Genomic DNA, 56,159 nt, shown 5'->3' with positions numbered 1-56,159 from the left:
ACGAGCTGGGCAGCGCCGAGACGCCGCGCAGCCACGAGGCGCGCACCAGCGGCGCGGTGTCGTGGCAGACGATGCGCCGGCTGGCATAGCGGTAGGGCGGGACCGCGGTGCGGTCGCCCATTTCCAGCACGCGCGGCTCGCCCGGCACGGCGCCGGTCAGCAGCAGCGCCAGCAACGGCGCGTCGTTGGACGGATAGCGCACCTCGAAATCATAGGCCAGCAGTTGGCCCTCGTCGTCCAGCGCGGCGGCCACGTCCATGAGTTGGCCCGTGCCCTTGGGTTCCCACTGGTGTTCCTGGTCGCGCATCAGTTGCACCCGCACCGGCGCGCCGACGGCGGCCGACAGCAGCGCGGCGTCGGCGCAGACGTCGTCGGCGCAGTTGCGGCCATAGCAGCCGGCGGCCTCCATGCGGATGATCTCGATGCGGTCCTCGCCCAGCTTGAGCAGGCGGTTCAGGTCAGCGCGCAGCATGTGCGGATTCTGCGTGCCGGCCCACACGGTGAGGCGGCCGTCGCGATGGTCGGCCACCGCGCATGAGGGCCCGATGGACGCGTGCATCTGGTAGGGCCAGACGTAGGTGCGGCGCAGGTGCACGGGGGCGGCGGCACAGGCGGCCTCGACGTCGCCTTCCTCCAGCAGCAGCCGGCGGCGCGCGGGGTTGGCGCGGATGGCGCTGGCCAGGTCATCCAGCACGGGCGCGGGCGGCACCGGCTTCCAGCGCACCTTGAGCGCGCGCATGGCGGCTTCGGCCTGTTCCTCGCGGTCGGCCACCACGCCGATGAAATCGCCTTGCACCACCACCTGGATGCGGCCCGGCAGGTGCGCGACGGAATCGCTGTCGACGCTGATCAGGCAGCGGCCGATGAAGTCGCCGGCGTCGCGGCCGGGGTGCGGCGGGCGCACCACGCGGCCGTGGCGCATGCCGGGCACGCGCACGTCGTGCACGAAGCTCAGTTCGCCGGTGGCCTTGGCCGGAATGTCGACGCGCGCGACCGCGCTGCCGACCACGGTGTAGTCGCGGGCCGGCTTGAGCCGCACCTGGGAATCATCGGTGGCCAGCTCGAGCCGGGTGTGCTGGCCCTGCACCAGTTGACCGTAGTGCAGGGCGCGTTCGTCGCCCGCATCGGCGGGACGCACGACGCCGTCGCGCAGGCGCAGCGTGTCCGCCGCCACGCCCCATTGCCGCGCGGCCCGCGCCAGCAGGCGCTCGCGCGCCTGGGCGGCGGCGCGGCGCAACGGCGCGGCCGAGATCTGGATGCTGGCGCTGGCGATGGTGGGCCCCTGGTTGGGGGTGGCGTTGGTGTGGCCCAGCACCATTTCCAGCCGCGCCATCGGCACGTGCAGTTCCTCGGCCACGATCTGCGCCAGCGCGGTGCGGATGCCGGTGCCCAGGTCGACGTGACCGTTGAAGGCCAGCGCGCGCCAGCCGTCCGGCGCGGCATCATCGGCCAGCACCGCCACGAAGACCTCGGGCGTGTCCTGCACGTAATCCGAAACGACACCCGGCTGCCCGGGCGCCGGACGAGGCGGCGCGGTCGGCGCGCGCACGACCAGCAGCGCGCTGGGGTGGGTCAGCAGCGCGTCGTGCAGCGCGCGGGGATGGGGCAGGTTCATGGGCGAAGGCGATGCGGGCCGATCGAGGATTATGCCGCCAGCGCGCCGATGTCGGCCAGCGCCTGATCCAGCGGCATGACGGCGGCGTACTTCTGCGCCATGTCGAACAGGTTGGCCTCGTGCGGCGCGAGCGCGCGGTCGCCGCAGCAGTCGGACACCACCAGCGGCCGGAAACCGGCCTGCATGGCGTCGACCACGCTGGCGCGCACGCAGCCGCTGGTGACGCAGCCGGCCACCACCAGCGTCTGCACGCCGCGCTGCGCCAGCCACGGCGCCAGCATGGTGCCGTAGAACGCCGACGGCGTGCTTTTGCGCACCACGTACTCGCCGGGCGCGGGCGCCAGTTGCGGCACGATGGCGCTGTTGTGGCTGTCTTCCTTCAGGGTCAGCATGCCCGGCACCTTCAGGCAGAAGATGTTGCTGTCGGCGTCGTCGTCCGAGAACACGATGCGGCTGTGGGCCACGGGCCACCCTTGTTCGCGCGCATGCGCCAGCAACGTCCGGGTGCGCTCGATGGCCTGCGGGATGTTGCCGCCGCCGAACACGCCGGGGTCGGCAAAGCCGTTGACGAAATCGATGATGAGCAGGCCGAACGGCGCCTTCAGCGGCAGCGGCGTGCCGAAGCCCTGGCGGGCATAGGCCGAGATATCCCCGGCGGGAACGGTGGTGGTCATGCCAGCTCCTTGCGGCGGGCGGCGCGCGCCAGCCCGGGTTCGTCCTGCACCACGCCGTCGATGACGACGGCGCGATCATCCAGCGTCACGGTGCAATGGCGCATCGGGATGTCGATGTGGCAGGCGGTGGTGCGTTGGCCGCCGGCCTCGTTGTTGGGCCCCATGGACCAGAGGAAGTTGCCCTCGAAGGCGCGGGCGTCCATGCCGATGTGGGTCTCCTTGCCGTAGTGGCCCAGCATCGACCAGTGCGCGCGCGGCTGCAGGCCCCAGCCGATGTGCGAGACGGCGTACGCTTCCGGGTCTTCATACGAAGCCATGTAGTCGCGCAGCACCTCGGCTTGCAGGCCGCCCTGGATGCGGGTGACGTAGCCGCGTTCCATGGTGAGGGTGATCGGGTCGGTGACGTAGTCCTTCATCGGCAGCAGGATGTCGCCGCGGTCCAGCACCACCTGGCCGTTGCTGTGGCCCTCGTCGGGCCAGGTCAGCACGAAGCCGCTGGGCCAGTGGTCCCAGCGCCCCGGTTCGTCGACGAAGCCGTATTCGGATATCGCCGGAAAGCTGCCCAGGCGGCATTGCAGGTCGGTGCCGGCCCGGGAGGTGATGCGCATCTGGCTTGCCTCGGCGATTTGCGCGGCGGCCGCGCGCACGCGGGCGCGGTCGGCCTCGGTCGGCACCAGGCGGCACAGGATCTCGGGCGGCTCGACCGCCAGCAGGATCTTGGTGCCGCCCTGCAGGATCTCGTGCTGCTCGGGCGAGAACAGCAGCGTCATCAGGTCCAGCACCAGGTCGCTGGCCTTGAGCGCGGCGATGGCGGCGGGGTTGCCGGTCAGCGGCGTGGTGCCCAGGTAGGCCAGCGAGTCGCGGCTGAGGGATTTCTCGCCGTTGACCGGCGGCAGATCCAGGCGGTTGACGCGCGCGCCCATGTCGCCGGCGGCGGCGATGGCGCAGCGCAGCGTCTGCGGATGGGTGTCGGCGCCGGTGAGCACGGTCACGGTCTGGCCGGCTTCGAGGCGGGAAAGCGTGAGCACCTGTTTCCAGGCGCGGATCAGGTCGATGTCGCTGACGGGCATGGCGGACTCCTGTCCGGTAAGGGGGAAAAGGGGATTCAGCCGCGCGGCTCGAGAAAGTCGCCCAGCGCCTCGTGGAAGCCGGCCTCGTTATCCCACGGGATCATGTGGCCGGCGGCGGGCACGCGCCGGTGCAGGGTGTCGGGCGCCAGGCCCTGCCATTCGGCCACGTCCTCGTCGCCGACCACGCCGCCGTTCTCGGCGGTCATCAGCAACTGCGGCACGCGCACCCGCGGCAAGTCGGCATGGATGTCGTCGCGGCCGAAGTCCTCGAAGCTGCGCACGATGGCGGGCTCGTGGCAGGTGTGCAGCCATTGCGCGCGCAGGCGCCGCTGTTCCTCGGTCCAGGTGGGGCAGAAGGCGCGCATGGCCTCGGCATCCATGCCGTGCGTGGCCTGGCGGATCGAGTCGACGTACCAGGCCAGCTTGGCGGGGTAGGGGCGGCGGCCCGGGCCGGAGACGGGCGGGTCGACGATGACCAGCCGCGTCAGGCCGGCCGGCTGGCTGCGTGCCGCGCGCACCGCGATGCGTCCGCCCATGGAATGGCCCATCAGGGCGTAGCGCTGCAGGCCGAGCGCCTGCGCCAGGGCAAGCACGTCGGCGGCCTGCGCGTCCAGGCTGTAGTCCAGGCCGGGGTCGGCGCTGGACAGGCCGCGGCCGCGCACGTCCAGCACATAGGTGTCGTAGCGCTGGCCCAGGCGCTCGGCCACGAAGCCCCAGGTGACCGCCGGGCTGGTGATGCCAGGGATCAGGATGAGCGCGTCGCGTTCGGCGCGCGCGCCGTCCGCGCCGCCGTAGCGCAGGTAGTGCTGGCGGATGCCGTTGGCGTGGACGTTGGCGCCGTACAGGAAGGTGCTGGATGGTTGGCTCATGCCGTGCTCCGGGTGGGTCGATGCCAGGACGGGATCCGGCGGTCATTGCTTGCGCCGCGCAGGGCGCGGATCGAGCGTGATGACGTGAAGCGCGGATCCATCTTAGGGTTTTCGATAAATTAAAAAAACAGTGTAGACGCTCTATTCTTGCAAACAGCGAGGTGAATCGCAAAGCCGATGTTCATAGTGGTTTTTACCTATATGTGCATAAAAATGCACTGTTTTGGACGCAGGCGAACAGTTTCGGATCCACGATGGTGCGGTTTTCCATCTGGAAAAAATAGAGTGTATGCATAGAAAAGTAGGAGAGCCTCTTGTCTAAATCCCCCCGCATCGCCGTGATCGGCGCCGGCCTCGGTGGCGCCGCCACCGCCTCGCTCCTGCTGCAGGAAGGCTTCGACGTGCGCGTGTACGAACAGGCGCCGAGTTTTTCGCGGCTGGGCGCCGGTATCCACGTCGGTCCCAACGTCATGAAGATCCTGCGCCGCATCGGCATCGAGGACGCGCTCAACGCCCAAGGGTCGCACCCCGACTACTGGTACAGCCGCCACGGCCTGACCGGCGACGTGCTGGCGCAGATTCCGCTGGGCGACTACGCCGTCAAGACCTACGGCGCGTCGTACCTGACGGTGCACCGCGGCGACTTCCACGCCCTGCTGATCGAGGCGCTGCCCGAGCGCGTGATGGCGTATTCCAAGCACCTGGTCGGCGTTACCGACCGGGGCAACGACGTCGAGATGCGCTTTGCCGACGGCAGCGTCGAGCATGCCGACATCGTGATCGGCGCCGACGGCGTCAATTCCCACATCCGCGAGGCCCTGCTGGGGCCCGAGCCTCCCAAGTACGCCGGCTACCTGGCCCACCGCGCGGTGTTCCCCACGCCCGAGGTCAAGGCCGGCATGCTGCCGTTCGACGCCTGCGTGAAGTGGTGGACCGATGACCGCCACATGATGACGTACTTCGTCACCAGCAAGGCCGACGAGCTCTACTACGTGACCGGCGTGCCGGTCGAGCAATGGGACCTGAACGACCGCTGGCTGCCCAGCAGCAAGGACGAAATGCGCGAAGCCTTCCAGGGCTGGCATCCCACGGTGCAGGCGCTGATCGACGCCACCGTCGAGGTCACCAAGTGGTCGCTGCTGGAGCGCGACCCGCTGCCGCTGTGGAGCCGCGGCCGCCTGGTGCTGCTGGGCGACGCCTGCCACCCCATGAAACCGCACATGGCGCAGGGCGCGGCCATGGCCATCGAGGACGGCGCGATGCTGGTGCGTTGCTTCAAGGAAGTCGGGGCGCATAATCACGAACTGGCTTTCGCGCTGTACGAAGCCAACCGCGCCGAGCGCGCCAGCAAGGTGCAGCGCATTTCGCACGACAACACCTGGCTGCGGACCAATGAGGACCCGAGCTGGTGTTTCGGCTACGACGTGTTCAGCGAGCCGCTGGTCGAACCGAAGGCCAAGGCGGCGGCCTGACGCGCCCGCCGTCCTTCATCCACCAGACCTTCGCCACGCACACCATGGGACATCCCGCCAACACCCCGCCCGCCGCCGAGCCGATCGGCCTGAAGGTCAACGGCAGCGTCGTGCGCGTGGCGGCGCCGCCGGCGACCTCGCTGCTGCTGGTGTTGCGCAACGATCTGGCCCTGAACGGGCCCAAGTACGGCTGCGGCCTGGGCGAGTGCGGCGCCTGCACGGTGCTGATCGACGGCGTGGCGGCGCGGTCCTGTGTGATTCCGGTGAGGGCGGCGCAAGGGCGCGAGATCACCACGCTTGAAGGCCTGGGTTCGCGCGAGCGGCCCGGGCCGACGCAGCGCGCCTTCATCGAATGCCAGGCGGCGCAGTGCGGCTATTGCCTGAACGGCATGATCATGACGGTCGAGGCGCTGCTGCGCCGCGACCCGGCGCCGTCCGAGCAGGCGCTGCGCAGCGAGCTGCATCACAACCTGTGCCGCTGCGGGACGCATGTCGAGATCATGCAGGCGGCGTTGCGCGCGGTGCAATTGCGGGCCGAGGCGGCGCCGCGCGGGTGCGAAGGGGCTGGCGCATGAGCGCGTTGCTGCCCGAGGCCTCGGCGGGCGCCATCGCGCCGCCGTCCGATCTGCTGCATGGACTGGCTCTGTGCCCGCCCGCGGCCCGCTGGGACGGCACGCGCTATCGCGGCAGCGCGCTCGAGAGCGTGAGCCTGGAGCAAGCGCGGGCCCAGGCGGGCGTGGTGGCCGTAGTGCGGCGGGAGCACTTTGTCGGCGTGGTGGCGGTGACGCCGGCGCATGCGCGGCAGGCGCTGGCCTGCATGGCGCCCGTGTGGCGCGGCGATGGCCCGCCTGCGCGCGAGGCAACCGTGATCCGTTCGGAAGTGGATCCGGACGACCAGCGTGAGTATCTATGGCGATCTACTGAAACGGCGTCCGGCGCGCGTGTCGCGGCCTGGTACCTGGACGGCCGACTGACGCTGTGGCTGCCGCCGCCGGCGCCCGCCTCGCAGGCCTGGCTGCGGCGCGAGCTGGCGGCGCTGATGGATTGTCCCGGGCACGCGGTGCGCCTGGCCGACTGGCCGCAGGGCGCGGCCGAGGCCGGCCTGCCGCCGCACGCGCTCGATCTGCTGGACGCCGCCGCGGACGCCGCGCTGCTGTCCGAGGCGGTGGGGCGGCCTGTATGCGTGGCCTGCCGGCCGGCGGCCGCGACCACGCTGGCGTTGCGCGAGGCGGACCTGGCGGCGGGGCCGGCGCTGCGTTCGCGCCACCCCTGGGCCGTGCGCCCCAGCCTGGCGCGCCTGCTGGCGCGGCCCGGTCACGCCCAGGCCTGCGGCCAGGCCACGGTGCAGGGCGACAGCCCGGTGCTGGCGCCTGCGGCATCGCGGGATCTGCCGCACGCCAGCATCGACGAATTGAACGCGGCCCAGGTGTTCGCCGGCGAAAGCCTGTGGCACGAGCGGGCGCTGGCGGCGGGCGAGGATCCGGTGGGCTGGCGGCTGCGGCACATGGCCGATGATCGCGGCCGCGAACTGGCGCGCCAGGTGGTGGAACAGGCGCAGGCGGCCACGGCGCAGGAGGCCACGTCGGCCGCCGACGGCCTGCTGCGCGGCACCGGCCTGGCCACGGCGCAGGTCCGCTGCGAGGCCGAGGATGGTTCGGCGCAGATGGTCTGGAGCGCCTGGGTGGCCGACGTGGCGATCCAGCCCGCCACCGGGCGCATCGAGGTGACGCGCGTCGTCGCCGGCCACGACAGCCAGGACCTGCGCGCGGCGCAAGGCGCGACCACGCGGCTGGCCATCACGCGCCAGCAACCCGAGCGGCTGGCCGATGCCCGCCGCCTCATTGCCGGCCCGGCGGCGTTCGACGATTGGCGCGGCGCCGAACCGATGCCCTCGACCGCGGGCCTGGATGCGGTCGCCATCGCGGCGCCGGACGTGCCCGGCCCGTTGCGCGAAGGACGGCTGGACGTGGATGGCGTGCTGACGCTGCCCGCCGCCGCCGCCATCGCCAACGCCATCCAGGACGCCACCGGCGTGCGCCTGCGGCAGGCGCCGTTCGACGCCGGCCAACTACGGCTGGCGCTGGCGGACCGGCGCGCGGCCGGCGGGAAGGGCGCATTGCGCCGGGGCTGGGGCTGGCTGGCGGCCGGCGCGGCCGGACTGGCGGCCATGGCCACCGCGTTGTGGCCGCTGAAGCCGGCGCTGCCGCTGACCGCGGGACCCGACGCCTCCCTGTATTCGGCGCAGGCAATCGAGCGCGGCCGGCTGGTGGCGGCGGCCGGCGACTGCGTGGCCTGCCACACCGCACCGGGCGGCGCGCACAACGCCGGCGGCCTGGCGCTGGAGACGCCGTTCGGCGTGATCTATTCCACCAACATCACTCCCGATGCGCAGACCGGCATCGGCCGCTGGTCATACGCGGCCTTTGAACGCGCCATGCGCCACGGTATCCACCAGGACGGCCGCCAGTTGTATCCGGCGTTTCCGTACACGGCCTATGCCAAGCTCAGCGACGCCGACCTGCAGGCGCTGTACGGCTACCTGATGTCGCAGCCCGCGGTGGCCGCGACGCCGCCGCGCACCGAGCTGGGCTTTCCGTTCAACCTGCGGCCGCTGCTGGCCGGCTGGAACCTGCTGTTCCACGATCCCAAGCCATTCACGCCGGATCCCTCGCAGGACGCCGAATGGAATCGCGGCGCGTATCTGGTGGAAGGCGTGGGCCATTGCGCCGCCTGCCATTCGCCGCGCAACGCGCTGGGCGCGGAGAAGGGCGGCCTGGCCTACCTGGCCGGCGGCCAGGCCGAGGGCTGGAACGCGCCGGCGCTGAACCGTCTGGCCACGGGCGAGCGGGCCTGGTCGGGCGAGGAACTGTTCCAGTACCTGCGCACCGGCTATTCGCCGCGCCATGGCGTGGCCGCGGGCCCCATGGCACCCGTGATCCATGGGCTGGCCGAACTGCCAGCCAGCGACCTGAAGGCCATCGTCACCTATCTGCTGGCGGTGCCGGGACGGACGTCGTCGGCGGCGCGCGCGACGGCCACGGCCACGGCAAGCGCCGCCACGTCGGCCAGCGTCGTCGCCGCCCCGGCGGTCACGACCGCAACCGCCGCCACCGCCATCAACGCGGTCCCCGCGCCCGCGGCCGTCAGCGAGGCCATCACGCTGCGCCGCGCCAGCGGCGAACGCATCTACCAGAACGCCTGCGCCGTCTGCCATGAAGCCGGCAGCGGGCCGACCCTGTTCGGGGTCAAGCCCCTGCTGGGCCAGAACACCAATCTGCACGCGGCATCGCCGGACAACCTGATCCAGGTGATCCTCCACGGCATCCAGGCCCCGGCCGACGATGCCCTGGGCTACATGCCGGCGTTCGGCAACAGCCTGGACGACAGGCAGATCGGCGATTTGATCGACTATTTGCGCGCGCGGTTCGCGCCGGAGGAAGAGGCTTGGCCAGTTGACACGACGACCATAGGCAGGCTGCGCCAGCACGCGCAGCAGCAGTAAGGGGAAGACGGGGCAGCGGATCGGCCCATGGCGGGTCCGGCCGCGCCTCGCGACACAACATCGCGCGCATCGGTTTTCCATCGACGCCTGTCCGGCGCCGAGGGGCGCGGTCGACCTTCGCATCCGCGAAGCCGGCCATGCACCGAACCGGGGCCCGACGCCTTTCCAGGCGCGGATCCCGCGCGCGGCACACAAAGGGAATCACGCATATGTCAGCTTCATTCATCACGGTGGAACAAGGCATCAAGACCGCCGGCGTCGGCAAGTTCCAGTACCGGCTGTTCATGATTTTCGGGCTGGTCTGGCTGGCCGACGCCATGCAGGTGCTGTCGATCGGCTTCAGCGCGCCTTCGATCGCCCGCACCTTCGGCATTCCGGTGCCCGAGGCCTTGCAGACCGGCACCGCGTTCTTCGTCGGCATGCTGATCGGCGCCTTCGCGTTTGGCCGGCTGGCCGACCGCATCGGCCGCCGCCCGGTGCTGATGATGGCCGTGGTCATCGACGCCTGCGCGGGCGTGGCCTCGGCCTTCGCGCCGGACTTCGCCTGGCTGCTGTTGCTGCGCTTTGTCACCGGCATCGGTGTCGGCGGCACGCTGCCGGTGGACTACACCATGATGGCCGAGTTCCTGCCGAGCGAACGCCGCGGCCGCTGGCTGGTGCTGCTGGAATCGTTCTGGGCCCTGGGCACCATCTGCCTGGCGCTGCTGGCCCTGGCCGCGCTGTCGTGGGGCGACGATGCCTGGCGCGTGATCTTCTTCGTCACCGGCCTGCCGGCGCTGATCGGCGTGGTGCTGCGCTTCTACATCCCCGAGTCGCCGATGTACCTGAACCGCAACGGCAAGTCGGGGCAGGCGCGCAAGGTGCTCGAACGCGTGGCCCGCGTCAACGGACGTCCGACCGACATCCCCGAGCTCAAGCCGGAACTGCATGAGCGCAAGCCGCTGTCAGCGCTGTTCTCGAACGCGCTGCGCCGCCGCAGCATCGCGCTGTGCCTGGCCTGGGCGCTGATCTCCATCGCCTACTACGGCGTGTTCGTCTACCTGCCGATCAAGCTCAGCAGCCAGGGCTTCGCCTTCATGCGCGGCCAGGAATTCCTGGTGCTGCTGGCGCTGGTGCAGTTGCCGGGCTTCGCGCTGTCGGCCTACGGGGTGGAGCGCTGGGGCCGCAAGCCCACGCTGGTCGGCTTCCTGATCCTGAGCGCGGTGGGCTGCATGCTGTACAGCCTGGGCACCTCCAGCTTCCTGGTGGTCGGCTCGACGCTGCTCATGAGCTTCGCGCTGCTGGGCACCTGGGGCGCGCTGTATGCGTTCACGCCCGAGGTCTATCCGACCGACCTGCGCGCCAGCGGCATGGGGCTGGCGGGCGCGGTGGCGCGCTTTGGCGGGCTGTTCGCGCCGGCCATCATCGCGCCCATCATGGCCACCCACTTCACGCTGGCGCTTGCGGTGCTGGCGGCCATGCTGCTGGCCGCGGCGCTGTCGATCCGGGCGGTCGACGTCGAGTCGCGCAACCGCGCGCTGGACTGATCCGTCAGAAGGGCGGCGCGCATCCGGGAGGACGCGTGCCGCTTGCACGCCGGAAGCCCGGGCGCCGGACACCCGGACGCCGGAAGCCCGGACGCCGGACGCCCGGACGCCTCATTCCCCGGCGTCGCCCTCGATCATCTTGCGCAGCAGGAATTCCAGCGCCACGCGCTCGGCGGGATTGAGCGTGCCATAGGTGCTTTCGGTGATCTGCAGGGCGAAGGGTTCCATTTTTCGCACCAGCTCCTGGCCCACCGGGGTCAGGTTGATCACCACCTTGCGGCGGTCGTGCGGGTCGTGGTCGACCCGCACCAGCTCGCGCTGCTTGAGCCGGTCCACCACGCCGCGCACCGTGGCCTGGTCGATGACCGTGGCCTTGACGATATCCGCCAGCGAACTGCCCTGGTTGTCGCGCACCGAGCACAGCACGACGAACTGCGCCGCGGTCAACTGCGAGTCGGGGATGTACTGCTGGAACAGGGCGGTATGCCGTTGGTACACGCGCCGCAGCAGGTGTCCAATCTGGTCGGAGAACAAATAGCTGTCCTTGTCGGGGGCGGACTTGTTTTTCACATTTCGCATAAGCCTATCCGAAGCCATACCCTGGGTACGATGATCTATCTCAATGGGATGTCCGGAAGTTTACGGGGCTTGCCGCCTTTGTGCCGACAGGGATCAGGTTTTTCGCAGCGCCGCCATGAAGCAGGCCACGGCCAGCACCGCGCAGGCGGCCGCCAGCGCATAGAACGCAGGCCAGCCGACGAGGGCGATCAATGCCGGCATGCCCAGCAGTGCCAGCGTGCCGACGAAGCGGCCCAGGCCGTACAGCAGCGCGTAGTCGGTGGCGGCCTGGCCGCCCGCCGCCCAGCCCAGGATCAGGCCGCCCATGACGATGTACAGGCCGCTGACGCAGGCGCTGATCGCGATCGAGGCCCCGATGGCCAGGTCCGCGTGGCCGATGCGCAGGGCCATGACGATGGCCAGCGCGCCGGCCACGGTGGCCGCCAGCAAGGCCCACAGCAAGGGCCGCGGGGCGCAGCGCCGCAGCGCCGCCGGCAGCGCCAGGGCCATCGCCAGGTTGGCCAGCGGCGCGGCCACCCCCAACACCCAGCCGATGCGGGCCAGCGGCACGCCCAGGTCCACCAGCATCAGCCGGTTCAGGTTGAACAGCGCCATCAGCGCGCAGGTGACCAGGCTGATGCGCAGCAGGCGCCCGGCCATGGCCGGTTGCCGCAGGGCGGCCCGCAGGCCCGGCCTTGCCTGCCGCGCCGCCGCTGGCGCGGCGTGGTCGGGCAGGCGCCAGGCCGGCAGCGTCGCGAACGCCATCAGGGCGGCCAGCAACAGCAGCGCGCCTTCCCAACCCAGGCGGGGAAACAGGCCGACCAGCACGCCGCCGCCCAGCACCGCGCCCAGCGACAGGCCGCCGACCTTGGCCGCCGATGCCGCGCCGCGATGGGCGTCGGCAATATGCTCGACCGTCCAGGCGTCCAGCGCCACGTCCATGGTCGCCACCGCCAGCGTCGCGGCCAGGCCCAGCCCGAACAGCGCCGCCAGCGGCAACGCGCCGCCCAGCGCGATCGCGGCCACCAGCAGCACCGCCAGGCCCTGCGCCGCCACGATCCAGCCGCTGCGCCGGCCCAGCCAGGGCAGGCGCCAGCGATCCACCAGCGGGGCCCACAGGAAGGTCACGCCGAACGGCAGGTACAGCGCGAATACCGGCGCCATCGAGGTCAGCGCATGGCCCTTGCCGCGCATGATCGGGCCGACGCCGCCCTGCACGAAGCCGAGCACCGCGCCAAGCGACACGTACAGGGCCGCGATGGCGGCCAGGCGCGCCCAGGGCGCGGCGGGTTGGCTGGTCCGCATGTCAGAACTTCCAGCTCATGCCGACGCCCGCCAGTCGTTCCTGTCCCAACCGCACAGAACTGACCGTGGGTCCCCAGCTCTGGCCCGCCACCAGATATCGCTTGTCGAACAGGTTGTAGACGAAGCCATAGATTTCCAGCGGCCCGTCGCGCCAGCCGGCGCGCAGGTTGACCACGTCGTAGGCGGGCAGGGTGAAGCTTTCCTTGACGTCGGCCGCGCGCGCGCCGACGTGCTGCCAGACGATCTGGCCGTTGAGCTGGCCGGGCAGGCCGAGCGGTCGCGCCGGCGCCTCGACTTCCACGCCCAGATTGGCGGTCAGGCGCGGCACATTGGGCACACGGTTGCCCGACTGGGCGCCAGTGGCGCTGCCGGCGGGCACCGAGACCAGTTCGGCATGGGTGTAGCCGGCGCCGCCGATCAGCTTGACGTTGGGATGCACGCGCGCCGCGAAGTCCAGTTCGGCGCCCTTGCTGCGGTAATCGAGCGAGGCGGGCGTGAACAGCAGGGCGGACGGGTTGAACACGATCAGGTGGCCGCGCTTGACCTCGTTCAGGAATACCGAGCCGTTCAGGTCCAGGCGGCGGTCGAACCATTGCGACTTGAAGCCCAGTTCGTAGGTCCAACTGGTCGAGGCCTCGAACGGCGTTTCCGGCTTGCCGGTCGGCGTGTTGACGGACACGCCGGCAAAGCCGCCCGAGACATAGCCGCGCGACACGGTGGCGTACGTCATCAGCGCGTCGCTCCAGTCATACGACAGGCCGGTGCGGCCGGTGACGAAATTGTCGGACAGCGTGTCGTGCTGGCGGAAGTTGGCCACCACCGCGGGGTTGCCGTTGCCGGTGTAGCGGTAGCGCGCGTCCTTGGCCTCGTGCGTGTAGCGCAGGCCAGCCAGGGCCTTCAGTTTCGGCGTCAGCGGCACGCTGGCCTCGCCGAACAGCGAGGCGCTGTCGGTCTTGATGCGGTTGGCCTGGGTGCCGTTCTGGGTCTGGAAGTTGAACGCCGCTGGCGAGGCCTTGGCGGTGGTGTCGTTGCGGAAGCTGGAGTGGAAGTAGTTGGCGCCCACGGTCCAGCCCAGTGCGCTGGTTTCCGGCGAACTCAGGCGCAATTCCTGTTGCCAGCTCTGTTCCTGGAAGCGGATGTCGGCGTAGTCGGCGTAGGGCACGTTGTACACGGACGCGGGCCGGCCGGTCATCGCCGAATAGATCAGGCCGTCGGTCAGGTCGAAGGCCTGGCGCGAGCGCGAATCCAGGTAGCTGGTCAGCGAGGTCAGGGTGAAGTGCTCGAACTCGTGCTCGACCTTGACGCTGCCGCTGCTGTCCTTCCAGTCGATCTTGTTCTCGGGATCCGAGGCGGTCTGCGGAAAGCGCGGGTTCTGCAGCCATACGAAGCGCGGCGCGGCGGCCTTCTGCTGGTCGTGCGATCCGGTGACCGTCACCACGGTGTTGGCGCCGGGCGTCCACAGCACCGTGGCGCGCGCCGCGCCCACGTCGGCCCAGCCGACCTTGCCGCCTGAAGCCAGGTTGGGGGTGGTCCCGTCCACCGTGGTGTAGCGCAGCGCCAGGCGCGCGGCCACGGTGTCCGACAGGGCCTCGTTGGCGATCAGTTCGCCCAGCCGGTGACCGTGCGAGCCGATCTCGCCGCGTATGGTGTATTCGCGGTCGAACACCGGCTGGTTGGCGATCACGTTGATGGCGCCGCCCTGCGTGTTGCGGCCGAACAGCGTGCCTTGCGGCCCGCGCAGCACCTCGACCCGGTTCACGTCCAGCAGCGTCGGCGGCGCGCCGTAGACCGAGCGCGGCACGTCGTTGGCGTACATCACCACCGAGGTGTCGTCCGGCGACAGCGGCGCGAACGAGCCCACGCCCCGGATGGTGAAGACGTTGGAATTCTGGCCGCCCGTGTCGGTGAACGCCAGGTTGGGCGCCGAGCGCGCCAGGCCGGCGTTGCCGGCCTGCGGCGCGGCGTCGGCGCTCAATTGCTCGCCGTTCAGCACGGTCATGCCGATGGGCACGTCCTGCGCGCTTTCCTCGCGCCGGCGCGCGGTCACGGTGACGGCGGGCAGTTCGGTGGCGCCGGCCCGGGGCGGGTTGGAAGCGGCCTCCGACGCCGTCGTCGACGCCCACGCAGCGTCGGAGGCGGCTGCGGGAGGCGTTTGCGCCCGCGTTGAGAACGGGGGCAGGGTCAGCGACAACGCCAGCAGCAGGGGGCGGCACAGGCGGCGGCGCGGGAGCGCGGGTGACGGGGGCAAGACAAACTCCAGGGTGGTTAATGAGAATTTGTCGCAATTCTATTGACTAAACGTTTGGTCAGTCAATTGATCAATGCGTTTCGCGCCCGTAACATGCCGGTTGCCGCAACGATGGAGACCCTCGGCATGACAGAGCTGCGCTCGCAATACACGACGCCCGACGCCCGCGACGTGATCCTGGAATCGGCGCTGACGCTGTTCGCCCGCCTGGGTTTCGACGGTTCGACCATGCGGCTGATCGCGCAGGAAGCCAAGGTCTCGCCCGGGCTGATCCACCATCATTTCAAGGACAAGGAAAGCCTCTGGTCCAAGGTGGGGGAATGCATCACCGAGGATTTCCTGGCCGCGATCGAGCCGATCACGCGCCAGCCCGTCACGGCGCGCACGGTGCCTGACATGGTGGGCAGCTATCTGCGCTACTGGAAGACGCACCCGGCCGCTTTGCGCTTCCAGCTTTGGCGCGTGATGGGGGCGCAGGAAGCCGAGCGCCGGGCGCGCTCCGAACGCCTGAACCGGCTGTTCGTGCCGGTCTTCGCGCAGGCCCAGAAAGCCGGCTTCGTGCGCGCCGACATTCCGGCTGGGCAGGCCATGATCACCACCGGCGCGCTGATCCAGTACTGGCTGCACAGCCACCTGGAAGTGGCCGACGCCATCGCGGCGGGCGGCGGCGCCATGCCGGACGAGGCCGCGTTCCTGGAGTACGTGTTGAGCCTGGTGGGGGCGCGGCGCCCGGGCGATGCGGCCTAGTGGCCGTTTCTTTTCGTGATTGACAGGCCCGGGGTGCAGCGACCTTCCAACGCGTTTCGCACTGGTGCATGACCGCCCGCAGGCCGGGCCTGCAACGGCGGCTCAGCGCGGCGCGGGGGCGGACACCTTGGCGCCGCCACGCCAGCGGTTCACCAGCACCAGCAACGCGGTGGCCAGCAGCAGCACGGTGGCGGTGGCGATGACCGCCGCGTAGCCCGCGTCGAACGCGTCGCGGGCCAGCCGCGCCAGCGCGGCGCCTGTGTCGCTGGACAGGCCCTCGGCCACCACCAGCGCTTCGTCCAGGCTGTCGCGCGCCGCACCGGCCCCGGCTGCCGGCAGGCCGGCGGGCACGTCCAGCGTGTGCGCGTACACCCCCGACAGGATCGAGCCCATCAGCGTCACCCCCAGCGCGCCGCCCAGTTCATACGACACTTCCTCGATCGACGCGGCCATGCCGGCGCGCTCGGGCGTGGCGCTCTGCATGATGGTGCTGGACGCGGCGGTCATGGTGGCGCCGATGCCCACGCCCAGCACGCACAGGCTGGCGATCTGCGCCGCCAGCGCGCCGTCGTAGCTGAACAGGTAGCCGCCCATGCCCAGGCCGGACACCAGCAGCGAGACGAACAGCAGGCGCGCGCTGCCCACCTTCGGCAGCAGCCAGCCGGCCAGCGGGCCGGCGATGAACGCGGCCAGCGGCAGCGGCAGGATGTAGAGCGCGGCCTGGATCGGCGACATGCCCAGCACCAGTTGCAGGCGCTGGCTGAACACCAGCTCCATGCCGAGCAGCGCCGCCGCCGCGAACAGCGCCGAGGCCACCGCCGAACTGAAGCTGCGGTTGCGGAAGATGGCGAAGTCGATCATCGGATGGGGCCGCGCGCGCTGGCGCCGGGCGAAGATGAACAGCATCGCGGCGCCGCCGGCGCAGGCCAGCGCGGCGTCCAGCCAGGACGGCTGGGCGCGGCCCAGTTCCTTGAGCGCATAGGCGGTCAGGATCAGGCCGACCATCACCTGCAGCGAGCCGACCAGGTCCCAGGGGCGCTGGCGGTCCGGCTGGCCGGCCGGGATGTAGCGGCGCGCCAGCGGCAGCGCCAGCAGCACGATCGGCAGGTTGATCAGGAACACCGAGCCCCACCAAAAGTGCTCCAGCAGGATGCCGCCGATGACCGGGCCGAGCGCCGCGCCGCCCGAGGCCACCGAGGCCCAGACGCCGATGGCGATGGCGCGCTCGCGCTCGTCGGCGAAGGTCAGGCGCAGGATCGACAGCGTCGCCGGCATCATCATGGCCGCGCCCACCGCCAGCACCGCGCGCGCCGCGATCAGCGCCGCGGGGTTGGGCGAATAGGCCGCCGCCAGCGAGGCCGCGCCGAACACGGCCAGGCCCATCATGAACAGGCGCTTGTGGCCCAGGCGGTCGCCCAGCGTGCCCATGCCCAGCAGCAGGCCGGACACCACCAGCGCGTAGATGTTGACGATCCAGAGCTTGGACGAGGCCGTCACGCCCAGTTCGTGCGTGAGCCGAGGCAGGGCGGTGTACAGCACGGTCATGTCGACCACGATCAGCAATAGGGCGCTGGAAACGATGGCCAGCACCAGCCAGCGACCCGGCGCGGGCGCGGCGACAGCGGGGGAGGGATTGCGCTGCGTCATGCATTGACTCCTATAACGCCGGACATTTTCAATCTATGAAGCATGGATAAGAAGTTGGAATCCATCTATAAAATAGATGTATAGGTGGCGGCTCCATCGCCCCGTGCGGCCGGCAACCGTTTTGAAGGCTTGCTTGGCCACCCCTGGAGACAACCATGCACTGGACCCTGGAACAACTGCGGCACTTCGTGGCGGCGGCGGACGCCGGCTCGTTTTCGGCGGCGGCGCGCCAGGTGGGCCGGGCGCAATCGGCCGTCAGCACCTCGCTGGGGTTGCTGGAAGCGGACCTGGGGGTGGAGCTGTTCGACCGCTCGCGCCGCAATGCCACGCTGACCCGGGCCGGTGAAGTGCTGTTGCAGGAGGCGCGCGAGCTGTTGCGCCAGGCGGCGGGATTGGAGCAGCGGGCGCTGTCATTCGCGGCCGGGCAGGACGCGCACCTCAGCCTGGCGCTGGACGAGGCCTTGCCCGATCGGGTGCTGGGCGCGCTGGTGAAGGAGGTCTCGGCGCGCTTTCCCGCGCTGGAGCTAACCCAGTTGAACGGCACGGCCACCGAAGTGGCGGACTATGTCTCGCAGGGGCGCGCCAGCGTGGCGTTCCATTACGATCGCGGCGATCCGGGCGCGGCCTTCGCCCATCGCTACCTGGGCGACGTGGGACAGGGCATCTTCGTGGCGCGCGACCATCCGCTGGCCGCGTTGCCCGAAGTCACGCGCAACGACCTGGCGCGCCATCGTCAACTGGTGATGCGGATGGAGGGGGTGGAGGATGTGGTGATGAGTCCGTCGGCGTGGCGTTCAGACAGTTTCTACAGCATCGCCGCCATGGCCGTGGATGGCTTGGGCTGGGCCATTCTGCCGCTGAACATCGCCGAGTACGAGGGCTACCGCGAGGACCTGGCCAATGTGCCGTGCGTCGGCCTGTCGCTGCCGCCGCTGTCGGTGCGCACGCTCTGGCTGCAGGGCCGGACGCCGACGGCCACCGAGCGCTGGATCCAGGATCGCATGGAGCAACTGCTGCATCCGGCGGCCTGAGCGGGCCGGGGCGGCCGGGCGGCCGGCGCTGGCCGCCTGCGGAAGGCGACCGCCGCGGCGGCCCGAGCCCGGGCGCGTCAGGCCTTCTTGCGATACACCAGCACCGGCGTGGTGGAGTGCGCCAGCACCTTCTGCGTCTGGCTGCCCAGCACCACGGCGGCCATGCCGCGCCGGCCGTGCGAGGCCATGGCGATCAGGTCGCAATGGCGTTCGCGGGCGGTGTCGATGATGGCCTGGTAGGGATCCTCGTGGGTGGCGCGCAGCGTTTCGCAGGGCACGCCGGCCTCGCGCGCCTGGGTGGCGGCGGCGCTCAAGAGGCGTTCGGCCTGGGCGCGGATCTGGTCCTGGTAGTCGCTCAGGCTGTGGGCCACTTGCGCCGCGCCCATGGCGAAGACGTGGAAGGGTTCCTCGACGGTGAGGATGGTGGCCTTGGCGCCCAGCGACTTGGCCAGATCAAGGCTTTCGACCAGCGCTTCCGAGGACAATTGCGAGCCGTCCGTGGGAATGAGAATGTGCTTGTACATGGTGTCTCCCGTGTTTGTGCAGCGGCCGTCGCGACTTGCGACGGTTACGTAACACTGTATCGGCCGGGAGAGGGCGGCTACTTGAGCGGGATCAAACCTTGCGCAGGGTCAAACCGCCCCGCGCGGCCCCGCGTCAGCTCAACAGCGCCGCGACCAGGTCGCCGCCCGCGCGGTCGCTTTCGCTGAAATCGAGCGCCGTCTGCACGTGTTCCAGGTGCTCGTCCATCAGCGCGCAGGCGCGGTCGACGTCGCCGGCGCGGGCCGCTTCGATGAAGGCGTGATGCTCGCGCGATGAGCAACTGGCATCGTGCGAGCTCTGGTACAGCACGGTGATCACGGCGCTGCGCGCCGACAGCTCGCGCAGCATGCCGGTCAGCACCGAATTGCCGACGGCCTCGGCCAGCAGGATGTGGAAGTCGCCCAGCAGGCGGTTGCGGGCCTGCACGTCGCCGCTTTCGACCGCGGCGCGCTCCTGGGCCAGGTGGGCGTCGATGCGGCGGTAGTCGGCCGCCGTGGCGCGGGTGACGAACTCGCGCGCCAGCGCGGCCTCGAGGATGCGGCGCACCGCGTAGACCTCGCGCGCCTCGTTGGCGTCGGGCTTGCTGACGAAGGCGCCCTTGTCGGGCACGATGTTGATGAGCTTGTCCTTGGACAGCATCAGCAGGGCCGCGCGGATCTTGGTGCGGCTGACCTTGTAGACGCGCGCCAGCGCCTCTTCGCGCAGGCGGGTGCCGGGCGGCAGCCGGTGCGCCACGATGGCGGCGGCGATGGCCTTGGCGATATCGTCGGCGCTGGGATCGGCGGGAACTTCCTGGGTCATGAAGCGCGGGGCGGAAAGACTGTATGGGCAGCCAGTCTATCAAAATCCCGGGCTGGCAACATTTATTGCATACGAAAATTGTTGGAGCCGCTGCCTCGTCCGCCGCGCTCAGGCGCGGAACGCCGCCGGCTGATACTGGCCGAGCGCGTCGAGCAGCCGCGTCCAGGCCTGCACGCCCTCGCGGATCGAGCCGATGCGGAAGAACTCGTTGGGCGCGTGCACGTCCTCGTCTGGCAGGTTGAAGCCGAACATCAGCGTATCGATGCCGAGGGTTTCCTTGAACACCGACGTGATCGGCACGGAGGCCCCCAGCCGCACATGGATCGGATCGCGGCCGTCTTCGGTCCGCAGCACCGCCTGGGCCGCGCGCACCAGCGGATGGTCCGGCGCCAGCGTCGAGGCCGGCGAGCCGTCGTGCATCGCCACCACCTCCAGCGCGGCGCCGGGCGGGCAGTGCGCCCGCAGGTGCGCCAGGACCGCGCGGATCACCCGCGCCGGGTCCTGCCCTTGCACGACGCGCACGGTCAGCTTGGCCGACGCTTCGCAGGCGATGATGGTCTTGGTGCCGGCGCCGGTATAGCCGCCCCACATGCCGTTCACGTCCAGGGCCGGGCGCAGCGTGATGCGCTCGCGCGGGCTGTAGCCGGGCTCGCCATGGCTGGTCGCGCCCACGTCGTCGAAGAACGCCGCCTCGTCATAAGGAAAGGCGGCGGTGTCCTGGCGCTGGCGCGGCGTGGGCGGCGCGGCGTCGTCGTCGAAGCCGGCCACCGCGACGCGGCCATCGGCCGCATGCAGTGTGGCCAGCAGCGCGGCCATGTCGTGCAGCGCATTGCGCACGCCGCCGCCATAGCGCCCCGAATGCAGATCCTTGGCGGCCGTGCGCAACCGCACCTCCAGCGCCGCGTTGCCGCGCGCGCCGGTGTTGATGGTCGGCACCTGGGCGCTGGCGCGGCCGCCGTCGGCCGACAGCACCGCGTCGGCGGCCAGCAGGGCGCCGTGGCGCTGGATCAGCGCGCGCAGCGTGGGGCTGCCGGTTTCCTCTTCGCCCTCGATGAACACCTTGATGTTGACCGGGCAACTGCGCAGCGTGGCCAGGAAGGCGAACACCACCTCCAGCGCCACCGTGGTCGACCCCTTGACGTCGGAGGCGCCGCGCGCATAGAGCCGGTCCCCGACCTGGGTCGGCTCGAAAGGCGGGGTGCGCCACAGTTCCAGCGGGTCGGCCGGCTGCACATCGTAGTGGCCGTAGATCAGCAGCGTGGGCTTGCCGGGCGCGCCCAGCCACTCGCCGTAGACGGCCGGCTCGCCGCCGCCCTCCAGCAATTGCACGTTGTGCAGCCCGTCGCGGCGCAGCCGCTCGCACAGGAAGTCGCGCGCCCGCGCCATGTGCGGGGCAAAGGCCGGGTCGGCGCTGACGCTGGGGATGCGCAGGAATGCCTTGAGCCAATGCGCGATCAGCGGCTGGCGCGCGTCGAGGTGCGCCAGCACCGGCTGGATGAGAGTGTCGGACATGCAGACTCCGTGGGAAGGAAGAGGGCGGCCGCTCATTCGGCCTGGAAACCGCTGCTGCGCACCAGTTCGGTCAGGCGCGCGGTCTGTTCGGCATAGAAGGCTTCGCTGGCGCCCAGGGTCTGCGGCTCGAACAGGATCTTGCCCTGGGCCAGCAGCGTCTTGCGCGCGGCGGGGTCGGCCAGCGCCGCCTCGACCGCCGCGTGCAGCTTCTGCGCCACCGCATCGGGCGTACCTTGCTTGACCATGTAGGCGGTCCAGATGGTGTAGTTGAAGTCCTTCAGGCTGGCGCTTTCCTGCACGCTCGGCACGTCGGGCAGCATCGGCAGGCGGTCGCGGTTGAGGGTGGCGATGATGCGGATGCGGCCTTCGCGCCGCAGGTCCTCGTAATTGGCCTGATAGGGCACGATGGCGAAGTCGATCTGGCCGCCCGCCATGTCGGTCAGCATCGGCGAGGCGCCGCGATAGGGGATGTGCGTCAGCGCCAGGCCGGCGCGCTTGGAAAGCGCCTCGGTGATGAGGTGAATCATCGAACCCGCGCCGCCCGAGCCGTACGTCAGCGGCGCGCCGCCGCGCCGGGCCAGCGCCACCAGTTCATCGACGTTGGCCACGCCCAGCCCGGCGCGCGTCATCACCACGTAGGGCGAGGTGGCGACCGGCGCGATCATGCGGAAGGCCTCGGGCCTGTAGTGGACCGACTTGTTGGTCAGGCCGGCCAGGATCAGTTCGTTGGGCGAGCCCTGGAACACGTAGTAGCCGTCGGCCTTGGCGCCCAGCACGCGATTGGCCCCGAGCACGCCGTTGGCCCCGCCCAGGTTCTCGACGATGACCTGGCCGCCCAGCGCCTGGGTCATCGGCCCCTGCAGCGCGCGCGCCGTGATGTCGCTGGCGCCGCCGGCCGGATACGGCACCATCAGCGATACCGGCCGGGCGGGGTAGTCTTCGGCGGCGGCGGCGCCCGTGGCCAGCAGGGCGAGCGCGGCGACGGCGGATAACAGCAGTGTCTTCATCGGAGTCCCTTGGGTGTTGTGTGTTTTCCGGAATGCTAGAAGCGCTGTTTTCATCTGTCCAATCGATTGATTGGCTGATTACAATGCGTTTTATGCATGATTTTTCGCGGCGCGGCCGCGTCCCGGAGATTTCATGAATCTGTCGCAACTGGCTCATCTGGTGGCGCTGCTGGAGACCGGCTCGTTCACCCGCGCCGCGGAATCGCTGCACCTGTCGCAGCCCGCGTTCAGCCGCAGCATCCAGTTGCTGGAGGCCGAGCTGGGGGCGCCGCTGGTGGATCGCATCGGCAAGCGCAACGAGGCCACGCCGCTGGGTCGGCAGGTGGCCGCGCGCGCCCGCCGGGTGCTGGCCGAGGTGCACGAGATCCGGCGCGAGGCCGAGCTGCTGGCGCAGGGCGAGGCCGGCGCGGTGGCGCTGGGCCTGGGCGCCGCGCCCGGCGCGCTGTTGAGCGTGCCGCTGATGCGCCATGTGATGGACGTCTATCCGCGGCTGCGCGTGCGCCTGTCGCGCGGGCCGACCGACGCGCTGCTCGCCGGCCTGCGTGAACGCGCCCTGGACGCGCTGGTCGTGCACGTGCGCACGCTGGACGACGACGCGGACCTGGACGTGGCCGCCATGCCCAGCCTGGCGTCGGGCTTTGTCTGCCGCCCGGACCATCCGCTGCTGGCGGGCCCCGCGCCGTCGCTGTCGCAGGTGCTGGCGTATCCCGTGGTGTCCACCGGCCTGTCGCCGGAGATCCGGCGGCGCGTCTCGGCGGCGCGGCCGGACGGCTTCGAATTGCACATGGAAAGCGAGGACATCGCCGGCCTGCTCGATATCGCCGCGCGCTCCGACGCGCTCTATCTGGGCGTGCTGGCGTCGGCCGCCGGGCCGGTTGCCGAGGGCCGCCTGGCGCGCCTGCTGCCGCCGCCGGATTTCGACATCGCGGCGCATTTCGCCTTTGTCACGCTGCGCGGACGCAGCGAAAGCCCGGCCACCCGCATCGCGCGGGAGTTCTGCTTCGAGCAGATGGGGCGGGCCGCGCAGGGGGCGGCCGCCGAGGGCTAGGGCCGGCTCACACGGCAAGCAGCCTCGCGCAGGTTCGGGGAGGCGCCTCGCCGCGTCGACGACCCCTGGCGCGACGGATTCATGCCGCTTTGTGCACAATCGGCACGCCAGCCCTGATCAATCGCGCGGCCGTCTTGGCGTATCCTGCTGCGGTCGGCGCCTCGCGCCAGCGGCGCGCGCCGCCGGCCATGCCTTTCTCCCTGGAATTCCCCATGCCCACTGGCCTTTCGTCCGCGTTGCAGCGCTTTCCCCGTCATGCCTTGCTCGACGGCCCCACGCCGATCCAGCGCCTGGCCGGGCTGGAGGCGGCCCTGGGCGCCGCGGCCAACGGCGTGCGCCTGTACGTCAAGCGCGACGACCACATGTCGCTGGGCGGCGGCGGCAACAAGCTGCGCAAGCTGGAGTTCCTGCTGGGCGAGGCGCGCGCGCAGGGCGCCGATACCGTGGTGACGGTCGGCGGCCTGCAATCGAACCACGCGCGCCTGACGGCGGCGGCCGCGGCCCGCGCGGGCATGGCCTGCGAGCTGGTGCTGGGCCGGGTGGTGCCGCGCGACGACGTCGATTACGAGGAAAACGGCAACATGCTGCTGAACCGCCTGTTCGGGGCGACGGTGCATGCGCTGCCGGTGGGCGCCGATGCCATGGCGGCGGCGCTGGAGCGGGTGCGCGCGCTGGAGTTGGCCGGGCGCCGCGTCTACCTGGCGCCGCTGGGCGGGTCGACGCCCGTCGGCGCGCTCGGTTACGCCGCCTGCGCGCTGGAGATCCTGGCGCAGTCGCGTGAACTGGGGGTGGACTTCGCCCGCATCGTGGTGGCCAACGGCAGCGCCGGCACCCATGCCGGCCTGGCGGCCGGGGTGGTCGCGGCGGGCCTGCCCGCCAGCCGCGTGCAGTCGTTCACCACGCTGGCCGACGCGGAGGTCGCGCATGCCAAGACGGTAGACCTGACCGCCGCCACGCTGGCGCTGCTGGCGCAGGGCCGGGCGGACGACGTTGCGGCGCCGGCGCCCAATGACATCCTGGTCGATGGCAGCCAGCGCGGCCTGGCCTATGGGGTGCCCACGCCTGCCATGCTGGAGGCGGTCGGCCTGCTGGCGCGCAGCGAAGGGCTGCTGCTCGATCCGGTGTATTCCGGCAAGGCCTTTGCCGGCCTCCTGGCCGACGTGCGCGCCGGCCGCCACGCGCCGGGCAGCGACGTGCTGTTCGTGATGACCGGCGGCGCGCCCGGCCTGTACGCCTACAAGTCCGCGTTCCAATGAAAAAACGGGCCGGCCGCCGCGAGGCGCCCGGCCCGTCCAGGACGGAGCCTGGGGGCGGCGTCAGTCCTTGGCCATCAGCCCCAGGTACTCGATCAGCCCCTTTTCCTTGACGTAGGTCGCCTGGGCCCAGGCCTTGTAGTCGGCGCTGTCGCGGTAGGCGGGTTCCTGGTTCAGCTGTTTCATGACCTCGATGCTGGCCGGGTCGAACAGCGCCTTCTTGAAGGCGTCATGCAGCGTCTTGACCACCGCCGGGTCCATGCCCTTGGGGCCGGCCAAGCCGTAGGGCGAGGTCGATACGACCTTGTAGCCCAGCTCCTGCGCGGTCGGCACGTCGGGCCAGCGGGTGGTGCGCTTTTCGCCGAACGTCACCAGCAGCCGCATCTTGCCCGAATCGACGAACTGGTCCCAGCCGGTGGCGTCGCTCTGCGCCATCACGTGGCCGCCCAACAGCGCCTGCTGCATGTCGGCGTTGCCCTTGTAGGGCACGTGGTTCAGCTTGACCTTGGCGTTGATGGCCACTTCCTCGATCAGCAGGTGCGGCGACGAGCCCACGCCGGTCGAGCCGTAGTCGATGGTGCCCGGATGCTGGCGCGCGGCCTCGATGTACTCATTGAAGGTCTTGTAGGGCGAGTCGGCGCGCACCGTGAAGCCGAAGGTGTAGCCGGACAGGCCGATGATGAAGGTGAAGTCGTTGATCGGGTCCCACGAGGTCTTCTGCATGTACGGCATGCGTAGCATGGCCAGCGTGTACAGCGCGACGGTGTAGCCATCCGGCTTGGCGGTGCGCGACATGGTCGCGGTGCCCAGCGTGCCGCCCGCGCCCGGGCGGTTCTCGACGATGACGGGCTGGCCCAGGTACTTGGATGCGTCCTGCGCCACGATGCGCAGGTGGCGGTCGGTGGAGCCGCCGGCCGGGAACGGCACGATCAGCGTGATGGGCTTGGTGGGAAAGGCGCTTTGCGCCGACGCCGCGGGCGCCAGCGCGCCGCCGGCCAGCGCCAGCAGCAGGGCGCCGAGGCAGGCGCGGCGCAGGGGTTGGTGGGCCATGGGGCTTGTCTCCGATGTGATTATGGTTTTGTGTGTCGTGGCTGTGTTGTGAGGCGCCGGTCAGCCGCGCAGGGCGACCTTGACCGGCAGTCGTTGCAGCGCCTCGCGCAACTGCTCCTTCAGCGGCGCGGGGGTGGCGGCGTCGGCTTCTACGGCGACGTCGGGCTGCGCGTCGGACAGCACGCGCAGCAGGGGACTGTCCGGCGGCAGGCCGGCCTGTTCGAGGACGCGCTCGACCACGGCGCGCGCCGAGACCGCCGTGGCCAGGCGGCGCAGGTCGGGCTTGTAGATCTTGCCGACGTTGGTCATGGGCATCTGCTCGAGCACGATGACGCGCTTGGGCCGTGCCGGCGCCTCGTCGACGTGGGCGGCGGCGTAGGCGATCAGCTCGGCCTCGGAGACCTCGGCATCGTCGGCCAGGGTCACGAAGGCGATCGGCAGTTCGCCCGCGTACGGATCGGGCGCGCCGACCGCGGCGCAGATGCGCACCGCCGGGTGCGAGGCCAGCGCATCCTCGATGGTCTTGGGATCGATGTTGTGGCCGCCGCGGATGATCAGATCCTTGGCGCGGCCCTGCAGGTGCAGGCGGCCCTCGCTGTCCAGGAAACCGACATCCCCGCTGATGAGCCAGCCGTCCTCGGTGAAGGCGCGCGCCGTGTCCTCGGGGTCGAGAAAGCCGGGGATCACGTTGGGCGACTTGAACAGCAGCATGCCTGCCTGCCCGGGCGGCAGGTCGCGCGCCGGCTGCCCGGCGGGCGCATCCAGGCCGACCACGCGCACCTGCACATAGGGCAGCGGAAAGCCCACGCAGTTGACCGGAAAGCGCGAGCCGGGCGGTGTGATCGAGGTGATGCCGGCCATCTCCGTCATGCCCAGGCTTTCGTTCACGTGCAGGCCGAACAGGCGCTCGAAGCGCGCCGCCAGCTCCGCCGGCAACGGCGCGGCGCCGGTGCGGCAGTAGCGCAGCGACGAGATGTCGGCGCCGTCCAGCGGGATCTCGGCCAGCGCCGCCAGGATGGTCGGCACGCCCTGCAGCGAGGTGGCCCGGTGGCGCTCGACCAGCCGCCAGTAATTGCGCAGCACCTCGCGGTTGCGCAGCAGCAGCGTGGTCGGGATCACGGTCTGCACGCCGGCCGACAGCGCCGCCAGCGAGGCCGGCAGCACGCCCGCCACGTGGAACAGCGGATAGCCGTTGATGACCACGTCGCCGGGTCCCGCGCCCTGCAACTGCACCGCCGCCCAGGCCGTGAAGACCTGGTTGGCGTGGGTGTGGATGGCCAGCTTGGGCGCGCCCGTGGTGCCGCCGGTGTGGAAGTAGGCGGCCACGTCGTCGGCGCGGATCACGCGGCCGCTGACCAGCCGGTCCGAGGGCTGGGCAGCGCGCGCGCTGTTGAAGTCGAGCGCGAAGTCGGGCAGCGCCGGGCGTTGCGACGGCGGCTCGTCGTGCGGCGCGACGCGCAGCAGCGTGCGCAATGTCGGCACCCGCTCGCGCAGGCGCAGGGCCTTGGACCAGGACTCGCATTCCGTGTCCGAGCCGTAGGCGATCAGCACCTTGGCGCCGGCGGTGGTCAGCAGCGAGGCCAGCTTGTCCTCGGTCAGCAGCGGGTTGAGCGGCTGCACGATGCCGGCGGCCTCGCCGCCCCACAGCGCCAGGTGGTATTCAAGGCAGCCCGGCAGCAGCACGCCGACGGCGTCAGTCGGGCCCAGCCCCAGGCTGTGCAGCAGGTTGGCGGTCTGGTGGATGCCGGCCAGCAGCTCGTCGTAGCGCCAACTGATGGCCGGCTCGTCGGGATCGGCGTTGCGCAGGAAGGTCAGCGCGATGCGGTCGCCAAAGGCGGCGGCCGAGTTGCGGAAGATCTCGTAGGTGCTTTGCACCGTCAGCGTCTCGGCCAGCGGCCGGGCCGCCAGGCGGCGCACGTCGTCGATGGAACGCACCGGGAACGGCGCGGCGAAAGGCGGGGCGACGGGAGGGGCGGTGGGGGAGGCTATGGGGGCCTGCGTCATGATGCCGTCCTCGCCGCTTACGCGCGCCCCAGCGCGATGTAGCGCCGCAGGTGGTGGTCCTCGTCGCCGAGCTGGTGGTCGATCATGACCAGCCGCTTGGCGTAGTGCGCCAGGGGCAGCTCCCAGGTCATGCCGATGCCGCCGTGCAGTTGGATGCTTTCCTCGGCCACCAGCGTGCCGATGCGGCCGATGGTGTACTTGGCGGCCGACAGCGTCCGTTCGCGCGTGGCGCGGTCGGGGTGGTCGAGCGCGGCGGCGGCGTTGATGACCGCCGAGCGCGCCTGCTCGATCTCCAGCAGCACGTCGGCCATGCGGTGCTGCAGCGCCTGGAAGCTGCCGATCGGCACGCCGAATTGGCGCCGGGTGCGCAGGTATTCCAGCGTGGCGTCGCGGGCGCAGTCCATCGCGCCCACGGCCTCGGCGCACAGCGCCAGGATGCCGCGGCCGGTGGCGTGTTCCAGCAGCGCATGGCCGGCGCCGGCCTCGCCCAGCAGGCTGTCGGCGCCCAGCGCCACGTTCTCGAACGTGAGTTCCGCGGCGCGGCCGCCGTCGATCAGGTCGTAGCCGCGCGCCGTCACGCCCGGCGTGCCGGCGCTGACCAGGAACAGGCTGATGCCGGATTCGTCGTCCTCGGCGCCGGCGGTGCGCGCCGACACCAGGAACAGGTCGGCATGCTTGCCCCCCGTCACCACGGCCTTGGCGCCGTTCAGCGCCCAGCCGTCGCCGCTGCGCTCGGCGCGGGTGCGCACGTCGTTCAGGGCGTAGCCGGAGGTGGGCTCGGCCGCGGCCAGCGCGGCGGTGATGCCGCCCGCGATCAGGCCGTCCAGCGCCTCGCGCTGCGCCGGGCTGCCGGCTCGGGCGATGGCGCTGCCGACCATCAGCGCGTCCAGGAAGGGTTCCAGCACCAAGCCGCGGCCCAGCGCCTCGAACACCACGCTGATGTCAAAGCCCGCGCCGCCCAGCCCGCCGTGTTCCTCGGCGAACAGCGCGCCGATGGCGCCCAGTTCGGCATAACGGCGCCAGAACTCGGGGTTGTAGCCCTGCGCCATCCTGGCGTGGCGTTCGCGCGTGGCGAAGTCGTATTGTTCGGCGACAAAGCGGCGCAGCATGTCGGACAGCATGCGCCGGTCTTCGGTGTGTTCAAAGTTCATGGCCGGCCTTTACAGTCCCAGGATCATCTTGGAGATGATGTTCTTCTGGATTTCGTTGGAGCCGCCGAAGATCGACAGCTTGCGGTTGTTGAAGTACTGCGCCGCGGCGCTGTCGGCGCCTTCCGGGCCGATGGGCGCGGCCTCGTAGCCGTCGTGCAGGGCCTCGGCCACGAACGGGCGGGCGTAGGGCCCCATTGCGCGGCGGTTCAGCGCGGTGATCTCCTGGCGGATCTGGGTGCCGCGGATCTTCAGCATCGAGCTTTCGGCGCCGGGCGCGCCGCCGCCGGCCACCGCCGCCACCACGCGCAGGTTGGTGGTGCGCATGTTGGCCAGTTCGATCTCCACCCGCGCCAGGCGCGCGGCGAAGTCGGGATCCTCGGCCAGCGGGCGGCCGTTCTTCTTCTGGCTGGCGGCCACCGCCTTCAGGCGTTCCAGCGCGGCGGTCGACTGGCCGACGCCGGCGATATTGGTGCGCTCATAGGTCAGCAGGTATTTTGCGCAGGTCCAGCCGCGGTTTTCCTCGCCCACCAGGTTCTCGACCGGCACCCGCACGTCCGAGAAGAACACTTCGTTGACTTCATGCTCGCCGTCCAGCGTAATGATGGGGCGCACCTGCACGCCCGGGCTGGCCATGTCGATCAGCAGGAAGCTGATGCCTTCCTGGCGCCGGCCCTCGTTCGAGGTGCGCACCAGGCAGAAGATCATGTTGGCGTACTGGCCCAGGGTGGTCCAGGTCTTCTGGCCGTTGACGACGTAGTGGTCGCCGTCGCGCACCGCGGTGGTCTTGACCGAGGCCAGGTCCGAGCCGGCGCCGGGTTCGGAATAGCCCTGGCACCACCAGTCCGAGCCGTCCAGGATGCGCGGCAGCCAGTGGCGCTTTTGCGCCTCGTTGCCGTACTTGATCAGCACCGGCCCCAGCATGCTCAGGCCGAAGGGCACGATGCGCGGCGCGCCGGCCAGCGCGCACTCGTTGTCGAAGATGAACTTCTGCGTGGCGCTCCAGCCGGTGCCGCCGTATTCCACCGGCCAGTGGCTGGCCAGCCAGCCCTGGCGGTTGAGGATGGCGTGCCACTCGACCATGTCGGCGCGCCCCAGCAGCTTGCCCTGCGTGACCTTGGCCGACAGCCGCGCCGGCAGGTTGGCGGCCAGGAAGGCGCGGACCTCGTCGCGGAAGGCGTTTTCTTCGGGGGTAAATTCCAGATCCATCGGGCGATTCCTCAGTAGATTTCGAACAGGCCGGCCGCGCCCATGCCGCCGCCCACGCACATGGTGACGACGGCGTAGCGCGCGCCGCGGCGGCGGCCTTCCAGCAACACGTGGCCGGCCAGACGGGCGCCGGTGACGCCGAACGGGTGGCCCAGCGCGATCGAGCCGCCGTTCACGTTCAGCCGCTCCATCGGGATGCCCAGGCGTTCCTGGCAGTACAGCGCCTGCGAGGCGAAGGCCTCGTTCAGTTCCCACAGGTCGATGTCCTCGACCTTCAGGCCGTGGCGCGCCAGCAGCTTGGGCACGGCGTAGACCGGGCCGATGCCCATTTCATCGGGTTCGCAGCCGGCGATCGCCAGGCCGCGGAACGCGCCCAGCGGGCGGATGCCGGCGCGCTGCGCCTCGGCCGCTTCCATCAGCACGCAGGCGGCGGCGCCGTCCGACAACTGCGAGGCGTTGCCGGCGGTCACGAACTGGTCCGGGCCGCGCACCGGCGCCAGTTTGGCCAGCGCCTCGTAGGTGGTTCCCGGGCGGTTGCAGGTGTCGTGGTCCACCGTGACTTCGCGTTCCGACACGGCGCCGGTGGCTCGGTCGGTGACGGCCATGGTGGTGGTGACGGGGATGATCTCTTCGCGGTAGCGGCCGGCGGCCTGGGCGGCCTCGGTGCGCGCCTGGCTCTGCGCGGCGAAGCGGTCCTGCGCCTCGCGGCTGATGCCGTAGCGCGCGGCGACGATGTCGGCGGTCTCGATCATGGGCAGGTACAGCTCGGGCTTGTTGGCCACGATCCACGGGTCCATGCCACTGACGCCGTCGTCGCGGGTGCGGATCTGCGACACCAGCTCGACGCCGCCGGCGAGCATGGCGGGCGCGCCGTCCATGACGATGCGCGCCGCGGCCGAGGCGATGGCCTGCAGGCCCGAGGCGCAATAGCGGTTGACGGTGGCGCCGCCGACGCTGACCGGCAGGCCGGCGCGGATCACCGCCTGGCGGCCGATGTTGCGGCCGGTGGCGCCCTCGGGGTAGCCGCAGCCGATGAAGGCGTCCTCGATCAGGGCGGGGTCGATGCCGCTGCGCTCGACCGCGGCGCGCACCGCGTGGGCGGCCAGGGTCGGCCCGGCGATCAGGTTGAATTCGCCGCGCTGCGCCTTGGTGATAGGCGTGCGGGCGGTGGAGACGATGACGGCTTCGCGCATATCGGTTTCCGTTGAATGAGTGGGGTCAGGCGGCCTGGTTCAGGCTGGCGAAATCGCGGCCGGATTCGGCCAGTTCCACCAGCAGCGGCGACGGCTTCCAGAATGCGGGGTCTTCCTTGGCAAAGGCGCGGATGTCGGCCAGCACGTTGGCCAGCCCGACGCGGTCGGCGTAATGCATCGGCCCGCCGCGATAACGCGGAAAGCCATAGCCCGACAGGAACACCATGTCGATGTCCGAGGGCCGCAGCGCGATGCCCTGGTGCAGCACGTTGGCGGCCTCGTTGATCATGGCCGCCAGGTAGCGGCGCTGGATGTCCTCGGCGCTGAACGGACGGGGCGTCACGCCGGCGCGCTGGCGCTCGGCGTCGATGATCGCCAGCACTTCCGGATCGGGCGTGCCGTGGCGGGCGCCATCCGGATACAGGTAGAAGCCGCGGCCGGTCTTCTGGCCGAACCAGCCGCGCTCGCACAGGCGGTCGGGAATCTGCACGTAGCGCAGCGCCGGGTCGCGGGTGGCGGCGCGGCGCTTGCGCGTGGCCCAGCCGATGTCGCCGCCGGCCAGGTCCACCATCTGGTACGGACCCATGGGATAGCCGAAGTCGCGCACCGCCGCGTCGATCTCGTAGGGCGAGGCGCCGTCCTCCATCATCATGTCGGCCGCCTGGCGGTGCACCGCCAGGATGCGGTTGCCGATGAAGCCGTCGCAGACGCCGGCGCGCACCGGGATCTTGCGCAGGCGGCGCGCCAGCTCGAAGCCGGTGGCGACGGTGTCGGCGGCGGTCTGGCGGCCCACCACCACCTCCAGCAGCTTCATGATGTTGGCGGGCGAGAAGAAGTGCAGGCCCAGCACATCGGCGGGGCCGCGCGTGGCCTGGGCGATGCGGTCCACGTCCAGGTAAGAGGTATTGGTGGCCAGCACCGCGCCCGGCTTGGCGACGCGGTCAAGCTGCGCGAACACCGCCCGCTTGACGTCCATGTCCTCGAACACGGCCTCGATGATCAGGTCGGCCTCGCCCAGCGCGGCATAGTCGGTGGCGCCGGTGAAGCGCGCCAGCCGGGCGGCGCGCTCGTCGGCGCTCATGCGGCCCTTGCCGACCAGCAGGTCGTAGACGTGTTCGACCCGCTGGCGGCCACGCGCCAGCGCGGCCTCGTCCTGTTCCACCATGACCACCGGCAGGCCCGCGTCCAGCACCGCCACGGCGATGCCCGCGCCCATGGTGCCGCCGCCGATCACGCCGACGCTGTCGAGCCGGCGCGGCTTGGCCTGCTTCAATTCAGGGATCTTGGCGGTCTCGCGTTCGGCGAAAAAGGCGTGGATCAGGCCGGCGCGCTGCGGGCTGTCCAGGCATTGCAGGAACAACGCGCGCTCGGCGCGCAGGCCCTCGTCGAAAGGTTGTTCGACGGCGGCGCGCACGGCGTCCAGGATTTTTGCGGGCGAGAACAGGCCGCGCGTGCTGGCGGCGATGCGCTGGCCGGCGGCGTCGATCGCGGCCAGCGACGCGGCCTTGTCGGCTAGCGCCTGGCCGTCGCGGCTGCGGCGCGGCTTGGCGCCCTGCGCCAGCAGGCGCCGGGTGTAGTCCAGGCCGGCGGCCAGCGGGTCGGCGCCGCTGGCCATTTCATCGGCCAGCCCGGCCGCGACGGCGGCCTGCGCCGTCATCGGCTTGCCCGACAGCATCAGGTCCAAGGCCGCGGCCGCGCCGATCAGGCGCGGCGTGCGCTGCGTGCCGCCGGCGCCGGGCAGCAGGCCCAGCGTCACTTCGGGCAGGCCCAGCTTGGCGTTCGGCAAGGCCACGCGGTAATGCGCCGCCAGCGCCACTTCCAGGCCGCCGCCCAGCGCGGCGCCGTGCAGCGCGGCCACCACCGGCTTGGCGCAGGCCTCGATCTGGTTGCACACGTCGGGCAGGGCGGGCGGACGCGGCGGCTTGCCGAATTCGCGGATGTCGGCGCCGGCGATGAAGTTGTTGCCGGCGCCGGTGAGCAGCACGGCCCGCACCTGCGGGTCGCCGCCGGCCTGGTCGATGGCGCGCGCCAGGCCCGCGCGCACCTCGGCGCTCAGGGCATTGACGGGGGGATGATCGATGGTGACGACGAGGACGTCGCCGTCGCGGCGCGTGTGAACGGCGCCGGCGGGTGCGCTGGCTGTCATGGGACAGTGTCTCCGGTAGGGTCGCCGCCCGCGCCGGCCCTGGCCGGCACGGCGGCATCGCAGAGCGGGGCTCTGGCGAGGCCGGCGCGCCCGGGGCGGACGCGGCGCAGTCGCGGCGCCTGGCGGGCCAGGAACGGCCCGTCTTGTATCCGTCTATTCTTTCCCAGCAAAGAAGTCTTGACAATGGCATCCATAATTGACAACGACGATAAAGGAATTTGACAATAGGCACGGACCGCCGCGATGCAACGGGCAAAGCCAGCACCGGTCCGGGAGAGTCGACATGGATACAAAGGCGCTGACGTTGCTGGTGGAGATCGTGGACGCGGGCAACCTGAGCGAAGCGGCGCGTCGGCTGAAGATGACACGGGCCAACGTCAGCTATCACCTGACGCAGTTGGAGCGCGCCGTTGGCATGCAGCTATTGCGGCGCACCACGCGCCACGTCGAGCCCACCGAAATCGGACTCAAGCTGTACCACCACGGCCGCAGCATCCAGGACGAACTGGCGGCGGCGCGCGAGGCCGTCGAAACGCTGGGCAAGACGCCGCAGGGCAAGGTGCGCCTGAGCGTGCCGAGCGGCTACGGGCAGTTCGTGATGATGCCGTGGCTGATCGAGTTCAAGCAGGCCTATCCCGACATCGTGCTGGACGTGCTGTTCGAGAACAGCGTCGATGATCTGCTGCGCGACGAGGTCGACATCGCCGTGCGCATCATGTCCGAGCCGCCGCACAATCTGGTGGCGCGCGAACTGGGCCAGGTGCGCTACGTGGCCTGCGCTTCGCCCGCCTTCGTGCGCGAGCGCGGCCTGCCGGACAAGCCGGCCGACCTGGCGCGCCTGCCCATCATCAGCGCCGCCGTGATCGGCCGGCCGCTGCGGCTGTCGGCCTACTACGGCGGCCAGCCGCGCCAGCACGTGGTGCTGGAGCCCACCGTCATTTCGCGCAACTACGCCTTCCTGCGCGAGGCGACGCTGGCCGGGCTGGGGATCGGCGTGGTGCCCGATTATGTCGTGCACGACGATATCGCGCGCGGCGACCTGCTGCCCGCCTTGCCGCAGTGGCGCTTGAGCATCTTCGGCCGCGCCATGTACATGCTGTACATGCCCAATCGCCACCATCCACGCGCCATTTCCATGATGATCGAGTTCATCCAGCAGCGCGCCCAGGCCGCGCACGAAGGACGGCCCGGGTTGCTGGGCGCGGCATAGGACCGGCTTTCGGCGGCGCCCGCTCGGCGCGAGACGCGGGCGGCCACGCGAGCCCGGCGCCCCGGGCTTGGTATTCTCGCGAAAGTTTGACAAAAAGAAACATAATGATAAAAATGCCGACCATTCCCGCGCCGGCTGGCGGCGGGAGTCCCCGGCCGCGGCCAGGGCGGCCTTGACCGTCTCTTGCCCATCGCGCCTGGCGTAGGCGTTGTTCCGATCCATTGCGGGCCTTTTCTTGCGGAGCAAGTATGGCTTTCGTGTTCATGCGCCGGGCATGGTCCGGCCTGCGGCGTCCGGACGGCGCCGCGTTGCGGTGGGGCATGTTGGGACTGGCGGCGATGTTGGCGGCGATGTTGGCGGGGTGTGCGGGCAGCGAGCCGCGCATCGGCGACGCCTACACGGTGCACACCCCGATCTACGCCGACAACCGCATTTTCTATCTCAAGCCCGGCGGCGATGAGCGCGCGCGCGTGCTGGAGCAGGCCGGCGCGCCGGCTTCTTCCGACGCGGAACGGCAACTGGCGGTGCCCGCCAACGCGCCGCTCTCGATCATGATGCGGTCGGTCGAGATCCCGGCGCTGAAGGACGCGGCCGGCGCCAAGACCGCCGGCATCGACGGCCCGGCGGACTACGCGGTCATCCTCGACGTCGCCGCCAGGGACGATGGCAGCAACCAGTCCATCGTGGTCTGGTACCAGCGCGGCGTGCAGCCGGATCAATTCCTGAACTTCTCCAATCTGCTGGTGTATTACGTGCAGCGCTGGGACGAGCGCGTGGCGCCGTCGTTCCGGCTGCGCGTGATGGACGTCACCACCGAACGCAACGCCGAGACCCTGCGCGCGCTGCAACGGGCGCAGGGCGTGGCCAACGGCGCGGCCAGCCTGGCCAACAATCCGCTGGTCTCGCCGCTGGTGGGGGTGGCCTTCACCGCCGCCGAGCTGGTGCTGGCGAACCAGCGCAACCGCATGGTGCTGGACTACAGCGTGCAGCTCTATTCGCAGTCGGCGGTGAGCCAGTCGGCCGGCTCCAACCTCGGCCTGCTCAAGCAGGGCACCTATGTGGTGGTGGGGCGTCCGGTGGCCGGCACGCGCGCGTTCTGGGAAAAGGCGCTCACCTACAACACCCGCACCAACCAGGTGATGGACGGCGCCGAGCCGCTGAACGTGCCGACCGCGCTGGTGTCGGTGGGCACTTTCGAGAGCATCGTGCCCAAGTCGGTGCTGGAAAAGTCGGTGGCGCTGACGGCGCTGCTGAGCAAGGTCGGCGCCAGCGCCTCGGTCGAGCAGGTCAGCGACGCGCAGGGCCGGCTGCAGGCCGCGCTGACCGCCTACACGCTGGGCGAGCGGCTGGCGCGCTATCGCGACCAGAAGACGCTGGACGAGATTTCGACCAAGCTGGCCGACGATGATTTCTCCAAGTCCCTCGGCAGCGAGGAAGCCTTTCTGCTGCTGCGCGGCCTGAACGCCTGCTATCGGTTGAAAAAGCCGCTGGCGGATCTGGAGGAATTCCGCACCTATCACGACAAGCCGGAGGGCCAGGCATGCGCGGCCAGATCCTAGCGCCGCGCGCCAACGAGGGCGGCGGCTTCCTGCGCTGGTTGCCCCGGTTGTTGTTGCCGGCCCTGGCCGCGGTGCTGTTCGGTGGCTGTGCGTCGACCGCCGGAGAGGCCCGGCTCACGGCGCCGGCGCCGGCGGGCATCGCGGATCCCGGACCGGTCACGGTGCCGGCTTCGTGGACGGCCGCCGCGACGCCGATGCCACGGCTGTTCTCGCATCGACTGCTGGCGCCGCCGCTGCAACTGGTGCAGATCGCTTTCTCCGCCGAGACCCCGACCGTGCTGGCGGCCATGCAGCGGTTCGCCGCCACCGCGCCGTCGGCGCTGGAGGCGCGCGGCCTGTTGCGGGCCCGGACCCTGATCGAGCCGGACTCCGGCTGGCTGACGCTGATCGCCCGCGCGCAAGGCGTGGACTGGGTGTTCGGCCTGCAGTTCAGCGCCGACGGCGGCGGGCTGCTGACGTTGCGGCTGCGCACCGCGGGCGCCGGCAATATCGACAATCCGCGGCCGCAGGAAATGGACGCGCACATCGCCACCCTGGCGGCGCTGGCGCCGGGCCTGCTGGCCGATTGAACGCGGCGCGGCGGGCGCGCGTCTCTGGTATAAGGCCTGGAGTCGCCATCGGCCGCGAGGCCGATGGTCCGGACCTGACCGAGAGAGGTACCCCTTGCCGCATCCGCCCACCGCGAGCCGCCTGCTGGCATTGACGGCCCGCCAGTTCACCGCTCAGGTGCCCGCCATGGTCGCCGCCGCGCCGTGGGCCTGCGTGCTGTTCGCGCTGTCTCTGCCGGGCGCGCTGCTGCTGAACCAGGCGGGCGCTCCGCGCGAAATGTGGTTCCTGCTGGCGGCGGTGGTCAATCTGCTGGCCCTGGCGCGCGTGGCGCTGGCCTGGCAGCGCCAACTGGCGGGCGTGCCGCGCCACGCGCCGAGTCTGGATGGCGCCCAGGCCCGGGTGCTGGCCTTGGTGTTCGCGGCGATCGTCGCGATCGCCGCCCTGAAGTCGATCAGCGGCAGCCTGACGCTCTCCCTGTATTTCCAGATGCCGAACACGCCCGGCACGGTGTTCCTGGCCATCGCGTTGCTGTTGCTGCTGATCCTGTGGCTGCCCGTGATGCACCTGTTGGGATCGTGGTCCCTGGCCCTGCCGCAGGCCGCCCTGACGGACGGCTATGGCTGGCGGCGGTCGCGCCAGGCGCTGCGCGGCGCGGTCTGGCCGTTCGCCGCCGCGCTGCTGTTGCTGACCGGCCTGACCGAGGTGACGGGCGCCGCGTTGCGCCAGGCGCTGGTGTTGTGGCGCGCCGACGCCATCATCACGGCGGCGGGCGGCCTGTTGCTGACGCTGGCGCTGCTGCTGTTCCTGTCGATCCTGTGCGCCACCGCGTACCGCGAGCGCGCCTGAGCGGTGGCGCCGGCGCGCGGGCGTTCAACGCAGCATCGGCAGGCTGCCGGTCAGCGCGTTGATCCAGCGCTTGGCGCCGGCCAGGCCGACGCCGAGCAGCGGCTGGTCGCGGTGCGAGGTCTCGCGGTGCCGCGCCCAATAGTGGGCGGCGTCGTGGATCTCGCGGGCGTAGGCCGGAAACACGGCCAGTCGCGCGTCCTCGGGCGGCGGCTGCGTCAGCCGCTGACGCAATTGCGCCATCCGCACCGCATCGGCCGCCAGCACGATGATGGGCAGGTGCGAGATGGCCGACGAGGCCATGCCATCGGGGTCGCGCAGCGGCGCGCCGGCCCAGCCGGGCAGGGCGGCCGCGAGGCCCGCGGCCAGGCAGGCCGAGACGTTGGCGGCCGGGCCCACGCCGAGCGTTGCCGCCAGCACGATCACGATTTTCTCCGGCACGGCGGGCGCGGACGGGACGACAGGGGCGATGGGGACGGACATGCGCGTTTCCTCGGCAAAAGCCGCCATCGTCGACGCCGGCGGCCGTCCTGTCTTGAACGCCAGTGAACGCGTCGCGGGCCGTCAGCCGCGCCGCGCCAGCGCGCCGGCGCCGGCATAGACGGCGGCAGCGCCCAATTCGCGCTCGATGCGCAGCAGGCGGTTGTACTTGGCGGTGCGGTCGGCGCGTGACAGCGAGCCGGTCTTGATCATGCCGCAGTTGGCCGCCACGGCCAGGTCGGCGATGCTGGTGTCCTCGGTTTCGCCGGAGCGGTGCGACATCACCACGCCGTAGCCGGCGCGGCGCGCCAGCGCCAGCACGCGCCATGTTTCGCTGAGCGTGCCGATCTGGTTGATCTTGACCAGGATGGCGTTGCCGATGCCCTGGTCGATGCCGGCGCGGAACAGCCGCGGGTTGGTGCAGAACACGTCATCGCCCACCAACTGGCAGGCGCCGCCGAGCGTCGCGCCCAGTGTCTTCCAGCCGATGATGTCGTCCTCGGCCATCCCGTCCTCGATCGAGACGATGGGGTAGTCGCGCACCAGCCCGGCCAGGTATTGCACCTGCTGTTCGGCGTCGCGCAGCAGGTTCTCGCCGTGGTAGCGGTAGCCGTCCGGGCCGTGCAATTCGCTGGCGGCCGGGTCCAGCGCCAGCGCGATGTCCGCGCCGGGGCGCAGGCCGGCGCGCTCGATCGCGGCCATGATGAAGTCCAGCGCCTCGGGCGCGTTGCGCAGGGCTGGCGCGAAGCCGCCTTCATCGCCCACGTTGACGCTGTGGCCGGCCGCCTTGAGGGCGTGGCGCAGCGTGTGGAACACCTCCGCGCCCATGCGCAGGGCTTCGCGGAAGCTGTCCGCGCCCACCGGCAGGATCATGAATTCCTGGAAATCCAGCGGGTTGTCTGCATGCGCGCCGCCGTTGATGATGTTGATCATCGGCACCGGCAGGGTCTGCGCCTGCACACCGCCGATGTGGCGCCACAGCGGCAGCCGCTGGCTGGCGGCGGCCGCGTGCGCCACCGCCAGCGACACGCCCAGCAGGGCGTTGGCGCCCAGCCGGCTTTTGTCGGGCGTGCCGTCCAGTTCGATCATGATCTGGTCGATCCGGGCCTGCTGGTCGGCGGGCAGGCCCAGCAGGGCGGCGCGCAGCTCGGTGTTGACCGCGCCGACCGCGCCCAGCACGCCCTTGCCCAGGTAGCGGGCGGCGTCGCCGTCGCGCCGCTCCAGCGCCTCGCGCTTGCCGGTCGAGGCGCCCGACGGCACCAGGGCCAGGCCACGGGCGCCGTCGTCCAGCCGGATCTCGACTTCGACGGTGGGATTGCCGCGGCTGTCCAGCGCTTCGTGGGCGGCCAGGTGGGTGATGTTCATGGTGGGCTCCGGAAAGGACTTGGGGAAGGGTAATCGTCAGCTAATTCAAACAAGCAGGAATCGATTCAGCCACGCCGGCAGGTCGTCGGTGCGGCGATGAATCGGGCAATCAGCCATTTCAATGCCGGCATGCTAAAAATGGACCTTGAATCCGACAATGCAGTTTTTCTGCCTCTTCGTCAGTTTTCCTGACAGATGATCCGCCATGCGCCAGTTGCCGCCCCTGTCCGCCGTCCGCGCCTTCGAAGCCATCGCCCGCAGCGGTTCGGTCACCCGAGCGGCCGAGGAACTGTGCCGCAGCCATGGCGCCGTCAGCCGCCATCTGCGCCTGCTGCAGGAGCACGCCGGCGTGGCGCTGTTCGAGAAAGACGGCACCGGCCTGCGCCTGACCCAGGGTGGCGCCACGTTCTATGCCTCGGTGCGGGCGGCCTTCGACCAGCTTGAAAACGCCTACGAACGCCTGGCGCGCGAATCCCAGGCGCCGGGGCTGCACGTGGCCTGCAGCGCCACCTTCGCCATGCGCTGGCTGGTGCCGAACCTGGCCGTGTTCTATCGCAAGCATCCCGAGATCCGCATCCGCCTGTCGATGACCTCGGCGCGTGAAATGCGCAACGAGGGCGCCGACCTGATCCTGGCTTGGGACCTGTCCGGCTACGCCGAGACCGACCGGCGCCAGGCCCTGGCGCTGGCGCCGGTGCGTTTCGGCGCGGTCTGCACGCCGGCCTATGCGCGCAGGAAGCCGGCCACGCGCGCGCGCATCGCCCATGAATACACCTCCAGCGCCTGGAACCAGTGGGAGGCCATCACCGGGCAGCCGGCGGCGCAAGGCGACACGCTGGCGTTTCCCCACACCCACCTGTGCATCGAGGCCGCGCTGTCGGGCCTGGGGGTGGCGCTGGTCGAACGGCGGCTGATCTCGCGCGAGTTGCAGGACGGGCAACTGGTGGCGCCCTACGGCTTCGTGCCGTTCGACGGCGGCCTGCGCGCGGTGCCGGCCGCCGGCCGCGCCCGCACCGCCCATGCCGATGCCTTCATCGCCTGGCTGCGCGGCGCGCTGGCCGGGCCCGAGGACTGATGGCCGCGCGGCGGGGCCGGCTGGCTTGGTATGCTGGACGGGCATTCCCGCCGGAGACTCCATGACCGATACGCCGCCTTCCGCCAGCCCGTCCTCGCCAGCCTTCGCCACCCGTTCGGCGCTGGCGTCGCAGGCGCGCCGTGCCCAGTTGCGGCGCATGAAGATCGCCGCGCTGGCCCTGCTGGTGGCGATGATCAGCGGCTTCATCACGAGCCACGTCATGGGCGGCCAGGGCGTGTGGGCATGGGTGCGGGCCTTCTGCGAGGCCGCCACCGTGGGGGCGCTGGCCGACTGGTTCGCGGTGGTGGCGCTGTTCCGCCGGCCGATGGGCTTGCCGATTCCGCACACCGCCATCATCCCCAGCAACAAGGACCGCATCGGCGACAACCTGGCGGTGTTCGTGCGCGACCACTTCCTCGACCCGGATACGCTGATGGCGAAGCTGCGCGGCTTCGACCCGGCCGCGCGCCTGTCGCGCTGGCTGGCGCGGCCGAAGCAGGCGCACGCGCTCAGCGACGGCGCGCGGCGGGTCGCGCTGCAGACGCTGGACCTGCTGGACGACCGCGCGGTGCGCGGCGTGATCCAGGCGTTCGTGGTCAAGACCCTGCGGCGCTGGGACGCGGCCGGCAGCGCCGGCGAGGTGCTGGGCCTGCTGACCCGCGACGGCCGCCACCAGGAGCTGCTGGACGCCGCCATGGAGCGGCTGGGCGGCTACCTGGGCGACGAGGACGTCAAGGAACGCGCCTCGGCGCTGCTGGTGAAATTCGCGCGCAAGGAATGGCCGCGCATCATCAAGGCGGTGGACGTGATCGCGTCGGTCGAGGGCATCGCCGACAACCTCGCGGACAGGCTGGCGCGGGCGCTGGTGCAGGAACTGCGCGATGTGCTGTCGGAACCGGATCACCCGGTGCGGCGCGACTACGAGGCCTGGGTGCTGGACTACATCGCGCGCCTGGGCAGCGATCCGGCGCTTGCCGCGCAGGTCGAGGCCATGAAGCAGCGCGCCATCGACCACCCCAAGGTGCAGGAGTACGTGCAGGGCCTGTGGGACGACATCCATGCCGCGTTGCGGCGCGACCTGAGCGACGAGCATTCGGCCCTGGCCGCGCACCTGGAAAGCGCCTTGCTGGCGCTGGCGCGCAAGCTGGGCGAGGACCCGGACCTGCGCGAGGCCATCAACGACCACGTGCTGGGCGCGGCGCGGCGGCTGACCGGGCGGTTGCGCATCGGCGTGACCGAGCACATCGCGCGCACCGTCAAGTTGTGGGACGAGCGCCACCTGGTCGATGAACTGGAGCTGAGCGTGGGGCGCGACCTGCAGTACATCCGCTTCAATGGCACCCTGGTGGGCGGCCTGATCGGCGTGCTGTTGCATGCGGCGGTGCTGCTGGCGACGGGCTAGCGCGGCGCCCGCGGGGAGGGCGCCGGTCAACCATCGCGGATTTGCGGACATGTCCGATGTATCAGGAAGGAAGATTGCTGGCGAAGCGCCAGGGCGCGGTGCTATTGTCTTTGCCAGTCGCCGGGCCTGCCGTCAGATCCCCGGGACGACCGCCGCCCGGCCGGGCGGCCCGTATCACGCGCATCTCTCCCCAGGAGGCAAGTCCCATGAAGAAATTCTCGATTCTCGTTGCAACGCTGGCGCTGGCCGGCGCCTCGGCCGCCGCCCAGGCCGAGAGCGTCACGATGTCGGTCCTGAACGACGACGGCAGCGTGGGCAAGAGCGCGGGCACCATCACGCTCGAACAGACCAAGGAAGGCCTGAAATTCACGCCCAAGCTCACCGGCCTGCCGCCGGGCGAGCATGGCTTCCACGTCCATGAAAACGGTTCGTGCGCGTCGACCACGGTCGATGGCAAGGTGATGCCGGGCGGCGCCGCCGGCGGCCACCTGGATCCGCAGGGCACCAAGGCGCACAAGGGGCCGCTGGCCACCGACGGCCACCTGGGCGACCTGCCGTTCATCACCGTGGGCGCCGATGGCAACGCCAAGACGGCCGTGGTGGCGCCGCGCCTGAAGCTGGCCGACGTCAAGCAGCACGCGCTGATGATCCACGTCGGCGGCGACAACTACAGCGACACGCCCAAGCCGCTGGGCGGCGGGGGCGGCCGCATGGTCTGCGGCGTGGTGAAGTGACGCCCCGGGCCGCCTGCTAGGCGGTGCCGTTGCGGCCGTGGGCGCGGTAGCCCGGCCGCTCGGCCAGCCGGTCGTAGTAGGCGGCCACCGCCGGCAGCGCCGGCCGCAGGGCGCTGTCCAGCGGCGTGGCGAACCAGCGGTTGACCGACAGGCCGATGGCAATGTCGGCCAGCGTGAAGGCCTCGCCGGCCACGTAGGCGCCGGTGTCCCGCAGCCGCCGTTCCAGGATTCCCATGAAGTGCGCCCAGTCGCGGCTCGAAGCCTCGATGGCGGCGGCATCCCGGTGCGCCGGCGACTGCCGCGCCAGCGCCATGAAGGCATAGCTCCACGACCGGTTCAGGTCGGTCGCCTGCCAGTCCATCCACTGGTCGACCCGGGCGCGCAGCCTGGCATTGGCCGGATAGAGCGGATTCGCCGCGTCGCCGCCATATTGGTTGGCCAGATAGCGGATGATGCTGTTCGATTCCCACAGCACGAAGTCGCCGTCGCGCAGCACCGGCACCATGGCGTTCGGGTTGAGGGCCAGGAAGGCCGCGTCGGTCGTCGGACGAAAGCCCGAGCCCCAGTCCTCGCGCGTGAACGGCAGGTCGAGTTCGACGCAGGTCCAGAGGACCTTGCGGACGTTGATGGAAGAGGCTTTTCCCAGGATGTTCAGCATGATCGCGGCGGGGCGGGGTGTTTGGCGAGGCGCCGCGCGCGGCGGCCTCGATGGCAGGCCAGTCTAGCGGCCGCCGCCGGCCGCCGCCAGATACAGATCGGGCCGGGCGGGACCACAACAGAAAGCCCGCCGGGGCGGCTGGGCGCCGTTCAGTCCGCCACGGCTTGCGGCTGGCGGCGCAGCCGCGCCACGGGCGAGGCCAGCAGCACCGCGAACTGGGCGGCAAAGCCGACGCTGGACAACCACAGGCAGGCTTCCATGCCCAGCCGCGCCGCCAGGGTCGCGCCGATCAAGGCGCCCACGGGCCGCGCGCCGAACGTCGCCGTGACGATCACGGCCGAGACGCGGCCCAGCAGCGCGTTGGGCGTGACCGCCTGGCGCAGCGTGGTGGTGGCGATGGTCCATAGAATCGGTCCGGCGCCGAACAGGAACAGGCCGACCCCGGCCCAGGCGCCCGCCGGCCACGCCAGCGTCGACAGCAGGATCAGGCTGGCGGCCAGCGCGCAGGTGGGGCCGGCCGCGATCAGCGCGCCGAACGACAGGCGCGCCGCCAGCCACGGCGCGGCCAGGGCCCCGGCCAGCATGCCGGCGCCGTAGATGCCCAGCGTCATGCCCACGCCGGCGGCGGTCAGGCCCAGGCGCTCCACCGCGTAGACCACGTAGACGGCCTGCAGCACGAACCAGGCGGTGTTGAAGCACACCGCCGTGACCAGCACCGGCCGCAGCAGGGGATGCGCCGCCACGAACGCGGCGCCTTCGCGCAACTCGCGCCACAGGTGGCGTCGCGTCGCCGTGCGTGGCGGCTCGGGCGGCAGGCCCGCCAGCAGCCCCGCCGCCAGCAGCGACAGCAGGGTGGCCAGGCCGTAGGCGACGGCGGCGCCGATGCCGCCGACCAGCGCGCCGCCCAGCGCCGGCCCGGCCGAGAACGCCGCGCTGCGCGCCAGTTCCAGCCAGCGGTTGGCCTGCGCCAGTTGGGTTGCCGGCAACAGCGTCGGCACCAGCGCGGGCGCGGCGACGTTGTAGGCCACCGTGCCGACCGCGCCCAGGAAGCCCAGCACCGCCAGCGCGGCCAGGCTCAGGCCGTCCATCGCCAGCAGCGCCAGCAGGCCCAGCAGGCTGGCGGCGCGCGCGCACTCGGCGGCGGTCATCAGGGTGCGGCGCGCGATCCGGTCGGCCAGCACCCCGGCGGGCAACGACAGCAGCAGGAAAGGGAGGGTCTGGGCGGTCTGCAGATAGCCGGTCTGGGCGGCGTTGGCGCCCAACGCCAGCACCGCCACCAGCGGCGCCGCCGCCAGGGCGATCTGTTCGGAACATTGGGCGGCCAGGTTGGAGGCGGCCAGGCGGCGGAATGCCGTGGGCAGGACGGGCATGGAGGCGACGGCCGGCGCGGCCGCGAAAACGACGAGGGCCCGATCATGACCGGGCCCCGTGGGCGTCGCACTCCGTTAATTGCCGTCGCCGGCCGGCGGCGTCAGGGAATCGGCGGGTAGTCGCCGAAGCCGTCCGGCCAGGACGTCAGCACCTCGTAGCCGGTGTCGGTGACGACCACCATGTGTTCCCACTGGGCCGACAGCGAGCGGTCCTTGGTGACCACGGTCCAGCCGTCAGGCAACTGCTTGGTCTGCGGCTTTCCGGCGTTGATCATGGGTTCGATGGTGAACATCATGCCGGGCTGCAGCACCAGGCCTTCGCCGGGGCGGCCATAGTGCAGCACCTGCGGTTCGTCGTGGTAGATCTGGCCGATGCCGTGGCCACAGTATTCGCGCACGATGCTGAAGTGCTCGCGGTGCGCGACGGTCTGGATGGCGTGGCCGATGTCGCCCAGCGTGGCGCCCGGCTTGACTGCCATGATGCCGGCGCGCATGGCCTCGTAGGTCGTGTTCACCAGGCGGCGCGCCAGCGGGCTCGGCTGGCCGACAAAGTACATGCGGCTGGTGTCGCCGAACCAGCCGTCCTTGATGACGGCCACGTCGATGTTGAGGATGTCGCCGTTCTTGAGCACCTTGGCCGACGGGATGCCGTGGCAGATCACGTGGTTGGCCGACGCGCAGATGGTCTTGGGAAAGCCGTGGTAGCCGACGTTGGCCGGGATCGCCTTCTGCACGTTGACGATGTAGTCGTGGCAGATGCGGTCGAGCTCGTCGGTGGTGACGCCGGGCCGCACGTGCTCGGCGATCATGTGCAGCACTTCCGCCGCCAGGGCGCCGGCGCGCCGGGCCATGGCGATGTCGGCGGCGGATTTGATGGAGACCTTGCGCGCCATTTACGCGGCCTCCTGCTGGCCGGCGGTTGCCTGTCCGTGGGACAGGGCGGCGATGCTGAAGCCCTCGGCCTGCTCGATGCGGATCAGCAACTGGCAGATGTCGGCGTGGCGCAGCTCGGGGTAGAGCTCGGACAGCATGCCGATGCGCATCCAGTGTTCGGCCTGCGAGTTGATCGAGCGGCTCAGCGCGCTGCTGGCCACGCGCAGATTCTCGTGCATCTGCTCGGAAATCTTGACGATGCCCATGGTGAGTGTTCCATATATGGTTTGTATATGGAACGTATGTTATCCCACCGTCGGGACCGGACGCAAACCGCCGCGGGGCGCACCCGGCGTCAGGCGCGCCCCTGGGCGGGGGCCTTTTCCAGCAGGTCCATGGCGTCCAATTGACGGTAGCGCGCCGGATAGATCGAGCGCGCGTAGTCCTCGCACGGCGTGCCCTGGGTGGCGATGGCCATCACCACGAATTCGGCAAAGTCCTCGGGCGGACCGGCCTTGGCGTAGTCCGACGGGAAATTGCCGTCGGATCGGGCGGCGGCGCCCCAGGCCTTCATGTCGACGCGGGCGTTGTTGGCGTAGCTGTGGGCCAGTTCGTGCAGCACGGCGTGATCGATCATGGCCTGTTCGCCCGACATGCTGTAGAGCGTGATGCGCGAAAACATGGTCTCGCCCACCGTGTGCGTCTCGCGCGTCGGGTCGGCCCAGGGCGGGCCCTTCACCACTTGCGCGTTGAGGCGCGTGATGCGGTCTTCCAGCGCCATCCCCTTGGCCAGGCGGATCTGCAGATCGCGCCCTTGCAGCATCGCCTTGGGGGCGATGCCCAGGCTCTTGGCGACCTGTTCCGGTTGCGGCTGCGGTTCCTCGGTCAGACGCTCGGTGAATTCCTGCGGCCGGCGCTGCATCAGGTCGCCGGTCCAGAGGGGATCGCGCGGTTCCAGCACCACCGGCACGCGCTGTCCGGCGGGCCAGGCTTCGTACATGACGCACTTGTCGTCCCCCGCGCGCGCCAGGTTGGCGGGTGGCTGGTAGGCCGACGGCCCGGTCAGCTTCACCGGAACCCGTTTGGCGTCGAACATGGCCTCGGTGAGCTTGAGCGTGTCTTGCACCTGGGCGCATTTCACCGGCGCGTCCTGCGCCGCGATAGGTTCGATCGCGGCCAGCGCCGCCGGCGCGCCGGCCTGCAGGGCCTGGGGCGCGTCGTTCACGCCCGCGCCGCCGCCATCACCGCCGCCATGTTCGAGCTGGTAGAACTGCTGGCTGGCGATCAGGGTGGCGCCGCAGGAGGTCTTCATGCCCTCCAGCGCCGTGCGGCGGTCGGAACTGACGCTCTGCACGCCCTCGACGATGGTGTGCTGGCCGGGGCACTTGGGGCAGGTGACGCGGTCGCCGACGCGGGCCATGGGCCGGCCGAAGATCTGTACGGATTCATCCCCCGTCACCACCACGCCGCCGTGCGAGGTGCGGTCACCCTTGCGTATTACGGATCGCTGCGCCATGGCCGCCCGTTGCTCCCGAATGAAGGTTAAGTCTGCTTACAGATAGGTGCCGTCCGGCGCCATGCGCGGGGTGCCCACGACGAAGGTGCCGTCGGGCGCCATGCGCACCGGGCCGCCGCCGCCGAGGTAGCGGCCATCGGGCGCGCGCTGGGGCGTGCCCGCGACGTACGTGCCGTCCGGCGCGCGGGTGATGGGCCCACCGTCGCCGACGTAAGTGCCATCTGGGCAGCGTCGCGGCGTGCCGTTGATGAAGCGGCCGTTGGGCATCATGTGGAATGACTTGTTCATCGCGACTTCCTGGGTTTGGAGAGCTTGCATGATAGCGATGGTCCCTGATGCGTTTTGTAATAGGGCGTGTCATGTTCCAACGTAACGCGGTTACAGATATGGGATCATCGCTGCTTTCGCCGCCGGGCCATGCGCCGCTTGCGCATGGCTCGCCACCCGCAACGACACAAGACACTATGAGCGATATCGACGCACTGCTGCAGCCCATTCCGGGCGAGGCGCCTTGTGGCGCCGACATGGTCTTTTCCGCCGAATTCGACGCCATCCGCGAGGCCCGCCGCCAGGATGACCCGCACCTGGACCAGGGCGACTGGGTCATCGACATCAAAGAAGCCGACTGGCCGCAGGTGATCCGCATCTGCACCGAGGTGCTGACCCAGCGCAGCAAGGACGTGCGCGTGGCCGCCTGGCTGGCCGAGGCCTGGGCCAAGACGCGCGGCTTCGCCGGCCTGCGCGACGGCTTCCTGCTGGTGGACGGGTTGTGCCGGCGCTATTGGGATGGCCTGCATCCGGTGCCGGACGAGGGCGACGTGCAGCAGCGCGTGGGCAACCTGGCGTGGTTGTTGTCGCGTTCGCAGCAACTGGTGCGCGAACTTCCCTTGACGCAGTCCGAGGGCGGGCGCTTCGGCGCGGTGCTGTGGGACAGCGCCTCGCAACTGGCCAACGCCATCAAGCGTTCGCCGCAGAACGCCGCCGACATGTCGCGTGGCAAAGTCACCCTGGAGCAGTTCGACGCCGCGCGCCGCGACACGCCGCCGGCGTTCTACGCCGAGCTGGAAAGCCAATTGCAGAGCTGCTTCGGCGCGGTCGACGTGCTGGAATCGACGTTGACCGAGCGTCTGGGCGACGAAGGCCCGGCCTTCACGCCGGTGCGCGCCGCGCTGAAGGACGTGACCGAGCTGGTGCATCGTTTCGCCCGCGAGGCCGGCCTGCTGGTGCGCGCCGACCTGGCGCCGGCGCCGTCCGCTCAGGCCGTGCCGTCCACCGGCGCGCCCGTTACCCGCATGGAGCCCACCTTGACCGCTGCCGACCTTCCGCCCACGGCCTCCACGGCCACGCGCGGCCCGCTGCAAACGCGCGACCAGGCCCTGGCGCAACTGCGCGAAGTGGCCGAGTTCTTCCGCCGCACCGAGCCGCACAGTCCCGTCGCCTATCTGGCCGACAAGGCTGCAAGCTGGGGCGAGATGTCGCTGCACCTGTGGCTGCGTACCGTGGTCAAGAATGGCGAAGCGCTCTCGGGCCTGGAAGAGCTGCTGGGCGTGCCCAAGCCGCCCGAGAACAACGGCTGAAATCCCGCCCGTGGCGCTGGCCGCGTGGCCGCCGCTCAGCGGCTGGCGCGGAATTCGATGCGGCGGTTCTTGGCGCGGCCCTCGGCGGTGGCATTGGTCGCCACCGGCTGGTCCGGCCCCGCGCCCAGCGTCTCGAAGCGGCCGGGCGGCAGCCCCTTGTCGACCAGATAGGCCCTGACCGCGTCGGCGCGGGCCTGGCTCAAGGCCAGGTTGGTGCTGCGGCTGCCGGAGCTGTCGGTGTGGCCAATGATCTGCACCTTGTCGCTGTGCAGCTTCGGGATCACGTCGGCCACCTGGTCGAGCAGTTCGCGCCCGCGCGCCGTCAGCGTGGCGCTGCCGGTCTCGAATTCCACCACGCGGTTGGTGAGCACCTTGTCCAGCAGTCCCTGTTCGTCCTTGCCGGCGGCCACGCGCAGGCCGTTGACGATCTTGTAGGTCGGGTTGAGCGAGGTGGCGAAGGCGCTGGCGATCTGCTGGCGCGAGGCCTCGTTCTGCACTTCGCCCTGCAGGCGGATCTGGGTGCCGTCCACTTCCAGTTGGCCGCGGTTGATCTGCTTGAGCGGCTGGCCGATCAGCTTGCCGACGTGTTCCGACCAGTTGGGGGGCGCGACCACGCCGCCGACCTCGATCTGGTCGATGACGTTGCCCACGCCATAGACCTGTTGCAGCCGAGCCAGCACGTCGGCCTTGGTGGCCTCGTCGGGCACGGCGCCGCTGGCCACCACCTGGCCGGGCTGCGGAATCACGTTGGCGGGGACGACGGTGGCGGCGTCCTGCGCCGCCGCGGCGCACGAGAACAGCGCCGCCAGGATCAGGAGAGAGACGCGCATGGTCAGGCTCCGGTGAAGACTTCGAGATAGGTGTCGAGCGCCATGCGCAGCGACAGCCTGGGTTGGTCCAGGTAGCTGGAGAGCTTGGCCAGGCCGTGGCTGGCCGACACGTGGTTGCGCACCCAGGGCGCGTCTTCCAGCACGATGTAATGCTCGGCGAAGGCCTGCGGCGTGGACAGCAGGCTGGCCAGCGTCTGCGGAGAGGCGCCGCGAAAACCCGCCACCAGCCGGTGCTTGCCGCCGATGCGGCCGATGAACACGGCGATCTCGAAATCCGCGCGCGCCAGGAACGGCGCGATCAGCGTCATCCAGTACGAGGCCACCAGATTGATGTAGAGCGGATCGTCCGGCAGCGGCAGCGCCAGCCCGCGGTCGAGCTGCGAGGAGCCGCTGGACATGACCGGTTCGAGCAGGATGCCCAGCGCCAGGACGATGTCGTGCACGTTGGCCGCGTGGCCGTTGCCGCGCAGCATGGCCTGCAGGCGCTCGACGGTCTGCAGGTCGACGAAGGCATCGAAGCCGTCGTCGGCCTCGGTGCGGATTTCGCCTTCGAGTTCGTTCAGGCTCTGCAGCGCCGGGCCGGGGTCGGCGTCGGTCATCAGCAGCGCGGCGGCGCCGCTCATGCGGTTCCACAGCCGGCTGAAGGCCATCGGGCTGCGGGCGATGAAGGCCAGCGGCCGCTGCACCTCGACCGAAGTCGCCGACAGGAACGGAAAGCGACGGCCCGACTGGTCGCGGCTGGGCTGCAGGTGGCCGGCGATGGCCAGCTTGCCGCGCGAGCCGAGGATGGCGAACGGCATCGGCTCGGCCTCGTCGTACAGCGTCTTCCAGTGCGGGTCCTGGGCCAGCAGCTCCATGGTGTTGGCGACCCAGCCGTCCAGCGTGCTCATCAGTTGCGGATGCGAGGTGTTCTTGACGAAGTCGCCGCGGGCCGGGATCTTGCCAAAGTAGGCCGTGCGGAACAGGGGGGACTGCAGGTTGCTCATTGCGGCGCTCCGGGTCGCGTCTGGGCGGAGGAGGATTCGGAAGTGGCGCCCACCACGGAGGAGGGCAGGCGCAGGTTGCGCAGGCCCTGGCTGCCGCCGGGCTCGCTGCCGCCGGCGCCGGGCGCCTGGGCGTTGCTGATGATGCGCAGCTTGACCGGCACCGTCACGTTCGACTTGCCCCAGCTCATGTTGAAGCTGCCGTCGGCGTTGGAGGTGCGCTGGGCGGTCGCGATCAGGCGTTCCAGGCCGAAGCGGCCGGGTTCGTTGACGATCTCGACCACGCTGCCGTCGAAGGTGGTGGCGGTGATGCGCGCGCCGGGCGCGCCCTGCGCATTGGGCCAGACGAAGTTGACCCATTGCGGCGGCGTGTTGCGGTAGCGAAGTTGCTGGCCGTCGATCTCGATGGTGTATTCGGTCACCCCGGCGGCAGGCTTGGGCTGGATCTGGAACAGCGTCTGCGGCTGGCTGGCCGAACCGGCGCCCGCGCCGCCGGACAGCGGCGCCACCCACTGCGCGAAGTTGGCGGTGAAGGTCGGCTGCAGGCTGATGCCCATGTCGCCCCAGGTGCGCGCCGTCAGGATGTCGCCGCGGCGCACGGTCAGCGGGCCGAGGGTGTCGTTGACGTATTTGGCGATGCTGCCCTGCGGGCCGAACACCTGGCCGATTTCGTCGCTGCTGGCCTCGACGCTGGCGCGCGAGGCGAACGGATACTTCTCGGCCAGGGTCTGGTTGAACGGCTGATAGACCTGCGCGTTCCAGACCTTGTTCAGTTCGCGCTCGGCCGGTTGCATGGCCACGGCGTAGGCCTGGATCAGCGGCCGCACCAGCAGCGGGCGCAGCGTCTCGCGCTGCGTCGCCGACAGGCCGGCCAGCATCTGCTCGTCGACCAGCTTGAGCGCGTCGGCCAGCTCCGAGTCCTTGCCTTCCAGCGTCTGGCGCAGCAGCACCAGCGAGCCGGGGCCGGGGTCGCCCTGGTTGTTGAGCAGGTTGAAGCGCGTGCGGATCTTGGACAGCGCGCCCATGTAGTTGCCCAGCAGCGACTGGTTCTCGCGCGTCACCACCAGGCGCGCCACGTCCGAGAACTCGCGGCCCACCGGACCCATCGGGATGGCCTCGCCGTTGGCGGCGGTGGCGGGCGCCGGCGGCGTCTGCCGCAGGATCACGCGCTTGAACCAGCCCACCACGCCGCTTTGCGCCTGCTGCAGGCCGGCGTTGACCAGCGACGGGTTGTCCCACGAGGTCTGCTCATAGGCGGTGTTGATCAGCTTGGCGATGGGCGAGGTCTGCGGGTCGCCCAGGCGGTTCATCGCGCCCACCGACTGCTCGAAGCTGGTGAAGGGCTTGATGGTCACGCCGCGCAGGAACTTCTGCCATTCCTGGGCGTACTCCGTCTTGTACATCGTCGCCAGGCTCTTCTGGATCTGCTCGGGGCTGCCGTCCAGCGTCAGGTCGTCGCGCGCGTTCACGCCCAGCACCCAGTCGCTGGTCTGCACTTCCTTCTTGGCGGCCTCGTTGATGGCGGGCTGGATGTATTGTTCCCAGGCCTCGCGGGTGAAGGTGCCGGGGATGGCGTAGCTGCCGGCCACCACGCCGGCGTCGTTCTCGCCGACGATGCGCGCCACCGTCATGGTCTGGAAGCGCGTGGCGGCGCGCGCCTTGAGCGTGGCGTAGGCGCGTTCGCGCGCCGGCATGCCCTGCATCACGGCGCGCAGGCTGGCGCGGGTCTTTTCCACCAGCGCCAGGTTGGTGTCGATCTGCGGCCAGCCGGCGTCGGGGGCGCGGCTGACGTAGAACGAGATCAGGCGCTCGGCGCTGCGGATCAACTGGTCGCGCGGCATGGCGCCGCGGTTGGTCTCCAGCCAGCCGCGCCAGAAACGCGTGATCTGGTCGGACAGGTGGGTCGGGTCGACGTGCTGGCGATTGGCCATCATCAGGTACGTCTTGAGCGCGTTGTAGGCGTCGTCGGCATTGGTCGGCGAGGCGTCCTGGAACAGCGTGTCGCCGCCCGCGGCATTCGCGCCGCGCAGCGCCTGCGGCGCAGGCTTCGGCGCGCCGCCGGCGGCCGCCGCATTGCCGGACATGTCGACCTTGGCCAGGAAGTCCTCCAGGCTCACCTTGACCGGGCTCAGCATGAACTGGCGTGCGCCGTTGTAGTACTCGGCCAACAGGCGTTCCTTGAGCACGTCGCCCTGGTACAGCCCCAGGCCCAGCGACCACGGGCGGCTGGACGAATAGCGGTCCAGTTGTTCGATGCGGTCCTGCAGGATCTCCATGGCCTCCAGGCGGCTCTGCAGGTCGGTGCGCTCGCTTTGCAGGCGCACCACCTTGTCCAGGTCGGCCTGCACGTTCTGCGCCAGTTGGCGGTTGCCCAGGTACGACCAGCTCCAGCCGCCCAGCACCAGGCCCAGCGCCAGCACCAGGCCGAAGAAGGTCAGGTAGCGCACGCGGGTCTTGGCCGGGCTGGCGTGCTGGCGCACCAGCTTCTTGTCGGCGAAGATCACGCTGGAGAACAGGTCGCGCAGGAAGAAGCCGTTGTGCGAGGACACGCTGCGCGCCTGGCCGCGCGGGGCCGGGCGCAGGTCGAAGCGCTCGGCCAGCCGTTCGGTCGAGGTGCTTTGCGACACGCCTTCCTGCAGCGCGCTGGTGAAGTAAAAGCCGCGGAACACGGGCTTGTACTGGAACGGGTTGGTCTCGAACAGCGTCGACAGGAAGGTGCGCAGGGCGGGCTTGATGCCGGCGAATTCCAGCGGGAACGTCAGCAGTCCCGGCGGCAGGTCGCGGTTGTTGCGCAGCGAGATCTGCGCCGTGCCCATTTCCTTGAGGCCTTCGTACAGTTCGTCGAAGCGTTCATCGAACAGGGCCAGCACGTCGCGGTTCTCTTCCGCGCCGTAGGGCAGGGTGGCGCCCCAGACGCGGTCGCGTTCGCGCTGGTCGCTGTCGGAGAAGAACTCGTTGAAGCCGGAAATCAGGTCGGCCTTCGTGAAGATGATGTAGACCGGCGCGAACACTTCCAGCCGGTCGGTCAGTTCCTGCACCCGCTGGCGCAGGTTCTTGGCCAGGTTGATGGCGAACTCGGGGCCGGCGCCGGTCAGCTCGTCGATACTGGCGGCCACGATGATGCCGTTGATCGGCGCCTTGGGGCGATGGCGCTTGAGCAGGTCGAGAAAGCCCATCCATTCGTTGCGGTCTTCCTCGTGCACCGAGTAGCGGCCGGCCGTGTCCAGCAGGATGCCCTCGGTGGTGAAGAACCAGTCGCAGTTGCGGGTGCCGCCCACGCCGCGCACCGCCGCCCCGTTCTTGTCGGCGAAGGGAAACTGCAGGCCCGAGTTGATTACCGCGCTGCTCTTGCCCGCGGCCGGGTTGCCGATCACGATGTACCAGGGCAGTTCGTACAGGGCTTCGTTGCCCGAGACCTGGCCGATCTTGGAGGTCTTGATGGTGCGCACGGCCTGCACCAGCCGGGTGCGCAGCGCGTCCACGTCGCCGCGGTTGGCGGCGGCCGCGCCGGCCTGCACCTGCTGCTCGAGCATGTCGCCCAGGTTCTTGTTGGCGCGCCGCGCGCGGCGCCGGCGCCACAGGTAGGCGCACAGCCAGATGAACAGGAAGATCCCCAGCGCGATGGCGGCCCAGACCAGGCCGATCTCGACCGTGTCGGCGAACAGGAACAGGAACACGACCAGGGCGATCAGGCCGATCGCCATGAACAGGCGCGGGTTGCCGAGGGCGCGCGATGTCCAATGTCGGCCTTCGCTCAGGGCGCTGGAGATACCGGAGAAGAAACCTGAAGGGCTACGCATGATTCTGGCTATTTTTATGTGGGTCAGGCGGAGAGGGACGGAGACAGCAGGGCGAGTGTGCGCAAAGCGGGGTCCTGGGTCATGACGGCGATGACGGGGGCTTCGGCCTGCGCGCAGGCCTCGCCGGCGACCGCCAGCGTCAGCAGGTGCGCGGCCGCGCCGGTGTAGCCGCAGGCGCCGCCCACGGCCAGGCAATCCTCATTCGGATCGAGTGTGGTGAACAGCGTGCTGGCCAGTCCCGCGGTTTCGAGCGGACGGCTGCCACGATGGTCGGCGTCGCTGACCAGCGCTCGGATGTCGTCCGCGCGCCGGTCCTGCTGCTGCAGGAAGTGGCTGGCCAACTCGGCCAGCATCGGTTCGCTGGCGGCGCCACGGGCGTCGGCGCCGGTGGCGCGGTGCGCCATGGGCGACAGGGCCAGCTCGAAGGCGCCGTCCGGCGGCGCGGCGCCGGCGTTGTCGCCGGCCCCGGCCTGGTTCAGGTCGAGCAGCAGGCCGGCGGCCGCTTCGCCGGGCACGCGTCCCTGCGGATTGGCGCTGTCGACCAGCATGCCGTCCGCGTCCCAGTCCTGCACCACCGCGGCGTCGATATAGGAATCGGCCGAGGCCACGATGCGCAGCGGCGCGCGCGCTGGCGTGACGGGCTCCAGCGCCAGTTGCCGCAGCAGGCCGTCGCTGGCCAGGGCGTCGCGCGCCTCGTGTGGCCGCAGCGTCAGGCGGGCGGCGGGCCAGGCCGCGATGAGGCGGGCCTGGGCCAGCGCGTGCTCGCGCGCCGCCGGCGGCCATTGGGCTGGCAGCAGCAGTTCGACCTGCAGCAGCGGCCAATCGTCGTCGCGCTCCGGCGTGCCGTGATCCAGCACGTGGGCGCGGGCCTCGCGCGCCAGGCTCTCGACCACTTCGCACAGCAGGGCGGTGGCGCGCAGGCAGTTCTCGGCCTGCGCGGCGGCGGGCGCGGCTTGGGTTTCCGCGGCCTCGCGCAGCATGTGGTTGTCCAGGTGCGCGGCGCGCGCGCTGAAGATGGGAAAGCCGCGGGCGTTCTTGAGCGTGTCGTCCAGGTCGGGCCGCTGCTGTTTCGCCAATGCCTCGTGGATCGCGGCCGCATCGCTGCCGGGCGCGGCGCGCGCGGCGCTTGCCAACACCGCCAGCCGCGTGGCGGCCGGCGCCGCCTGGGGCGCCTGGTCGCCGGGCTCCGCGGCCGGCGCCGCCGCGGCCGCGGCACGGGCTTCGCGGCGGGCGCGCGCGATGCGCAGGCCGGCCCAGCCGGCCGCGATCAGCGCCAGCGGCAGCGCGAACAGATACAGGCCGATGTCCAGCCCGGTGGGCAGCGTGCGTGATTCCTGCCACCAGATAATGACGGCCAGCCAGACCGCCCCGAAGACCAGGGCCAGCAGCAGGCCGGTTTTGAGAAAGCGGGTCATGTGGATTCGTAGCGGTAATCGGTTGTCGGGGCAGGGGGCAGGGTAGTCGCGCGAGATGATCGGCTCATTGCGCGGCCCCCGCGTCGCGTCGCATGACGCCGGGGCGCCGCAATTCGGTGTGGCCGAAGTCCATCAGCTTCCAGCGGCCGCCCCACGTCAGGCCGACACGCTCGGCGGTCTCGCCAAACAGCTCGTAGCCGCGCATGGCCCAGGGGTCCTTCTCCGACACCACCACCTTGCCGTCGCGCAGGAACGCGCTGTCGGCGGCCAGGCCGTATTGGTGATAGCTCTGGTAGGCGCCGGCGTTGGTTACGTGGGAACCCTTGCTGGCCAGTTCTTCCTGGCGCTCGGGGCTGCGGTAGCCCTCGATCAGCACCATTTCATAACCATGCTCTTCGCGCATGATGCGATAGGCGGCCAGCAGGCGCTGGCGGTAATCGGCGTCCAGCAGGTTCCAGTCGCGGCTCGCGCCGCCCAGGTTCGGGCGCACCAATTCCACTTCGCGCGTGGTGAAGACTTCGGGCGGCAAGGGCGGCGGCGGAACCAGTCTTTCTCCGGTCAGAAGGGCCTGGATGCGAGGGTCCGGACCGGCCATCCGATCCTCGTAAATAAATGTGTGATTGTGTCGCATGACGAAAGCGAAAAGGGACGGAAGCAACACGACAGCGAGGCCCGCGGCGATCTGCCAGCGGTACGCGGAAAACGTGCTGCCGGCGCGGCCCACGCCCGCGCGCACCACCTG

The 56,159-nt window shown here is 70.5% G+C and carries 47 protein-coding genes (2 of these 47 running past the window's edge); 16 read left to right on the top strand and 31 right to left on the bottom strand.

Annotated features, from left to right (window positions below):
- The 4 genes in view from ACUDCK_RS15875 to ACUDCK_RS15860 are tightly spaced (at most 35 nt apart) and all read right to left on the bottom strand, a layout consistent with a single transcriptional unit that may run on beyond the window.
- Window positions 1-1,615 carry the 5' portion of a xanthine dehydrogenase family protein molybdopterin-binding subunit gene (locus tag ACUDCK_RS15875; protein ID WP_175166884.1) on the bottom strand. 686 nt of this gene lie to the left of the window's left edge, so only the first 1,615 of its 2,301 coding nucleotides appear in the window; its start codon is at window positions 1,613-1,615; the stop codon falls past the left edge of the window.
- 29 nt (window positions 1,616-1,644) lie between these two features.
- On the bottom strand, window positions 1,645-2,289 hold the full coding sequence (locus ACUDCK_RS15870; protein WP_175166885.1) for an N-carbamoylsarcosine amidohydrolase: 645 nt from the start codon (window positions 2,287-2,289) through the stop codon (window positions 1,645-1,647).
- Window positions 2,286-3,359, bottom strand: a complete 1,074-nt coding sequence (locus ACUDCK_RS15865) for a 2,5-dihydroxypyridine 5,6-dioxygenase (RefSeq protein WP_175166886.1) — start codon at window positions 3,357-3,359, stop codon at window positions 2,286-2,288. Before ACUDCK_RS15865 ends, ACUDCK_RS15870 begins: the two co-directional genes overlap by 4 nt.
- A 35-nt stretch (window positions 3,360-3,394) precedes the next feature.
- Complete coding sequence (locus ACUDCK_RS15860) at window positions 3,395-4,228, bottom strand: alpha/beta fold hydrolase (protein ID WP_144657725.1); 834 nt, start codon at window positions 4,226-4,228, stop codon at window positions 3,395-3,397.
- Between the two features lie 314 nt (window positions 4,229-4,542).
- Here ACUDCK_RS15860 and ACUDCK_RS15855 point away from each other — a divergent pair, with 314 nt between their 5' ends.
- From ACUDCK_RS15855 to ACUDCK_RS15840, 4 genes are all read left to right on the top strand, one after another.
- The gene (locus ACUDCK_RS15855) at window positions 4,543-5,700 is read left to right on the top strand and encodes an FAD-dependent monooxygenase (RefSeq protein WP_064528902.1); all 1,158 of its coding nucleotides are present in this window, start codon (window positions 4,543-4,545) and stop codon (window positions 5,698-5,700) included.
- A 44-nt stretch (window positions 5,701-5,744) separates the two neighbouring features.
- Window positions 5,745-6,275, top strand: coding sequence for a (2Fe-2S)-binding protein (locus ACUDCK_RS15850; RefSeq protein ID WP_175166887.1), 531 nt, complete (start codon window positions 5,745-5,747; stop codon window positions 6,273-6,275).
- Window positions 6,272-9,202: a cytochrome c gene (locus ACUDCK_RS15845; RefSeq protein WP_175166888.1), complete on the top strand. Its 2,931-nt coding sequence runs from the start codon at window positions 6,272-6,274 to the stop codon at window positions 9,200-9,202. Before ACUDCK_RS15850 ends, ACUDCK_RS15845 begins: the two co-directional genes overlap by 4 nt.
- Window positions 9,203-9,411: 209 nt before the next feature.
- Window positions 9,412-10,728, top strand: coding sequence for an MFS transporter (locus tag ACUDCK_RS15840; protein ID WP_006385090.1), 1,317 nt, complete (start codon window positions 9,412-9,414; stop codon window positions 10,726-10,728).
- A 111-nt stretch (window positions 10,729-10,839) separates the two neighbouring features.
- Here the strand turns inward: ACUDCK_RS15840 and ACUDCK_RS15835 are convergent, their stop codons facing one another.
- The 3 genes from ACUDCK_RS15835 to ACUDCK_RS15825 all read right to left on the bottom strand — a co-directional run bounded on the left by ACUDCK_RS15835 (window position 10,840) and on the right by ACUDCK_RS15825 (window position 14,839).
- On the bottom strand, window positions 10,840-11,307 hold the full coding sequence (locus ACUDCK_RS15835; RefSeq protein ID WP_026384857.1) for a MarR family winged helix-turn-helix transcriptional regulator: 468 nt from the start codon (window positions 11,305-11,307) through the stop codon (window positions 10,840-10,842).
- A 93-nt stretch (window positions 11,308-11,400) separates the two neighbouring features.
- Entirely contained in the window at window positions 11,401-12,591 is a 1,191-nt protein-coding gene (locus ACUDCK_RS15830) for an MFS transporter (protein WP_175166889.1), read from the bottom strand.
- Window position 12,592: 1 nt separating this feature from the next.
- On the bottom strand, window positions 12,593-14,839 hold the full coding sequence (locus tag ACUDCK_RS15825) for a TonB-dependent receptor (RefSeq protein WP_175166890.1): 2,247 nt from the start codon (window positions 14,837-14,839) through the stop codon (window positions 12,593-12,595).
- A 126-nt stretch (window positions 14,840-14,965) separates the two neighbouring features.
- Between ACUDCK_RS15825 and ACUDCK_RS15820 the strand changes: the two genes are divergently transcribed.
- On the top strand, window positions 14,966-15,586 hold the full coding sequence (locus ACUDCK_RS15820; protein ID WP_054415957.1) for a TetR/AcrR family transcriptional regulator: 621 nt from the start codon (window positions 14,966-14,968) through the stop codon (window positions 15,584-15,586).
- Window positions 15,587-15,688: 102 nt separating this feature from the next.
- Here ACUDCK_RS15820 and ACUDCK_RS15815 read toward each other — a convergent pair whose 3' ends face one another.
- Window positions 15,689-17,233 carry an MFS transporter gene (locus ACUDCK_RS15815; RefSeq protein ID WP_175166891.1) on the bottom strand — a complete coding sequence of 515 codons (1,545 nt, stop codon included), beginning with the start codon at window positions 17,231-17,233 and terminating at the stop codon, window positions 15,689-15,691.
- A 155-nt stretch (window positions 17,234-17,388) separates the two neighbouring features.
- Here ACUDCK_RS15815 and ACUDCK_RS15810 point away from each other — a divergent pair, with 155 nt between their 5' ends.
- A complete protein-coding gene (locus tag ACUDCK_RS15810) occupies window positions 17,389-18,264 on the top strand; it encodes a LysR family transcriptional regulator (RefSeq protein ID WP_006385087.1) in 876 nt (291 codons plus the stop codon).
- A 77-nt stretch (window positions 18,265-18,341) separates the two neighbouring features.
- Here ACUDCK_RS15810 and ACUDCK_RS15805 read toward each other — a convergent pair whose 3' ends face one another.
- The 4 genes from ACUDCK_RS15805 to ACUDCK_RS15790 form a co-directional block, all read right to left on the bottom strand.
- Window positions 18,342-18,788, bottom strand: a complete 447-nt coding sequence (locus ACUDCK_RS15805) for a universal stress protein (protein ID WP_054502385.1) — start codon at window positions 18,786-18,788, stop codon at window positions 18,342-18,344.
- A gap of 133 nt (window positions 18,789-18,921) precedes the next feature.
- The gene (locus ACUDCK_RS15800) at window positions 18,922-19,608 is read right to left on the bottom strand and encodes a GntR family transcriptional regulator (protein WP_175166892.1); all 687 of its coding nucleotides are present in this window, start codon (window positions 19,606-19,608) and stop codon (window positions 18,922-18,924) included.
- A gap of 108 nt (window positions 19,609-19,716) precedes the next feature.
- Complete coding sequence (locus ACUDCK_RS15795) at window positions 19,717-21,120, bottom strand: dipeptidase (RefSeq protein WP_175166893.1); 1,404 nt, start codon at window positions 21,118-21,120, stop codon at window positions 19,717-19,719.
- 32 nt (window positions 21,121-21,152) lie between these two features.
- Entirely contained in the window at window positions 21,153-22,127 is a 975-nt protein-coding gene (locus tag ACUDCK_RS15790) for a tripartite tricarboxylate transporter substrate binding protein (protein WP_175166894.1), read from the bottom strand.
- A 133-nt stretch (window positions 22,128-22,260) separates the two neighbouring features.
- Between ACUDCK_RS15790 and ACUDCK_RS15785 the strand changes: the two genes are divergently transcribed.
- Window positions 22,261-23,175 carry a LysR family transcriptional regulator gene (locus tag ACUDCK_RS15785; protein ID WP_175166895.1) on the top strand — a complete coding sequence of 305 codons (915 nt, stop codon included), beginning with the start codon at window positions 22,261-22,263 and terminating at the stop codon, window positions 23,173-23,175.
- Between the two features lie 212 nt (window positions 23,176-23,387).
- Window positions 23,388-24,431, top strand: a complete 1,044-nt coding sequence (locus ACUDCK_RS15780) for a D-cysteine desulfhydrase family protein (RefSeq protein ID WP_175142710.1) — start codon at window positions 23,388-23,390, stop codon at window positions 24,429-24,431.
- A 60-nt stretch (window positions 24,432-24,491) separates the two neighbouring features.
- On the opposite strand, the gene ACUDCK_RS15775 is transcribed toward ACUDCK_RS15780, so the two are convergent.
- The 6 genes from ACUDCK_RS15775 to ACUDCK_RS15750 are packed head-to-tail and all read right to left on the bottom strand — an operon-like array spanning window position 24,492 to window position 33,178.
- On the bottom strand, window positions 24,492-25,478 hold the full coding sequence (locus ACUDCK_RS15775; protein WP_116792396.1) for a tripartite tricarboxylate transporter substrate binding protein: 987 nt from the start codon (window positions 25,476-25,478) through the stop codon (window positions 24,492-24,494).
- A 60-nt stretch (window positions 25,479-25,538) separates the two neighbouring features.
- Window positions 25,539-27,482 (bottom strand): acyl-CoA synthetase, encoded by a 1,944-nt coding sequence (locus ACUDCK_RS15770; protein WP_175166896.1) that lies wholly within the window; start codon window positions 27,480-27,482, stop codon window positions 25,539-25,541.
- 17 nt (window positions 27,483-27,499) lie between these two features.
- Entirely contained in the window at window positions 27,500-28,633 is a 1,134-nt protein-coding gene (locus ACUDCK_RS15765) for an acyl-CoA dehydrogenase family protein (protein ID WP_175166897.1), read from the bottom strand.
- 9 nt (window positions 28,634-28,642) lie between these two features.
- Window positions 28,643-29,839 (bottom strand): acyl-CoA dehydrogenase family protein, encoded by a 1,197-nt coding sequence (locus tag ACUDCK_RS15760; RefSeq protein WP_175166898.1) that lies wholly within the window; start codon window positions 29,837-29,839, stop codon window positions 28,643-28,645.
- An 11-nt stretch (window positions 29,840-29,850) separates the two neighbouring features.
- Entirely contained in the window at window positions 29,851-31,032 is a 1,182-nt protein-coding gene (locus ACUDCK_RS15755) for an acetyl-CoA C-acyltransferase (RefSeq protein WP_175166899.1), read from the bottom strand.
- 25 nt (window positions 31,033-31,057) lie between these two features.
- Window positions 31,058-33,178 (bottom strand): 3-hydroxyacyl-CoA dehydrogenase NAD-binding domain-containing protein, encoded by a 2,121-nt coding sequence (locus ACUDCK_RS15750; RefSeq protein ID WP_175166900.1) that lies wholly within the window; start codon window positions 33,176-33,178, stop codon window positions 31,058-31,060.
- 283 nt (window positions 33,179-33,461) lie between these two features.
- On the opposite strand from ACUDCK_RS15750, the gene ACUDCK_RS15745 reads away from it, so the two are divergent.
- The 4 genes from ACUDCK_RS15745 to ACUDCK_RS15730 all read left to right on the top strand — a co-directional run bounded on the left by ACUDCK_RS15745 (window position 33,462) and on the right by ACUDCK_RS15730 (window position 37,342).
- Window positions 33,462-34,388: a LysR family transcriptional regulator gene (locus ACUDCK_RS15745; RefSeq protein ID WP_054502394.1), complete on the top strand. Its 927-nt coding sequence runs from the start codon at window positions 33,462-33,464 to the stop codon at window positions 34,386-34,388.
- Window positions 34,389-34,636: 248 nt separating this feature from the next.
- Window positions 34,637-35,947, top strand: coding sequence for a hypothetical protein (locus tag ACUDCK_RS15740; protein ID WP_175166901.1), 1,311 nt, complete (start codon window positions 34,637-34,639; stop codon window positions 35,945-35,947).
- Complete coding sequence (locus ACUDCK_RS15735; RefSeq protein WP_175166902.1) at window positions 35,929-36,516, top strand: hypothetical protein; 588 nt, start codon at window positions 35,929-35,931, stop codon at window positions 36,514-36,516. The genes ACUDCK_RS15740 and ACUDCK_RS15735 overlap by 19 nt, the downstream gene beginning before the upstream one ends.
- A 94-nt stretch (window positions 36,517-36,610) precedes the next feature.
- Window positions 36,611-37,342, top strand: a complete 732-nt coding sequence (locus ACUDCK_RS15730; RefSeq protein ID WP_175166903.1) for a hypothetical protein — start codon at window positions 36,611-36,613, stop codon at window positions 37,340-37,342.
- Window positions 37,343-37,366: 24 nt separating this feature from the next.
- Here ACUDCK_RS15730 and ACUDCK_RS15725 read toward each other — a convergent pair whose 3' ends face one another.
- Together ACUDCK_RS15725 and eno are read right to left on the bottom strand one after the other, a co-directional pair.
- On the bottom strand, window positions 37,367-37,822 hold the full coding sequence (locus ACUDCK_RS15725; protein ID WP_240806515.1) for a DUF2000 domain-containing protein: 456 nt from the start codon (window positions 37,820-37,822) through the stop codon (window positions 37,367-37,369).
- An 81-nt stretch (window positions 37,823-37,903) separates the two neighbouring features.
- Window positions 37,904-39,184 carry a phosphopyruvate hydratase gene (eno, locus tag ACUDCK_RS15720; RefSeq protein WP_175166904.1) on the bottom strand — a complete coding sequence of 427 codons (1,281 nt, stop codon included), beginning with the start codon at window positions 39,182-39,184 and terminating at the stop codon, window positions 37,904-37,906.
- A gap of 205 nt (window positions 39,185-39,389) precedes the next feature.
- Here eno and ACUDCK_RS15715 point away from each other — a divergent pair, with 205 nt between their 5' ends.
- From ACUDCK_RS15715 to sodC, 3 genes are all read left to right on the top strand, one after another.
- On the top strand, window positions 39,390-40,259 hold the full coding sequence (locus ACUDCK_RS15715) for a LysR substrate-binding domain-containing protein (protein WP_054502400.1): 870 nt from the start codon (window positions 39,390-39,392) through the stop codon (window positions 40,257-40,259).
- A 157-nt stretch (window positions 40,260-40,416) separates the two neighbouring features.
- Complete coding sequence (locus tag ACUDCK_RS15710; protein ID WP_156330752.1) at window positions 40,417-41,661, top strand: DUF445 domain-containing protein; 1,245 nt, start codon at window positions 40,417-40,419, stop codon at window positions 41,659-41,661.
- 206 nt (window positions 41,662-41,867) lie between these two features.
- Entirely contained in the window at window positions 41,868-42,395 is a 528-nt protein-coding gene (sodC, locus tag ACUDCK_RS15705; RefSeq protein WP_054502402.1) for a superoxide dismutase family protein, read from the top strand.
- A gap of 16 nt (window positions 42,396-42,411) precedes the next feature.
- On the opposite strand, the gene ACUDCK_RS15700 is transcribed toward sodC, so the two are convergent.
- The 6 genes from ACUDCK_RS15700 to ACUDCK_RS15675 form a co-directional block, all read right to left on the bottom strand.
- The gene (locus ACUDCK_RS15700; protein WP_054502403.1) at window positions 42,412-43,053 is read right to left on the bottom strand and encodes a glutathione S-transferase family protein; all 642 of its coding nucleotides are present in this window, start codon (window positions 43,051-43,053) and stop codon (window positions 42,412-42,414) included.
- A 149-nt stretch (window positions 43,054-43,202) separates the two neighbouring features.
- On the bottom strand, window positions 43,203-44,423 hold the full coding sequence (locus ACUDCK_RS15695; RefSeq protein WP_116792383.1) for an MFS transporter: 1,221 nt from the start codon (window positions 44,421-44,423) through the stop codon (window positions 43,203-43,205).
- A gap of 101 nt (window positions 44,424-44,524) precedes the next feature.
- A complete protein-coding gene (map, locus tag ACUDCK_RS15690; protein ID WP_054502405.1) occupies window positions 44,525-45,316 on the bottom strand; it encodes a type I methionyl aminopeptidase in 792 nt (263 codons plus the stop codon).
- The gene (locus tag ACUDCK_RS15685) at window positions 45,317-45,562 is read right to left on the bottom strand and encodes a ParD-like family protein (protein WP_054415514.1); all 246 of its coding nucleotides are present in this window, start codon (window positions 45,560-45,562) and stop codon (window positions 45,317-45,319) included.
- Window positions 45,563-45,651: 89 nt separating this feature from the next.
- Entirely contained in the window at window positions 45,652-46,812 is a 1,161-nt protein-coding gene (locus ACUDCK_RS15680) for a PAAR domain-containing protein (protein ID WP_244976835.1), read from the bottom strand.
- Window positions 46,813-46,848: 36 nt separating this feature from the next.
- Window positions 46,849-47,130: a hypothetical protein gene (locus ACUDCK_RS15675; protein ID WP_231132841.1), complete on the bottom strand. Its 282-nt coding sequence runs from the start codon at window positions 47,128-47,130 to the stop codon at window positions 46,849-46,851.
- Window positions 47,131-47,276: 146 nt separating this feature from the next.
- Here ACUDCK_RS15675 and tssA point away from each other — a divergent pair, with 146 nt between their 5' ends.
- A complete protein-coding gene (gene tssA, locus ACUDCK_RS15670; RefSeq protein ID WP_175166905.1) occupies window positions 47,277-48,389 on the top strand; it encodes a type VI secretion system protein TssA in 1,113 nt (370 codons plus the stop codon).
- A 35-nt stretch (window positions 48,390-48,424) separates the two neighbouring features.
- On the opposite strand, the gene ACUDCK_RS15665 is transcribed toward tssA, so the two are convergent.
- From ACUDCK_RS15665 to ACUDCK_RS15645, 5 genes are all read right to left on the bottom strand, one after another.
- Complete coding sequence (locus ACUDCK_RS15665; RefSeq protein WP_064522811.1) at window positions 48,425-49,219, bottom strand: OmpA family protein; 795 nt, start codon at window positions 49,217-49,219, stop codon at window positions 48,425-48,427.
- A 2-nt stretch (window positions 49,220-49,221) separates the two neighbouring features.
- Window positions 49,222-50,205 (bottom strand): type VI secretion system-associated protein TagF, encoded by a 984-nt coding sequence (gene tagF / locus ACUDCK_RS15660; RefSeq protein ID WP_144657689.1) that lies wholly within the window; start codon window positions 50,203-50,205, stop codon window positions 49,222-49,224.
- A complete protein-coding gene (gene tssM / locus ACUDCK_RS15655; RefSeq protein ID WP_054502409.1) occupies window positions 50,202-53,906 on the bottom strand; it encodes a type VI secretion system membrane subunit TssM in 3,705 nt (1,234 codons plus the stop codon). Before tssM ends, tagF begins: the two co-directional genes overlap by 4 nt.
- A gap of 119 nt (window positions 53,907-54,025) precedes the next feature.
- Window positions 54,026-55,417: a hypothetical protein gene (locus ACUDCK_RS15650; RefSeq protein WP_175166906.1), complete on the bottom strand. Its 1,392-nt coding sequence runs from the start codon at window positions 55,415-55,417 to the stop codon at window positions 54,026-54,028.
- A gap of 64 nt (window positions 55,418-55,481) precedes the next feature.
- A protein-coding gene (locus ACUDCK_RS15645; protein WP_054504393.1) for a M15 family metallopeptidase crosses the window boundary here: on the bottom strand, window positions 55,482-56,159 show its 3' portion. It continues 174 nt past the right edge of the window; 678 of the gene's 852 nt are visible here — the last part of the coding sequence; its start codon lies off the right edge, out of view; the stop codon is at window positions 55,482-55,484.

It is taken from the genome of Achromobacter sp. CF-sbj1-Ac2-l, from assembly GCF_052698165.1.
The sequence above is the reverse complement of the archived record's forward strand: the minus strand, read 5'-3'. Positions and strand labels throughout refer to the sequence as shown.

What these genes read in the sequence shown, in the direction of transcription:
- ACUDCK_RS15680 (WP_244976835.1), bottom strand. Translation starts at nt 46,812, where the DNA reads ATGGCGCAGCGATCCGTAATACGCAAGGGTGACCGCACCTCGCACGGC.
- ACUDCK_RS15765 (WP_175166897.1), bottom strand. Translation starts at nt 28,633, where the DNA reads ATGAACTTTGAACACACCGAAGACCGGCGCATGCTGTCCGACATGCTG.
- ACUDCK_RS15650 (WP_175166906.1), bottom strand. Translation starts at nt 55,417, where the DNA reads ATGACCCGCTTTCTCAAAACCGGCCTGCTGCTGGCCCTGGTCTTCGGG.
- ACUDCK_RS15700 (WP_054502403.1), bottom strand. Translation starts at nt 43,053, where the DNA reads ATGCTGAACATCCTGGGAAAAGCCTCTTCCATCAACGTCCGCAAGGTC.
- ACUDCK_RS15745 (WP_054502394.1), top strand. Translation starts at nt 33,462, where the DNA reads ATGGATACAAAGGCGCTGACGTTGCTGGTGGAGATCGTGGACGCGGGC.
- ACUDCK_RS15795 (WP_175166893.1), bottom strand. Translation starts at nt 21,120, where the DNA reads ATGTCCGACACTCTCATCCAGCCGGTGCTGGCGCACCTCGACGCGCGC.
- ACUDCK_RS15845 (WP_175166888.1), top strand. Translation starts at nt 6,272, where the DNA reads ATGAGCGCGTTGCTGCCCGAGGCCTCGGCGGGCGCCATCGCGCCGCCG.
- ACUDCK_RS15750 (WP_175166900.1), bottom strand. Translation starts at nt 33,178, where the DNA reads ATGACAGCCAGCGCACCCGCCGGCGCCGTTCACACGCGCCGCGACGGC.
- ACUDCK_RS15870 (WP_175166885.1), bottom strand. Translation starts at nt 2,289, where the DNA reads ATGACCACCACCGTTCCCGCCGGGGATATCTCGGCCTATGCCCGCCAG.
- ACUDCK_RS15685 (WP_054415514.1), bottom strand. Translation starts at nt 45,562, where the DNA reads ATGGGCATCGTCAAGATTTCCGAGCAGATGCACGAGAATCTGCGCGTG.
- ACUDCK_RS15755 (WP_175166899.1), bottom strand. Translation starts at nt 31,032, where the DNA reads ATGCGCGAAGCCGTCATCGTCTCCACCGCCCGCACGCCTATCACCAAG.
- map (WP_054502405.1), bottom strand. Translation starts at nt 45,316, where the DNA reads ATGGCGCGCAAGGTCTCCATCAAATCCGCCGCCGACATCGCCATGGCC.
- ACUDCK_RS15740 (WP_175166901.1), top strand. Translation starts at nt 34,637, where the DNA reads ATGGCTTTCGTGTTCATGCGCCGGGCATGGTCCGGCCTGCGGCGTCCG.
- tssA (WP_175166905.1), top strand. Translation starts at nt 47,277, where the DNA reads ATGAGCGATATCGACGCACTGCTGCAGCCCATTCCGGGCGAGGCGCCT.
- ACUDCK_RS15790 (WP_175166894.1), bottom strand. Translation starts at nt 22,127, where the DNA reads ATGAAGACACTGCTGTTATCCGCCGTCGCCGCGCTCGCCCTGCTGGCC.
- ACUDCK_RS15840 (WP_006385090.1), top strand. Translation starts at nt 9,412, where the DNA reads ATGTCAGCTTCATTCATCACGGTGGAACAAGGCATCAAGACCGCCGGC.
- ACUDCK_RS15820 (WP_054415957.1), top strand. Translation starts at nt 14,966, where the DNA reads ATGACAGAGCTGCGCTCGCAATACACGACGCCCGACGCCCGCGACGTG.
- ACUDCK_RS15695 (WP_116792383.1), bottom strand. Translation starts at nt 44,423, where the DNA reads ATGCCCGTCCTGCCCACGGCATTCCGCCGCCTGGCCGCCTCCAACCTG.
- ACUDCK_RS15860 (WP_144657725.1), bottom strand. Translation starts at nt 4,228, where the DNA reads ATGAGCCAACCATCCAGCACCTTCCTGTACGGCGCCAACGTCCACGCC.
- ACUDCK_RS15780 (WP_175142710.1), top strand. Translation starts at nt 23,388, where the DNA reads ATGCCCACTGGCCTTTCGTCCGCGTTGCAGCGCTTTCCCCGTCATGCC.
- ACUDCK_RS15675 (WP_231132841.1), bottom strand. Translation starts at nt 47,130, where the DNA reads ATGCAAGCTCTCCAAACCCAGGAAGTCGCGATGAACAAGTCATTCCAC.
- ACUDCK_RS15710 (WP_156330752.1), top strand. Translation starts at nt 40,417, where the DNA reads ATGAAGATCGCCGCGCTGGCCCTGCTGGTGGCGATGATCAGCGGCTTC.
- ACUDCK_RS15760 (WP_175166898.1), bottom strand. Translation starts at nt 29,839, where the DNA reads ATGGATCTGGAATTTACCCCCGAAGAAAACGCCTTCCGCGACGAGGTC.
- ACUDCK_RS15810 (WP_006385087.1), top strand. Translation starts at nt 17,389, where the DNA reads ATGCACTGGACCCTGGAACAACTGCGGCACTTCGTGGCGGCGGCGGAC.
- ACUDCK_RS15775 (WP_116792396.1), bottom strand. Translation starts at nt 25,478, where the DNA reads ATGGCCCACCAACCCCTGCGCCGCGCCTGCCTCGGCGCCCTGCTGCTG.
- sodC (WP_054502402.1), top strand. Translation starts at nt 41,868, where the DNA reads ATGAAGAAATTCTCGATTCTCGTTGCAACGCTGGCGCTGGCCGGCGCC.
- ACUDCK_RS15815 (WP_175166891.1), bottom strand. Translation starts at nt 17,233, where the DNA reads ATGACGCAGCGCAATCCCTCCCCCGCTGTCGCCGCGCCCGCGCCGGGT.
- tagF (WP_144657689.1), bottom strand. Translation starts at nt 50,205, where the DNA reads ATGAGCAACCTGCAGTCCCCCCTGTTCCGCACGGCCTACTTTGGCAAG.
- ACUDCK_RS15715 (WP_054502400.1), top strand. Translation starts at nt 39,390, where the DNA reads ATGCGCCAGTTGCCGCCCCTGTCCGCCGTCCGCGCCTTCGAAGCCATC.
- tssM (WP_054502409.1), bottom strand. Translation starts at nt 53,906, where the DNA reads ATGGCGATCGGCCTGATCGCCCTGGTCGTGTTCCTGTTCCTGTTCGCC.
- ACUDCK_RS15805 (WP_054502385.1), bottom strand. Translation starts at nt 18,788, where the DNA reads ATGTACAAGCACATTCTCATTCCCACGGACGGCTCGCAATTGTCCTCG.
- ACUDCK_RS15800 (WP_175166892.1), bottom strand. Translation starts at nt 19,608, where the DNA reads ATGACCCAGGAAGTTCCCGCCGATCCCAGCGCCGACGATATCGCCAAG.
- ACUDCK_RS15785 (WP_175166895.1), top strand. Translation starts at nt 22,261, where the DNA reads ATGAATCTGTCGCAACTGGCTCATCTGGTGGCGCTGCTGGAGACCGGC.
- ACUDCK_RS15665 (WP_064522811.1), bottom strand. Translation starts at nt 49,219, where the DNA reads ATGCGCGTCTCTCTCCTGATCCTGGCGGCGCTGTTCTCGTGCGCCGCG.
- ACUDCK_RS15865 (WP_175166886.1), bottom strand. Translation starts at nt 3,359, where the DNA reads ATGCCCGTCAGCGACATCGACCTGATCCGCGCCTGGAAACAGGTGCTC.
- ACUDCK_RS15725 (WP_240806515.1), bottom strand. Translation starts at nt 37,822, where the DNA reads ATGTCCGTCCCCATCGCCCCTGTCGTCCCGTCCGCGCCCGCCGTGCCG.
- ACUDCK_RS15735 (WP_175166902.1), top strand. Translation starts at nt 35,929, where the DNA reads ATGCGCGGCCAGATCCTAGCGCCGCGCGCCAACGAGGGCGGCGGCTTC.
- eno (WP_175166904.1), bottom strand. Translation starts at nt 39,184, where the DNA reads ATGAACATCACCCACCTGGCCGCCCACGAAGCGCTGGACAGCCGCGGC.
- ACUDCK_RS15835 (WP_026384857.1), bottom strand. Translation starts at nt 11,307, where the DNA reads ATGCGAAATGTGAAAAACAAGTCCGCCCCCGACAAGGACAGCTATTTG.
- ACUDCK_RS15850 (WP_175166887.1), top strand. Translation starts at nt 5,745, where the DNA reads ATGGGACATCCCGCCAACACCCCGCCCGCCGCCGAGCCGATCGGCCTG.
- ACUDCK_RS15770 (WP_175166896.1), bottom strand. Translation starts at nt 27,482, where the DNA reads ATGACGCAGGCCCCCATAGCCTCCCCCACCGCCCCTCCCGTCGCCCCG.
- ACUDCK_RS15830 (WP_175166889.1), bottom strand. Translation starts at nt 12,591, where the DNA reads ATGCGGACCAGCCAACCCGCCGCGCCCTGGGCGCGCCTGGCCGCCATC.